The organism is Staphylococcus lloydii (assembly GCF_015775975.1).
GTDB classification, from domain to species: Bacteria; Bacillota; Bacilli; order Staphylococcales; family Staphylococcaceae; genus Staphylococcus; species Staphylococcus lloydii.
In genome coordinates this window covers 519,042-576,712 of the sequence record NZ_CP064056.1, presented here as the reverse complement: position 1 = coordinate 576,712, position 57,671 = coordinate 519,042, and the positions used below count along the sequence as shown (strand labels likewise).

The 57,671-nt window shown below is 32.8% G+C and carries 52 protein-coding genes and 1 pseudogene (2 of these 53 cut by a window edge); 11 read left to right on the top strand and 42 right to left on the bottom strand.

Going from position 1 to position 57,671, the window contains the following annotated elements:
* From gntK to ISP08_RS02500, 8 genes are all read right to left on the bottom strand, one after another.
* On the bottom strand, nucleotides 1-368 hold the beginning of the coding sequence (gene gntK, locus ISP08_RS02535) for a gluconokinase (protein WP_048793156.1). Its footprint begins 1,177 nt before the window's first position; 368 of the gene's 1,545 nt are visible here — the first part of the coding sequence; its start codon is at nucleotides 366-368; its stop codon lies off the left edge, out of view.
* Between the two features lie 30 nt (nucleotides 369-398).
* On the bottom strand, nucleotides 399-1,079 hold the full coding sequence (locus ISP08_RS02530) for a GntR family transcriptional regulator (protein WP_048793157.1): 681 nt from the start codon (nucleotides 1,077-1,079) through the stop codon (nucleotides 399-401).
* Nucleotides 1,080-1,310: 231 nt separating this feature from the next.
* Nucleotides 1,311-2,018 (bottom strand): GTP pyrophosphokinase, encoded by a 708-nt coding sequence (locus ISP08_RS02525; RefSeq protein WP_048793158.1) that lies wholly within the window; start codon nucleotides 2,016-2,018, stop codon nucleotides 1,311-1,313.
* 181 nt (nucleotides 2,019-2,199) lie between these two features.
* Entirely contained in the window at nucleotides 2,200-2,805 is a 606-nt protein-coding gene (locus ISP08_RS02520; RefSeq protein ID WP_195719254.1) for an FMN-binding negative transcriptional regulator, read from the bottom strand.
* 121 nt (nucleotides 2,806-2,926) lie between these two features.
* Entirely contained in the window at nucleotides 2,927-3,340 is a 414-nt protein-coding gene (locus ISP08_RS02515) for a DUF2188 domain-containing protein (protein WP_195719253.1), read from the bottom strand.
* 72 nt (nucleotides 3,341-3,412) lie between these two features.
* Nucleotides 3,413-5,311, bottom strand: a complete 1,899-nt coding sequence (locus tag ISP08_RS02510; RefSeq protein WP_195719252.1) for an FUSC family protein — start codon at nucleotides 5,309-5,311, stop codon at nucleotides 3,413-3,415.
* Nucleotides 5,312-5,955: 644 nt separating this feature from the next.
* The gene (locus tag ISP08_RS02505; RefSeq protein WP_048793162.1) at nucleotides 5,956-6,240 is read right to left on the bottom strand and encodes a putative quinol monooxygenase; all 285 of its coding nucleotides are present in this window, start codon (nucleotides 6,238-6,240) and stop codon (nucleotides 5,956-5,958) included.
* 67 nt (nucleotides 6,241-6,307) lie between these two features.
* The gene (locus ISP08_RS02500; RefSeq protein ID WP_048793163.1) at nucleotides 6,308-7,576 is read right to left on the bottom strand and encodes a pyruvate MFS transporter; all 1,269 of its coding nucleotides are present in this window, start codon (nucleotides 7,574-7,576) and stop codon (nucleotides 6,308-6,310) included.
* Between the two features lie 286 nt (nucleotides 7,577-7,862).
* Between ISP08_RS02500 and uptA the strand changes: the two genes are divergently transcribed.
* Nucleotides 7,863-8,471 (top strand): undecaprenyl phosphate transporter UptA, encoded by a 609-nt coding sequence (gene uptA / locus ISP08_RS02495; RefSeq protein WP_195719251.1) that lies wholly within the window; start codon nucleotides 7,863-7,865, stop codon nucleotides 8,469-8,471.
* Nucleotides 8,472-9,091: 620 nt separating this feature from the next.
* Here uptA and ISP08_RS02490 read toward each other — a convergent pair.
* From ISP08_RS02490 to putP, 3 genes are all read right to left on the bottom strand, one after another.
* A complete protein-coding gene (locus tag ISP08_RS02490; RefSeq protein ID WP_195719250.1) occupies nucleotides 9,092-9,712 on the bottom strand; it encodes an ABC-2 transporter permease in 621 nt (206 codons plus the stop codon).
* Nucleotides 9,709-10,557 (bottom strand): ABC transporter ATP-binding protein, encoded by an 849-nt coding sequence (locus tag ISP08_RS02485; protein WP_195719249.1) that lies wholly within the window; start codon nucleotides 10,555-10,557, stop codon nucleotides 9,709-9,711. The genes ISP08_RS02490 and ISP08_RS02485 overlap by 4 nt, the downstream gene beginning before the upstream one ends.
* A 367-nt stretch (nucleotides 10,558-10,924) precedes the next feature.
* Complete coding sequence (gene putP / locus ISP08_RS02480) at nucleotides 10,925-12,403, bottom strand: sodium/proline symporter PutP (RefSeq protein WP_229294184.1); 1,479 nt, start codon at nucleotides 12,401-12,403, stop codon at nucleotides 10,925-10,927.
* A gap of 535 nt (nucleotides 12,404-12,938) precedes the next feature.
* Here putP and ISP08_RS02475 point away from each other — a divergent pair.
* On the top strand, nucleotides 12,939-14,903 hold the full coding sequence (locus tag ISP08_RS02475) for a fructose-1,6-bisphosphatase (protein ID WP_195719247.1): 1,965 nt from the start codon (nucleotides 12,939-12,941) through the stop codon (nucleotides 14,901-14,903).
* A 57-nt stretch (nucleotides 14,904-14,960) separates the two neighbouring features.
* Here ISP08_RS02475 and ISP08_RS02470 read toward each other — a convergent pair whose 3' ends face one another.
* The 4 genes from ISP08_RS02470 to ISP08_RS02455 form a co-directional block, all read right to left on the bottom strand.
* The gene (locus ISP08_RS02470; RefSeq protein WP_195719246.1) at nucleotides 14,961-15,509 is read right to left on the bottom strand and encodes a cysteine hydrolase family protein; all 549 of its coding nucleotides are present in this window, start codon (nucleotides 15,507-15,509) and stop codon (nucleotides 14,961-14,963) included.
* 87 nt (nucleotides 15,510-15,596) lie between these two features.
* Entirely contained in the window at nucleotides 15,597-16,190 is a 594-nt protein-coding gene (gene mhqD / locus ISP08_RS02465; RefSeq protein ID WP_195719245.1) for a methylhydroquinone degradation carboxylesterase MhqD, read from the bottom strand.
* 50 nt (nucleotides 16,191-16,240) lie between these two features.
* Nucleotides 16,241-17,206, bottom strand: coding sequence for a ring-cleaving dioxygenase MhqE (gene mhqE / locus ISP08_RS02460; protein WP_195719244.1), 966 nt, complete (start codon nucleotides 17,204-17,206; stop codon nucleotides 16,241-16,243).
* Nucleotides 17,207-17,278: 72 nt separating this feature from the next.
* The gene (locus ISP08_RS02455) at nucleotides 17,279-17,707 is read right to left on the bottom strand and encodes a MarR family winged helix-turn-helix transcriptional regulator (RefSeq protein ID WP_195719243.1); all 429 of its coding nucleotides are present in this window, start codon (nucleotides 17,705-17,707) and stop codon (nucleotides 17,279-17,281) included.
* A 179-nt stretch (nucleotides 17,708-17,886) separates the two neighbouring features.
* Here ISP08_RS02455 and aldA point away from each other — a divergent pair, with 179 nt between their 5' ends.
* A complete protein-coding gene (aldA, locus tag ISP08_RS02450; protein ID WP_195719242.1) occupies nucleotides 17,887-19,311 on the top strand; it encodes an aldehyde dehydrogenase in 1,425 nt (474 codons plus the stop codon).
* 68 nt (nucleotides 19,312-19,379) lie between these two features.
* Here the strand turns inward: aldA and ISP08_RS02445 are convergent, their stop codons facing one another.
* Nucleotides 19,380-20,333, bottom strand: coding sequence for a metal ABC transporter solute-binding protein, Zn/Mn family (locus tag ISP08_RS02445; protein WP_195719241.1), 954 nt, complete (start codon nucleotides 20,331-20,333; stop codon nucleotides 19,380-19,382).
* Between the two features lie 167 nt (nucleotides 20,334-20,500).
* On the opposite strand from ISP08_RS02445, the gene ISP08_RS02440 reads away from it, so the two are divergent.
* Nucleotides 20,501-20,779, top strand: a complete 279-nt coding sequence (locus tag ISP08_RS02440; RefSeq protein ID WP_048793896.1) for a GNAT family N-acetyltransferase — start codon at nucleotides 20,501-20,503, stop codon at nucleotides 20,777-20,779.
* A gap of 83 nt (nucleotides 20,780-20,862) precedes the next feature.
* Here ISP08_RS02440 and ISP08_RS02435 read toward each other — a convergent pair whose 3' ends face one another.
* Together ISP08_RS02435 and ISP08_RS02430 are read right to left on the bottom strand one after the other, a co-directional pair.
* Nucleotides 20,863-22,626 (bottom strand): ABC transporter ATP-binding protein, encoded by a 1,764-nt coding sequence (locus ISP08_RS02435; protein ID WP_195719240.1) that lies wholly within the window; start codon nucleotides 22,624-22,626, stop codon nucleotides 20,863-20,865.
* Nucleotides 22,619-24,400, bottom strand: coding sequence for an ABC transporter ATP-binding protein (locus tag ISP08_RS02430; protein WP_195719239.1), 1,782 nt, complete (start codon nucleotides 24,398-24,400; stop codon nucleotides 22,619-22,621). Before ISP08_RS02430 ends, ISP08_RS02435 begins: the two co-directional genes overlap by 8 nt.
* A gap of 219 nt (nucleotides 24,401-24,619) precedes the next feature.
* On the opposite strand from ISP08_RS02430, the gene ISP08_RS02425 reads away from it, so the two are divergent.
* On the top strand, nucleotides 24,620-25,423 hold the full coding sequence (locus ISP08_RS02425; RefSeq protein ID WP_195719238.1) for a VOC family protein: 804 nt from the start codon (nucleotides 24,620-24,622) through the stop codon (nucleotides 25,421-25,423).
* A 70-nt stretch (nucleotides 25,424-25,493) separates the two neighbouring features.
* On the opposite strand, the gene ISP08_RS02420 is transcribed toward ISP08_RS02425, so the two are convergent.
* The 6 genes from ISP08_RS02420 to ISP08_RS02395 form a co-directional block, all read right to left on the bottom strand.
* Complete coding sequence (locus ISP08_RS02420) at nucleotides 25,494-26,489, bottom strand: D-2-hydroxyacid dehydrogenase (RefSeq protein WP_229294158.1); 996 nt, start codon at nucleotides 26,487-26,489, stop codon at nucleotides 25,494-25,496.
* Nucleotides 26,490-26,576: 87 nt separating this feature from the next.
* Nucleotides 26,577-27,236 (bottom strand): NAD(P)H-dependent oxidoreductase, encoded by a 660-nt coding sequence (locus ISP08_RS02415; protein WP_195719237.1) that lies wholly within the window; start codon nucleotides 27,234-27,236, stop codon nucleotides 26,577-26,579.
* A gap of 107 nt (nucleotides 27,237-27,343) precedes the next feature.
* Nucleotides 27,344-28,147 (bottom strand): Cof-type HAD-IIB family hydrolase, encoded by an 804-nt coding sequence (locus tag ISP08_RS02410; RefSeq protein ID WP_195719236.1) that lies wholly within the window; start codon nucleotides 28,145-28,147, stop codon nucleotides 27,344-27,346.
* Between the two features lie 142 nt (nucleotides 28,148-28,289).
* Nucleotides 28,290-28,820, bottom strand: a complete 531-nt coding sequence (locus tag ISP08_RS02405) for an NAD(P)H-dependent oxidoreductase (RefSeq protein ID WP_195719235.1) — start codon at nucleotides 28,818-28,820, stop codon at nucleotides 28,290-28,292.
* Nucleotides 28,821-28,908: 88 nt separating this feature from the next.
* A complete protein-coding gene (locus tag ISP08_RS02400) occupies nucleotides 28,909-30,447 on the bottom strand; it encodes a sodium:solute symporter family protein (protein ID WP_195719234.1) in 1,539 nt (512 codons plus the stop codon).
* Between the two features lie 25 nt (nucleotides 30,448-30,472).
* Entirely contained in the window at nucleotides 30,473-31,354 is an 882-nt protein-coding gene (locus tag ISP08_RS02395; RefSeq protein WP_195719233.1) for an N-acetylneuraminate lyase, read from the bottom strand.
* 199 nt (nucleotides 31,355-31,553) lie between these two features.
* Here ISP08_RS02395 and ISP08_RS02390 point away from each other — a divergent pair, with 199 nt between their 5' ends.
* Nucleotides 31,554-32,432, top strand: coding sequence for an ROK family protein (locus ISP08_RS02390; protein WP_195719232.1), 879 nt, complete (start codon nucleotides 31,554-31,556; stop codon nucleotides 32,430-32,432).
* Between the two features lie 65 nt (nucleotides 32,433-32,497).
* Here ISP08_RS02390 and nagB read toward each other — a convergent pair whose 3' ends face one another.
* The 3 genes from nagB to ISP08_RS02375 form a co-directional block, all read right to left on the bottom strand.
* The gene (nagB, locus tag ISP08_RS02385; protein ID WP_195719231.1) at nucleotides 32,498-33,244 is read right to left on the bottom strand and encodes a glucosamine-6-phosphate deaminase; all 747 of its coding nucleotides are present in this window, start codon (nucleotides 33,242-33,244) and stop codon (nucleotides 32,498-32,500) included.
* Between the two features lie 68 nt (nucleotides 33,245-33,312).
* Nucleotides 33,313-34,851 (bottom strand): glucose-specific PTS transporter subunit IIBC, encoded by a 1,539-nt coding sequence (gene ptsG, locus ISP08_RS02380; protein ID WP_195719230.1) that lies wholly within the window; start codon nucleotides 34,849-34,851, stop codon nucleotides 33,313-33,315.
* A gap of 116 nt (nucleotides 34,852-34,967) precedes the next feature.
* Complete coding sequence (locus tag ISP08_RS02375) at nucleotides 34,968-35,774, bottom strand: MurR/RpiR family transcriptional regulator (RefSeq protein ID WP_048793885.1); 807 nt, start codon at nucleotides 35,772-35,774, stop codon at nucleotides 34,968-34,970.
* A gap of 160 nt (nucleotides 35,775-35,934) precedes the next feature.
* Between ISP08_RS02375 and ISP08_RS02370 the strand changes: the two genes are divergently transcribed.
* Nucleotides 35,935-36,603, top strand: a complete 669-nt coding sequence (locus ISP08_RS02370; protein ID WP_048793884.1) for an N-acetylmannosamine-6-phosphate 2-epimerase — start codon at nucleotides 35,935-35,937, stop codon at nucleotides 36,601-36,603.
* 58 nt (nucleotides 36,604-36,661) lie between these two features.
* Here ISP08_RS02370 and srtA read toward each other — a convergent pair whose 3' ends face one another.
* Nucleotides 36,662-37,255, bottom strand: a complete 594-nt coding sequence (gene srtA / locus ISP08_RS02365; protein ID WP_195719229.1) for a class A sortase SrtA — start codon at nucleotides 37,253-37,255, stop codon at nucleotides 36,662-36,664.
* Between the two features lie 165 nt (nucleotides 37,256-37,420).
* Between srtA and ISP08_RS02360 the strand changes: the two are divergent.
* Nucleotides 37,421-37,911 (top strand): annotated as a pseudogene (locus ISP08_RS02360) (N-acetyltransferase family protein).
* A 69-nt stretch (nucleotides 37,912-37,980) separates the two neighbouring features.
* On the opposite strand, the gene ISP08_RS02355 reads toward ISP08_RS02360, so the two are convergent.
* Complete coding sequence (locus ISP08_RS02355; RefSeq protein ID WP_195719228.1) at nucleotides 37,981-38,655, bottom strand: haloacid dehalogenase type II; 675 nt, start codon at nucleotides 38,653-38,655, stop codon at nucleotides 37,981-37,983.
* 523 nt (nucleotides 38,656-39,178) lie between these two features.
* Here ISP08_RS02355 and ISP08_RS02350 point away from each other — a divergent pair.
* Entirely contained in the window at nucleotides 39,179-41,086 is a 1,908-nt protein-coding gene (locus ISP08_RS02350) for a helix-turn-helix transcriptional regulator (RefSeq protein ID WP_196931187.1), read from the top strand.
* 78 nt (nucleotides 41,087-41,164) lie between these two features.
* Here ISP08_RS02350 and ISP08_RS02345 read toward each other — a convergent pair whose 3' ends face one another.
* From ISP08_RS02345 to ISP08_RS02325, 5 genes are all read right to left on the bottom strand, one after another.
* Entirely contained in the window at nucleotides 41,165-42,901 is a 1,737-nt protein-coding gene (locus ISP08_RS02345) for a glycosyltransferase family 2 protein (protein WP_195719226.1), read from the bottom strand.
* A gap of 137 nt (nucleotides 42,902-43,038) precedes the next feature.
* Nucleotides 43,039-44,727, bottom strand: a complete 1,689-nt coding sequence (gene tarL, locus ISP08_RS02340) for a teichoic acid ribitol-phosphate polymerase TarL (RefSeq protein WP_195719225.1) — start codon at nucleotides 44,725-44,727, stop codon at nucleotides 43,039-43,041.
* A gap of 39 nt (nucleotides 44,728-44,766) precedes the next feature.
* The gene (locus tag ISP08_RS02335; RefSeq protein ID WP_048793877.1) at nucleotides 44,767-45,792 is read right to left on the bottom strand and encodes a ribitol-5-phosphate dehydrogenase; all 1,026 of its coding nucleotides are present in this window, start codon (nucleotides 45,790-45,792) and stop codon (nucleotides 44,767-44,769) included.
* Nucleotides 45,785-46,501: a D-ribitol-5-phosphate cytidylyltransferase gene (locus ISP08_RS02330; RefSeq protein ID WP_048793876.1), complete on the bottom strand. Its 717-nt coding sequence runs from the start codon at nucleotides 46,499-46,501 to the stop codon at nucleotides 45,785-45,787. Before ISP08_RS02330 ends, ISP08_RS02335 begins: the two co-directional genes overlap by 8 nt.
* Before the next feature lie 300 nt (nucleotides 46,502-46,801).
* On the bottom strand, nucleotides 46,802-47,635 hold the full coding sequence (locus ISP08_RS02325) for an alpha/beta hydrolase (protein WP_195719224.1): 834 nt from the start codon (nucleotides 47,633-47,635) through the stop codon (nucleotides 46,802-46,804).
* Nucleotides 47,636-47,903: 268 nt separating this feature from the next.
* Between ISP08_RS02325 and ISP08_RS02320 the strand changes: the two genes are divergently transcribed.
* On the top strand, nucleotides 47,904-48,203 hold the full coding sequence (locus tag ISP08_RS02320; protein ID WP_048793874.1) for a hypothetical protein: 300 nt from the start codon (nucleotides 47,904-47,906) through the stop codon (nucleotides 48,201-48,203).
* Nucleotides 48,204-48,291: 88 nt separating this feature from the next.
* Nucleotides 48,292-49,449, top strand: a complete 1,158-nt coding sequence (locus ISP08_RS02315; RefSeq protein WP_195719223.1) for an ArgE/DapE family deacylase — start codon at nucleotides 48,292-48,294, stop codon at nucleotides 49,447-49,449.
* Nucleotides 49,450-49,620: 171 nt separating this feature from the next.
* Here ISP08_RS02315 and ISP08_RS02310 read toward each other — a convergent pair whose 3' ends face one another.
* From ISP08_RS02310 to ISP08_RS02275, 8 genes are all read right to left on the bottom strand, one after another.
* A complete protein-coding gene (locus ISP08_RS02310) occupies nucleotides 49,621-50,595 on the bottom strand; it encodes an alpha/beta hydrolase fold domain-containing protein (protein ID WP_195719222.1) in 975 nt (324 codons plus the stop codon).
* A gap of 90 nt (nucleotides 50,596-50,685) precedes the next feature.
* The gene (locus tag ISP08_RS02305) at nucleotides 50,686-51,204 is read right to left on the bottom strand and encodes a GNAT family N-acetyltransferase (protein ID WP_195719221.1); all 519 of its coding nucleotides are present in this window, start codon (nucleotides 51,202-51,204) and stop codon (nucleotides 50,686-50,688) included.
* Between the two features lie 173 nt (nucleotides 51,205-51,377).
* A complete protein-coding gene (locus tag ISP08_RS02300) occupies nucleotides 51,378-51,707 on the bottom strand; it encodes a thioredoxin family protein (protein WP_195719220.1) in 330 nt (109 codons plus the stop codon).
* A 67-nt stretch (nucleotides 51,708-51,774) separates the two neighbouring features.
* Nucleotides 51,775-52,179 carry an acyl-CoA thioesterase gene (locus tag ISP08_RS02295; protein WP_239682610.1) on the bottom strand — a complete coding sequence of 135 codons (405 nt, stop codon included), beginning with the start codon at nucleotides 52,177-52,179 and terminating at the stop codon, nucleotides 51,775-51,777.
* Between the two features lie 75 nt (nucleotides 52,180-52,254).
* Complete coding sequence (locus tag ISP08_RS02290) at nucleotides 52,255-52,782, bottom strand: VOC family protein (protein ID WP_195719219.1); 528 nt, start codon at nucleotides 52,780-52,782, stop codon at nucleotides 52,255-52,257.
* Nucleotides 52,783-52,969: 187 nt separating this feature from the next.
* Nucleotides 52,970-55,045 (bottom strand): glucose-specific PTS transporter subunit IIBC, encoded by a 2,076-nt coding sequence (gene ptsG / locus ISP08_RS02285; RefSeq protein WP_195719218.1) that lies wholly within the window; start codon nucleotides 55,043-55,045, stop codon nucleotides 52,970-52,972.
* A gap of 194 nt (nucleotides 55,046-55,239) precedes the next feature.
* Nucleotides 55,240-56,631: a YfcC family protein gene (locus tag ISP08_RS02280; RefSeq protein WP_048793866.1), complete on the bottom strand. Its 1,392-nt coding sequence runs from the start codon at nucleotides 56,629-56,631 to the stop codon at nucleotides 55,240-55,242.
* 157 nt (nucleotides 56,632-56,788) lie between these two features.
* A protein-coding gene (locus ISP08_RS02275) for a pyruvate oxidase (RefSeq protein WP_048793865.1) crosses the window boundary here: on the bottom strand, nucleotides 56,789-57,671 show its 3' portion. The gene runs 860 nt beyond the window's last position; 883 of the gene's 1,743 nt are visible here — the last part of the coding sequence; its start codon lies off the right edge, out of view; the stop codon is at nucleotides 56,789-56,791.

The window sequence follows — 57,671 nt, the reverse complement described above, 5'->3', positions numbered from 1 at the left end:
TGATAAATTTCAACACCATTATGTTGTTGATTTATTTTTTCAGCATACTTACTTGCTCTATTGTCCGCCCAAGTTAAGTTTTCTGTTAAACGTTGATGATTACTATCCATCGCGATTAAACTATGCATTTGTGCACTGAATGAAACTAATTTAATGTCATCTTTGTTAATACCAGATTCTCTAATAACATATTTGATTGTCATTAACACCGCATCGAATAATTCATCAGGATTTTCTTCAGATACATCTACATTCGGTGTATTAAGCGGGTAACCAATATTATGTTTTAAAATGAAGTTACCTTGCTCGTCGTATAATACGGACTTAGTACTTGTAGTACCAATGTCGACACCAATCATATATTTCATTTTGTCATCTCCTAAATTACTTACACTTTTCTATTTCAACCAAAAACTTTCAATATCCTCACCGACATCATCAAAGTTTAAATGGAAAGCATGTCTTAACTTCGTCGAATCTTGCGTAGCAATCGCATCAATAAACATTTGGTGATTATAATGAATACGCTCAAAATCTTCTTTATCACTATGCATTCTATGACGCATTGATAATAAAATCAGTGCCTCCATTACCGGTCTTAAATTGTTCCAATACGTTTTTAAATACTGATGTTTAGAAGCTAAAATTGCTACTTCATGGAATTTAATATCATGTTCTGTAAAAGATTCGGCATCTTCAAATTGGACGGCAACTTTCATCATTTCTAACTGTTTACTTAATTCTTTAACGACTTGCTCAAGTTGTTGTTCTTTTAGTCTCGAAAATGCAAAAGATTCTAACATGATACGTAGATCATATAGCTCTTTCTTTTCTTTTTCTTCAAACGATAAAACCTCAGCCCCCATACGTTCCAAATGAATTAATTGATCTTGTTTCAATAATTTAAAAGCATCACGTACAGGTGATCGGCTAACATTATAAGTTTTAGCCACTTGATTTTCCGTTAATAAAGTATCCGGTTCAATAGTGCCTTTAACAATTTGCAAACGAATTTCAGCTGCAATCATCTCACCTTTCGATGCGCCTTCTAGCCATTGTTCTGGATATTCAAATTCCAAAATGCTCACCTCACAAACATCTAATATACTTGTATACAAGTATATTAGTACAAAATCGCAAAAAATGCAAACGCTTCCACTTTTATAAAATTTTTAATTTTTATTATCCTACTATACATAATTCTTTCGCATAGTCATCTCATATTTGTAGCATGATGAGACATTTAAACATAAAAAAACTATCTAATTTTCGCTATTAACGTAAACTAGATAGTTCATTTTTCATTACCTTTATCTATATGAATGTTGATCAAAAACTTCTGAATGTATATCTTGCATTGTATGTTCTACATCTGTAATTTGTGTCGCACATTGCTTTAATAAGCTGCGATATTTTTCAGTGTTAGCTTCATTTTTATATCTTATCTGATGTTCTAAACTCGCCCACATGTCCATTCCTATAGTACGTATTTGAATTTCTACAGGCACATATTCTACAAATTCTGCGAGAAACACAGGTACGGTTACTACTAAATGTAAACTTCGGTAACCATTACTCTTTGGATATTCAATATAATCTTTCCGTTTTAATAATTCAATGTCGCCTTGCTTTAATAACATTTTTTCGATTGCATAAATATCTTCAATATAATTACAAATCACACGTATCCCAGCTATATCTTGTAGGTTTTCTCGTGCTGAAGTTGCTGATATTTCATACCCCTTGCGTTGTAATTTTGAAATAACACTACTCAATTGTTTTACACGTCGTTCCATATGATGTATCGGATTGTGTTTATATATATGTTGGAAATTATCATCTAAAATGTCTAATTTCGTACTAATCTCTTTCAGTGCCGAACTGTATATTTGGTCCAAACTTACAAAATCTACGAGTGTCGAAAATGCTTCATCCGAATCGTTAAAATTACTAAAACTATGTTTAAAATCTTCTCTTAATTCTTCTAAATATAGTGAAGGCTTGCGTTCAACATACATCCTTCATTCCCCCTGGTTTTATCTTTGTTTAGTTAAGTATACTTCATTTGAGTTGATTTTTTAAGTCATACACTTGTATTTTCTATTTGTACAATGATGATTATACGCCACGACTCCTTTATGACAACAAAAAAAGTACGAATCTTTGTCGATTCGTACTTTACCCGTCTAAGTTATTATTTTATTGTTTATCAATTTCCTCAGCTAAACTATGATCCATTGGATTATCACTATTATCTAAATGCGACACTATATTTCGTTTCTCTTGTTCATTACGTGTTTGACTTAGTTTATATGCCGCTTCGATATCTGTTACTTTAATTTTAAAACCCACTATTCCTTTTATTTGTTGTTTTGTTTGATCTGATAAATTTTCCCAAGTTGCACCATTTTCACGATGTTGTTCATAACGCTTCAACATTTTCGTTAAATCTTCAGCTAATTGCGCTTCATCAAGTAACTGTCCTTTACCATACGTATGTACGCTTTCATAATCCCATGTTGGAACGTCTTCTTGTTCATACCAAGTTGAGGAAACGTAACCATGAGGTCCATGAAATATAATTAATATATTGTCATTATTATTTATCGTCTGCCACTGTTTATTACCTTTGGCAAAATGTCCTGATATATATAATGCTTTACTGTGTTCTTCTATATTTACCGGTAAATGTGTTGCGATTGGTTTTCCCCCATCAGTGGTAATTATAGTGACAAAATTATTGTTGTGCATAAATTGTTTAATTTCCCCATAATCGTGCATTTGATAATAGTTTGGAATATACATGATACACGCCCCCTTTTAATTACTTCATTATACTTACCCCTTAATTTAAATATAATAACTGTTTATCTATAACAAAAGGCGATGAAGCCCTATACAATTAAGTGCTTCCTCTGCCTTTAAATTATTCGTCTTTTTTATGTTCGATTATTTCTACATCTCTATTATCTGCGATATTACGTGCTCTTTTCATCGCATCTTCTTTCTTATCAAAACGATCTGAGGCTTGTTTAGCCCCGTCTGTTTTCACTTTCCAACTGTTGTCTTCAAAATACACATGAACATCACGTTCATTAAGTTCTGGGTTGGCTTCGCTATCTTTTTGATGCTGCGTAATTTTTTTGTTTTTTAAATCATCTAATTCTTGTTGCGAAGCATTTTTATACCATGATTCAGCTTGTTTCGTAGCAATTGGAATTGTATCACTTTCACTATAGCCATCTTTTAGCATCGCATTGCCAATATCAATAGCTTTTTTACGTTCTAGTTTATCAAAGTTCTTCCAACTTTGCGGATAGTCTTCCATAGTCCAAGGCATAATATCATCACACTTTCTTTTTCTAATGCTTTACCACTTACTAACTATCTGAAACTTTTTAATAGCTATATTTTACGCATTATTTGTATGTGTACAGTTATGTTGAATGTTCATTAAAGCCTCTTTAATGTATACATATTGAGGTAATGTAGATAATTCTTTCACGAAAAGATAATTATTTTGGTCAAAGTGTTTAGCTATATTTTCAAACACGACTAAATATTCTCCCATTTGCGCATCATCAATATGAATACGCTTATTGTTATTTAAGGCTCTTGTAAGCATAAAACTAATTTCTTCTAAGGCATATATTGTTGGATAATAATTTTGAATTGAAATTTTATGATTAAAAATTTCGCCGTTCGCACTATCATATACACGAGACATATTATTTAGCTTAACACTTAATAATAACATTTCCTTTTTACCCTCTTCTTTTTTGTCATAACTGTTAGCTGAAAAGAGATAATGGAATATTTTAGCCTCGGCTCTTACTACTTCTCCTATAGAGCTAGGTAACATAGATGAAGCAGTCTTTCTGCCTAATATGACTAACCCTATTGCCCCTATAATTACGCCGATCATTACATCTGTAACACGTGGTAAGGCTACCGATAGCGTTAAGTGTTGTGATGCTAAGCCGTTTAATAGTAACACTTGAATCGTAATGAATATAACTGCGAATGAATAGTTCGCACCTACAAATATTTCTGTAATACCAGCAGTCAACGCAAGTAATGCTATCGCTACAGGTATCGATGGATTACTCATTAAAATCAATGATAGTCCCACCACACCTAACACGGTACCAATACCTCTTGCGCCTGCTCTTTCGAGACTATGCATCGTATGTCTACCTACTAAAACGGTGTGTGCCGATAGCGGAATCCAATACCCTTTGTCAAAATGGAACATTAAGGCTACAAAAATAGCGATCCCCATTATCACTATATATCTCAAAGTATTTTTAAATATGATAGAATCTAAAGTTAAATTTTGATACATATGTTGGCCATAAATAGGTATTCTAATATCAATTTCATGAACAATTTTTTCATCGTTTGCTAGGATAATTTCATCGACTCTAAAAATATAGTCAATTAAATTTTGATAGACATGGCTCACATTTACTTCCTTACGCCATAGGCCGTTATTTTTACCTTTGTTCATGACCATATCACTAATATATGTAGCCATTTCTACAATTTCAGTTGGTATTGGTCTACGATTGCCAGCATTTAATTCTAACAACTCAGCATGAATACCTTGGGCTAAGTTATGTAAGATTAACAACTTTTGGAACCTAATTGATTTTTTTCCTTTTGGTAAACTCGCTGCGATAAATTGATTATCTGCATTTTTAAACACATTCACTGCTTTGATAGAAGTTGTCGCAAAAGCTTGCTCATCGTTAAATTGTTTGACCAATTGTTTAATCATTGCATATTCATTTTTAACTGCTATAAATTCTGCAGTTTCTTTTGAAATTAAAATATTCACAATAACGACTAAAGTGGCAAGTATACCACCAGCAAACATCGTCAGCCCTCTAGTCAATGCTTCTTCAGGTGCTACTGGTAAGTTAACAGGTAAACTAAAAGCCACAATAAAGAACGTAGACGAAGGTCCTGGAATATTCAAAGCACTAAATATAAAATATGGAACGACAGTTACGATAAGTAATAACATACCAAACATGAGTGGTTGCGCAACTGTTAAGGAACCTAGCACCATTGCTACAGACAACCCTATCGTTGTATATAACACTATACGCAATTTAGAGCGTGCTGAACCTCCAAAAACATACACATGGGCTAATGTTCCTGTAGCCATTAATAAACCAATTTGTAATTGACCCGTAAGATAACCAATTATAAGTGGTATAAACATTAATATAGCTTGTCTCGTGCCCTTTAAGGGATCGATTTTAACTTTATCGAACTTGATTAATGATTTAAAATAATTAATCACCGTTTGTTCAACTCCTAATTCATTTTCTCTGTAATAAATAAAAATTTGTGGTATTTACTATGTACTTACTAAAAAGTATTGTTGAGTGGATTTAACCCTATCGAAAGAAACTTACAACTAATAGCGTTGTAAAGAAGCGTGTAAAAGTCATGTTTTTTCTTAAATGATTTCATGTCTTATTAAAAAATGAGTTGCCAAACTGTGTTTTGTTTTAAATAAAATACAGCCTGACGTCAACTACAATAAGAAAACAACCTAGCAGCGTATAATACACTGTAAGGCTGTTTATTATTATTTTATAGTTATAATAGTCTTATTCACTTAATTATATTTGTTGTCACCAAAAGTTTTATTTATCTATAATCTTCTATTCTAGTTTAACACGCATTCAAAACAAATGTGTTAAAAAATTAAATATTCTACTTCGGAAATTGCTTCACTAATATTAGAAGAATCAATATACGCTTCTAAAAATGCATTCATATGGACAATTGATTTTGGATAATTTAATACAAAATATATCCTATATTATTATACATCGTTAGAATTTCTTATCATAATTTCATGTTTTTATGTATTAAGATGAAGCATAACAAAAGACTTCTTTAAGATTTTATTATCTTAAAGAAGTCTTTGTTTATTTATTATTTACTTGTGCTGACTGTTACATCTGGCTCAGCTACTAATAAGTCAGGTACATTAGCAAAAAAGTGTTTAAAGTAATCTGAATTATTATGTGCTTGCACAGCTTCCTCATCTTTATAACGTTCAATCATTGCAAATGTATTAGGTTCGTCTGCTTTTTCAAAGTGCTCATAATATAAAGAACCTTCTTCTTTATTTGCTGCTTCAATTAACGGACTCACTAACTCTAAATATTGTTCACGTTTTTCTGGGTTTACTTTCATAATGGCATTTACGGTAATCATAAAACGTTCCTCCTTAAAAGGTGTTAAATTATTACACTAGCTTATTATCAAAGTGAGAAATAATCAATTATTGTGTCTTATTTTCAACTAATGAGTGGTCTGGTTTAACGAAGAACCACATAACAATCGCAAATACAACTGGAACCATGATAAGCATTAACGTGTTATTCCAGCCAATTCTATCTGCAAAGAAGCCTGCTAATAACGGACTAAGTAAGGCACCAATGTTACCCCACATGTTCATCCAACCAGAAACTGTTCCAGCAAAGTTACGACCTAAATCAGTCGCTGCAGCCCAACTCATACCCATTGAAATACCGATACCACCTAAACATAGTGATAACCATACTACGTTTGCTACAAGATTGTCAGTTTTCAGTGCGAAGAATAATGCGATACAGAATACGACGAAACCTGTAATTGCTATGACACCTCTAGCCATAAATTTAGATTTACCATTTTGTAAAATTTTATCTGATACAGTACCAGCAGTTAAAATTAAAATAAACATTACTAACCATGGTGCGCCTGAAGCGAATCCTAAATCTTTCAATTGTACCCCATGTTGCTCTGTTAAATACGTCGGTAACCAAATCAAGAACAATGAGATTACAAACTGTACTACAAAATATTGTGCTGCTAGAGCGTAAAAACTAAATCTTTTTAAGAAATTATTCCAAGGTGCCACTGATTTTTCAGTAGAAACTACATCACGATTATTCATGATATATTCTTTCTCTGCTTCATTAACCATTTTATGTTGTTCTGGCAAGTCTTTAGCAATAATTGACCATAAAATTGCAATTAAAAAGCCAACTACACCGAAAATATAAAATACTGCTTGCCATCCGAAAGCATTATAAATTGCAATCGTTATAATTGGTGCGATTACTGGTCCAAAGTATGAACCAGCTAATAACATACTAGATGCGCGTCCTTTTTCACCTTTAGAGAACCAGAATGAATTAAACACCGCATTGGATGGATACATTGGTGCTTCCCCTACACCAAATAAGAAACGAACTGTATAAAGCAAACCGTGGTTTTTAACAACACCTGTTAAAATTGTGAAGGCACTCCACCACACTAATGCAATAGACAACATCTTTTTAGGACCATATTTTTCTGCTAAAAATCCTGAAGGTACTTGCATTAATGCATATCCTAGTGAGAATAATGATGCCAGTAAACCGAAGTGTGTTTTATTCATATGTAAATCTTCCATCATCGGTTTTGCTATAACAGATATATTAGATCTATCCATATAAGCGATAATCCCTATAACAAAGAATGCGATGGCAAAATACCATCTCACGTTACTTCTTTTTTCTTTCATAATTACCCAACTTTCTCTTAGACCACTCATCATATGACCTATTGTTTATTCTTTTTTTATGATATTACCACAATGTGTAAGCGTTTACAATAAGTTTTTCAATAAATTTATCTGTATTAATAAAAAATCTTATATTTCTTATCGCTAGCGCTAGAATAGTCTCTTCAAGGTATTTTTATAATTCATCTACAATAATGTTATACATTTCATATTAAAATAGCTTATAATTAGTGGGTAGTTGACTATTATGGTCTATGTAATTTTAAAAGGAGATTTTTATTAAGGTATGGAACAAATAATAACTGAATTTATTCGTTCATGGGGTTATGCTGCCATAGCGATCTTAATTTTATTCGAAAATATATTACCATTTATACCATCGGAAATTATTTTAACGTTTGCAGGTTTACTTTCTGAAAAATCCGATTTATCAATTCCGGTCTTATTTATTATATCAACAGTAGCTTCCTTCTTTGGAATATTAATATTGTATTATATTAGTAGACTTGTTTCCGAACAGCGTTTATATCGTTTTGTAGATAAGTATGGTAAATGGATTAAACTTAGAGGCAAAGATGTAGCTAAAGCAAATGATTGGTTTAAGCATTACGGTGCTTGGGCCGTATTAATATGTAGATTCATCCCAGTATTAAGAGTTTTAATTACTATTCCTGCAGGTATCAACAGAATGAACATAGTGAAGTTTATGTTTTTATCACTATTAGGTACTACGATTTGGAATTTCCTACTTATTTATTTAGGAAAATTACTAAGTGGCAGTTGGGATGTATTAATGAATGCACTACACACTTATTCATTTATTATGTATATAATCCTATTTATTATTGTAGTTTATTTCATTTACCATCTACTAAAAAGTCGCAGAGTAAAATAACATTCACTAACATTTATAAAGCAATTGCTATTTAAGATTAAATAGCAGTTGCTTTTTATTTATCCATTAAAAACTGACTATTTCTAATGATATAGAAAATGGCTCGACACTACATTATCGAGCCTTGCCTGTAAAAAACATCGGTCAAAAATAAATACATATACTTTAATCATAAAGATTAACGCTTCCTTTTCTTCTTACTTAAATCAACATTATTTTGAGCAAGACTCCTGACGGAATAGAAAGTGTCTCGAGACTAAAGGCTCGAGCCTTTCCCGTAGGAAAGCGCAGCTCAAAACAGATATATATAATTTAATATCACTATTCAAATTAAGACAATAAATGAAGTTTAGGTTTACTCAAATCAACCATAAAAATTAACGCTTACTTTTCTTCTTACTTGAACCAACATTATTTTGAGCAAGACTCCTGACGGAATAGAAAGTGTCTCGAGACTAAAGGCTCGAGCCTTTCCCGTAGGAAAGCGCAGCTCAAAATAAATAACTACTTAAACAGCATACATCCTCATCTTTATCTCCCATGAAAGCGAACCCTATGATTTTCCAACGAAAATCATCAATAAAACCGATTGAAATTGAAAAATTCCAATCGGTCTATCTTTAAAAATCTGCATTATCAAAATGTTTCAAGCTTAAATAATATACAATCAAACCAATTATTATACTTAGTATTAAATAATAACTATTTAATGCCAAATGTGTAAGTAAGGCAATATGATTGTTATGGAGAATAGCCGATAAAATAATACACACAACTAAAATCACGAATAAAAACAACATACCAAGCAGATAAATACCATTAGAATTTTCAGAGCCAAACTTATAAGTTAATAGATAAATCAATGACATTTGCAACGCAAAACCTAATCCTACAAAAGAAGTACTCAATCCAGTAACAAAAGATGCTTTTAAAATTGAAATAACAATGAGTGAAACAATAAAACCCATTAACACAAGCGTGAGATGTACTAGAAAGTGTGTGTTTACTATCGTTCTTCTTTTTACTGGCATCGTAATGGCATATTTTAACCAATCACTCGCACTTTCCTTTTTCAAATAATCCATCGCGCCTAAAGCTGGATAAACACAAGTAAATATCGCAGCACCTATAGGATTATTATTAAAAGCAGTAAAGAAAATAGCTATTACTATCGTCAATGCAGAGTAAATAAAAATTTGCGTCCTTGACGAATAGTATTGATTCAATATTAATGCCTTCATACTGTTTCACCTCTCATTAATATTTTCGTAACTTGATCGATATTATTAATATGCTTCACTTTATAATCGGTTGTATTTTTGTTAACCAAGGCTTTAATATGACCTTTGCGCTCTTGATATGCATAAATACTTTTGCTATCTATTTGATTAAATTCATCCGTAGTCATTTCTACAATTCCATAATCATCATATAATTCTTGTTTTCGCACATTCATAACAATTGCACCGTCTCGTAAAAACACTAAACGGTCTGCTATTGTTTCGATATCTTCAGATATATGAGAAGACAAGACGATGCCATTACCTTGATCAACAAAGTCTTCTAGTAGCTCTAATACTTGTTCTCTACTCGAAGCATCAAGACCAGCCGTCGCTTCGTCAAGAATAAGTAAACGACTATCATGAGACAATGCAATGGCAATAGCTAGTTTCATCGACATACCACGTGATAAAGTTTCCACCCGACGATTTTCAGGCAAGTTAAAGAAATTAAGCAACTTTAAAAATTGCTCAGTATGCCACGATTCATACATAGCTTTCATTATGGAATTCACTCTACCAATAGGTAATTTTTTAGTCAGTTTCAATTCATCAAAAACGACACCTACACTATTTTTATATGTATAATCATCTTGTCCGACTTCGTCACCAAAAAATTTAATTACACCCGAATCTTTAATATAATCCCCCATTATTGTTTTAATCGTAGTGGATTTACCCGAGCCGTTATTACCAATTAAAGCTACCGTCTCCCCTTCATTCACTTCAAAAGAGATATCTTTTATTTTAAACTCTGAATTTGCTATCGACTTTTCCAAATGCTCGACTTCTAATAACTTATTCATATTAACCCTCGTTTTTTAATTAATTTAATTATTATGTACAACATCAACTTAACAAAGTTTTCGCTTTATATCATTATAATTTTAAATATTGAACTATATTTTATATAAAAAAATAAAAAACAACCCAACAGATGCGTTATCTGTTAGGTTGTTTAATTGAAACATTGTTTGTTATTTATAATAATTAATATTCATTATAAATGGCTACTAACAATGTACAAAAACTTGTTATAAATCGCTAATATGCCCCTTACATTTTAGCAATATAAACGTTCATTTAATCACACAAGTTATATTAATTTCTCCCTAATAATGGTATTAAAAGATTTAAACCCCTTTAATTCAATTAACACCATATGTAACAAAATTAAGTATTTTTAATAATTTGTTTAACATCATTCATATCAGCTTCAACATCAAGATCTGGTTTTTTAGTAATTTTACTAATAACCACTGTTACGATTAAACTAGCTAAGAAACCAGGAACGATTTCATATAAGTTAAAGAAATCGTTAATTGATCCCATTGGTTTTACAAAGGCAATCCATAATATAACAACGACTGCCCCTGCTAACATACCACTGACAGCGCCAGTACGACTTAAACCTTTCCAATATAATGATAATAACACTAATGGTCCAAAGGCAGCACCGAAACCTGCCCAAGCATTACCAACTAAGTTTAAAATCGTGTCATTTGGTGACCAGGCAATCGCAATTGAAACGATTGAAACTAAAACCACTGACAAACGACCAACTAACACAAATTCTTTTTCATGTTCTTTAGCTGCTTGCTCACCTCTGAATAACTTATAAAAGTCTTCTGTTAGTGAACTAGATGTTACAAGTAATTGTGATGAAATTGTACTCATGATTGCCGCTAAAATAGCCGCAAGCAAGAATCCACCGACTAAAGGATGGAATAATATTTGTCCCATTAAAATGAACAATGTTTCTGGATCTTTTAATTCTAAACCTTTATCGTTAACAAAACTGATACCTACTAAACCTACTAAAACGGCACCTATTAAACTAATTGCCATCCACCCAATACCAAAACGACGAGCCGTTGGTAATTGTTTAACGGATTTAATAGACATAAAGCGTACAATGATGTGAGGTTGTCCGAAATAACCTAATCCCCAAGAGAAGAAAGAAATAATTCCTATTACAGTTGTACCTTTAAATAAATCTAAGTTTGTTGGTTTTAAATCCGCCGCATTAGATAATGTATCTAATCCGCTTAATTGCATCATTGCAACTATCGGTACCATTACCATTGCGATTAACATAATTACACCTTGGAAGAAGTCTGTAATTGATACAGCTAAATATCCACCAAAGAAAGTATATGCAATTACAATAGCTGCAACTAAAATAAGACCAAAATGATAATTCAGACCAAATGCACTATCGAATAATTTACCACCAGAAACCATGCCTGAGTGCGTATACAATGTAAAGAAAATTACAATGATTGCACCAGAAATGATTTTAATCACATTTGATTTATCATTTAAACGATTTCTAAAAAAGTCAGGTAGGGTAATTGAATCCCCTGCCTTTTCAGTATATACACGTAGTCTAGGTGCAACTACGATATAATTTATGTATGCGCCTAATGTTAAGCCAATTGCCAACCATGCAGCAGAAAGACCTGTTGTATAAACTTCACCTGGTAACCCCATTATCATCCAACCACTCATGTCAGATGCACCAGCAGAAAGCGCAGTAACATATGGACCTATGCTTCTACCACCGAGCATATATTCACTAATGTTACCAGTTGCTTGTTTATATCCATAATAACCAATAACTAGTAAAATAATGAAATACACCGATAACATAATATAAGTACGCCAATCAGGATTAACCTGACTTGCTAAAGTACTTCCCAATGTAAACACAGCAACATCCCCTTTGACTATAATTTTGTTACATAACATTATTATACAAAAGCACTCACCTTTTTAAAATACCTTTTGGAAATTTATGTGTAAAATTCTCTTTCATCAACATCACATTTCCACTCTAAAACATTGATATATAAGCATTTAATCACAATAAAATTTCTTTGTTTATTTATGCTTTTGTTAACGTTTAAATGTATAAATTTGCTCTGTTTTGAAATCATGCATAAAAAATACTACCTTAATACAATATTTTTTATATTTGAGTAACATATATGGAATTATGTTACTCACTATATATTTTAATAAGCAAATTAATAATAATAAGCTAGATTTCTCAATGTTCTAGTTTATTTTTTAGAAAATAACGACGATTCGTCTTATAATAAGAAATGAAGTGATTAAAATAAACATGTAAGCGTTTAACTAATCATGTTAAAATAAATTGAACTAAGTAAATGGAGTGACGACAATGCAAAAATCGACTGAAAAGAGCATTAAAAGTAGATATTTAGACTTGTTAGCGACAAATTATGATAATAAAGAAGCGTTAGCAACTGAAATTATAAATTTAGAATCAATATTAGAATTACCTAAAGGCACTGAACACTTTGTGAGTGATTTACATGGTGAATTCCATTCTTTCCAACACGTATTACGTAATGGTTCTGGAAATGTACGTGCCAAAATCCATGACATTTTCCAAGATACGTTAACGAGAAAAGAAATCAACGACTTTGCTGCTTTAGTTTACTATCCAGAAGAAAAGCTTAACCTCGTTAAAAATTCATTTTCATCAAAAAACGACCTTAATGAATGGTATGTGACAACCATCAATAGATTAATCAAATTAGTTACATATGCATCATCGAAATATACACGTACAAAATTGCGTAAATCATTACCTAAAAATTTCGTATTTATTATTGAGGAATTACTATATAAAAGTAACAAATACAATAATAAAAAATCTTATTACGATACACTGATTAAACAAATTATTGAATTAGAACAATCAGATGATTTAATTATTGGTTTATCGTTTACTGTGCAACACCTCGTTGTTGACCATTTACACGTCGTTGGTGATATTTACGACCGTGGGCCTGAACCGGATAAAATTATGGAAACATTAATCAATTATCCTTCAGTTGACATTCAATGGGGTAATCACGATGTACTTTGGATTGGAGCTTATGCAGGTTCTAAAGTTTGTTTAGCAAACCTATTACGAATATGCGCACGTTACGATAATTTAGATATTATTGAAGACGCCTATGGCATAAATTTACGTCCATTATTAACTTTCGCTGAAAAACATTATAGTGGTGATAACAAAGCTTTTAAACCTAAAAATAAAACAGCTGATGATGAACAATCAACTCCAGGAGAGATTGATCAAATTACTAAAATTCATCAAGCTATTGCTATAATTCAATTTAAATTAGAAGCGCCTATTATTAAACGTCGCCCATGTTTCGATATGGACGAACGCCTTGTATTAGAAAGTATTGACTATGACAATAATCGTGCTACGCTATATGGCAAAACTTATGACTTAGAACATACTTGTTTCCAAACCATTGACCCTACAAATCCTAATAAATTAACAGATGAAGAAACTGAAGTTATTGATAAATTATTATTATCCGTACAACAATCCGAAAAATTAAAACGTCATATGACTTTCTTAATGCAAAAAGGCAACTTATACCTTCCATATAACGGTAATTTATTAATTCATGGTTGTATTCCTGTCGATGAAAATGGCGAAATGGAATCTATGACGATAGACGGTGTAAAACATTATGGCCGTGACTTATTAGACCATTTCGAAAAATATGTACGTAAAGCTTTTAACGACAAAGATACTCAAGATGATTTAGCTACAGATTTAGTATGGTATTTATGGACTGGTAAATATTCTTCTTTATTTGGCAAACGTGCAATGACAACATTTGAACGTTATTTCATCTCTGACAAAGCAGCGCATAAAGAAACTAAGAATCCATATTATCACCTACGTGAAGACGTAGAAATGTGTAAAAAAATGTTAAAAGACTTCGGATTAGACCCTGAAGAGGCACATATCATTAATGGCCATACTCCAGTCAAAGAGATTGATGGAGAAAACCCAATTAAAGCCGATGGTAAAATGATTGTTATTGATGGTGGTTTCTCTAAAGCTTATCAATCAACGACAGGTATTGCCGGTTACACATTGTTATACAATTCCTTTGGTATGCAACTTGTCGCACACCAACATTTCAATTCCAAAAAGCATGTATTGCTTAACGGCGCAGATGAATTATCTACACGTCGTGTTGTCGATAAGGAATTAAATCGTAAACAAATACGCGATACTAATACTGGCCAACAAATTCAAGAAAAAATTAAGATTTTGAAAGAATTAATGCATGACCGTTTCTTAAATTAATACACATAAAAAAGTGGGACTGAAATGATTAAAATTCAGTCCCACTTGTTATTTTAATTACCAATTTTCAACACTAGTAATCGTTGCGTATCTAGGTAAAATACGTTCTATTAAAAATTCATGCTTATCTTGTTCTCTGTCGCCAACAGCATCTTCTAAAATAGTAATATCAAAATCTTTATCAGCTGCTTCTACTGATGTAGATAATACGACGCCGCTTGTAGCCAAACCAGTTAACACAATATGGCGTACTTCTAATCCTCTTAATAATACTTCTAAATTACTACCTGTAAATGCACTGATACGGTGTTTTGTAACGATTGGCTCTTGCTCTTGTCTGTTTAAAGCAGGATGAATTTGAGTCGCTTCACTGTCTCTTTCCATTGGCGCTTGTTGCTCACGCATTGGCCCAAACATTTTATTATTCGGTGCAATTTCTAATAATCCTTGTGAAAATGCTACACGCACAAATATTACCGGAATATCTTGTTGACGTGCCTTTTCTATCGCGCGTTGATTTGCTTCGATAATCTTATCTTTGCTCTCTATTCCGTTGACGATGCCATTTTGCATATCCATTACTAATAAAGCTGTATTTTGTGGCATATAACTCATCCTTTTTAATAAATTCTAAAACCATATTAAATTATAGACCAACATATAAGGCATTTCCAAATTAACAGCACATTAAAATTATTTGTCTAAGACTTCTTTACCAAAATACACACCTGCTGGAGTTAATTCATGGCTATTGACCCATACTGTTTTTACATCAGCGCCTAAACCTGTGAATATACGTTCTAATCTTTCACTTTGTTCAACTGGTACTATTGGGTCATTTTCCCCCATTGATAATAATAGTGTTACATCACTAAAATCATGGTCACTACTGATTTCTAATGGATAAAGTGGCGCATAGAGCAACGCTTTTTTAAACGAAATAGCACCATCTAACATCATACTAATAGCAATATTAGAGCCGTTAGAAAATCCTACAGGTATTACTTCAGCTAAATCAAAATCATATTGCTCTGACGCTTCTTTTATAAATTCAATTAACTGCTGTGTACGATAGTTTAAATCTTCAACGTCATATTGACCTTCACCAAGACGTTTAAAAAATCTATTCATACCGCCTTCAGAAACTTCACCTCTGACACTCAAAATATTATAATCAGCATTTAATGATTCTGCTAATGGTAATAAATCTTTTTCATCTCCACCTGTACCATGTAATAACAAGAAAGTTGGCGCACCTTCTTGGCCTTTTCTAAAAATGTGTTCCATTAACATCAGCTCCTAAAATTAAATTCAAATATTTATAATCGCTAATTGTCTTATTCATGATGACGAGAAGTATCAAATGGTCTGATTTGCGATTCTATATAATCACGTTGTTCCTCTAAGAATGGAGGTAATGATAAGCCTTCTCCAAGTGTTTCATAAGGTTCATCCCCCATAAATCCAGGACCATCAGTTGAAACTTCTATTAATATATGACCAATGCGTGCGTATAATGCTTCGAAATAAAAACGATCAACAAGTCCTGAATTGCCAATATGTTGGTTTTGATATTTTTGTAACCATGATTCGATAGCATCGTGGTCTTTCACTCTAAATGAAACATGATGGACTTCACCATATCCTTGTTTTGCACTATCACTTTCTTGATCATGTCTTAAAATGACTTGACCACCGTTACCGCCTTCTCCAACATTGAGTAACGCGACGTTTTCATCTTCATTTATAGTTACCATGCCATATAGCCCCTCTAGAATTTGTTTAAATTCATCAAAATAGCTAACTGTAATTTCTATTGGACCTAAACCATAAATTGCTTTATCAGCTGGCACTGGACCTTCTGCCCATGGTTTACCAGGAGCTACACCACTATTATTTTCATCAGATACAAGTTGATAAACTTGTCCGTCAGCTTCTTCAAAAGGCAATACTTTTTTATCAAATAGTGTTTGTATACCATCGTGTTTGACCCCAAAGTCATTGAAACGCTGTTCATAATACGCTAACGCATTATCATCTGGTACTCTAAATGAAGGTCTGGAAATTGAGTTTGTGCCACTTACGCCTTTTGGTACGTTCGGAAAGTCAAAGAATGTCATGTCTGTTCCTGGTGACCCTACATCATCAGCAAAAAATGTATGATACGTATAAATATCATCTTGGTTAACTGTTTTCTTCACTAATCTCATACCTAATACTTCAGTAAAAAATTTATAATTGCGTTCTGCATCGTCTGTAATTGCGGTTACGTGATGAATACCTAGTAATTGATTATTTGTCATTTTAAAAAACCTTCTTCCATAAATTTATCTCGATTTCGAGATATAAATAATTATTTTTAAAGTGCTATGACTTTATTTAGTCTGAGCACTTAATTTCTTTAATATATGTTGTAAGTCATCTAACTCTTCTTCTGTTAATACTCCAAAAGTTGATGTTAACGTTTGAGCATGTTGTGGAAATATTTGATTCATTAACGAACGGCCTTTATCAGTCAAAGTTGCATTATAAATTCGTTTATCTTGAGGATCTTTCACACGTGCTACACAACCCTTTTCTTCTAATTTATCAACAACATAACTTATGCTACTACTAGCTATTAATACACGTTGACGTATGCGTTGAATAGGTTGATCGCCTTTGTTATACAATAATTCTAACACTGCAAACTCAGTCACATTTAAACCATACTGTTTAATATCTTCACGCACTATCTGCTCTAAATAATCTAAAGTACGATTTAATCCGACAAATGAATTAAGTGACGCTTTCGTTCGGTCCATTGTATTATCAACCTCCTATTTATTTCGAATTCGAGATAATTATATGACGCCCATAAAAGTATGTCAACACTTTTGGTATAACAAATATACCGACTTCCTATAGTTAACTTTCTCTTTCACCTTATTTCGGTTTCCTAGGTGCTATTTCGTGGTATTTAAATGATGTGGAGGTGTCGTAAATGAACCAATTATTTATAAACAATGAATTCATCGAAAGCAAATCAACAGAATCTATGGATGTTATAAACCCAGCTACTGGTGAAACATTTGATTCGATTACGTTTGCAACTGCTGAGGAAGTAAATGAGGCAGTAGAAAAATCTAAACATGCACAACAAGAGTGGGAAAAAGTAACACAACCCAAACGTGCGGAACACGTTAAAATGCTAATTCCTTTATTAGAACAAAACAAGAATGAGATAGCAGAATTTTACGTAAAAGAGCAAGGTAAAATTTTATCCTCAGCCATTGGCGAGATTGATAAAGCGATACAATTTATAGACTATATGACAAGTTTAAGCATGTCTAACAAAGGCGAAGTATTACAGAACACCCGTGAAAATGAAACGATACAGTTAACGAAAAAACCTATCGGTGTCACAGCCGGTATTGTGCCATGGAATGCGCCTATATTAGTCTTAATGCGTAAAGTCATCCCAGCGCTAATTACCGGTTGTTCTGTCGTTATTAAACCTAGTGAAGAAACATCATTGCTTACTTTAAAATTAGCGCAACTATTTAAACAATCTACAATTCCAGCTGGCCTAGTTCAAATATTACCTGGCACAGGAGAAACAGTTGGAACGCAATTGGCTCAACATCCTGATATACAACTTATTTCATTAACAGGAAGTATGAAAGCCGGTAAATCGGTATTTGAAAATAGTGCTAGTAATGTTAAAAAAGTCAATTTAGAATTAGGTGGTAATGCACCTGTACTTGTGACTGCAAACGCAAATCTTGATAAAGCAGTGGATTATATAGTTACAGCACGAATAAATAATGCTGGTCAAGTGTGTACTTGTCCTGAAAGAATACTTGTTCATGACGAGGTTCATGATGACTTTGTTGCTAAATTAACAACAAAAATGAAAGCATTAAAAGTTGGAGACCCATTTGATGAAAATACCGATTACGGTGCCATTATCAATCAAAAACAACTAGACAGTATCGATAGCAAAGTTAAACAAGCCGTCGATAATGGCGCTAAGTTAGTAACGGGTGGCCATAAAATAGAAAGTAGCGGTTATTATTATGCACCAACTATTTTAGATAATGTAAATCCAGAAGATGAAGCTTTCAAAAATGAAATCTTTGGACCAGTTATTCCAATCGTAACTTATACTGATTTCGAAGAAGCGATTAATCTAGCTAATCATACTAATGCTGGCCTTTCTTCTTATATCTTCTCTGAAAATTTAAAAGAAGTCATGTCAGCAACTGAACAACTTAAATTCGGTGAAGTATATGCTAATTGTGAGGCCGAAGAAGTAGTTAACGGTTATCATGCTGGCTGGAGAGAATCTGGTTTAGGTGGCGCAGATGGCATTCATGGTTTCGAAGAATATTATAATACAACAGTATCTTATATTCGCTATGATTAAAATCTATCTATAAATAAAGAACATCGCGGCTATTGATTGTAAATAGCTGCGATGTTCTTTTAATATAATTATTTATTTAATGCAGTATCTAACGTTTCGATATTATGCTGCATTATTTTTTGATATTTAACGTTGTTGTTATCATCTTTATTACGCGTTGCCAAGTTATTAAAGCTTAAAGGTTTCGTATCTGTTTCCCTTTTAATAATATCGGTCAATTTAGATGAAATATTTTGTTCATACAGTACATACGGTTGGTGTGTTTGTTTAATATTATGAATAATTGATATTATTTCTTGTTGGCTCGGATCTTCATTATTCATTCCTGTCACGCCTACTTGTTTAAAATGATATCGATGTGCTAAATATCCTAATGAATCATGAGAAATAACGATAGTTTTTCTTTTAGGATGCTTAGTAACCTTATTTAACTGTTGATCAATACCATTCAAATCATTTTTTAGTTGGCGATAGTTGTGTTCATAATATGCTTTATGTTTAGGGTCTTTTTGCACTAACTTATTTTTAATTTTTAACGCAAAACGTTGATCTAAGACCGGGTCTAACCATACATGAGGATCATTACTCTCCCCCGCATGATTATGACCACCGTGACTTTCTTCATGTTCGTCGTCTTCATCACCCGGCAATAAATTCGAATGCTTCAACCCATGTGCAACAGGCAGTTTAATACCTTTATTACGAATAGATGAAGCTATTTTATGAGCAACGGGGTCTAAATCATCACTGGTATATATAAATAAATCGCTTTTAGCTATATCTATCATATTACGCTGTGTTGGTTCATAAGAATGCGTATCAACACCTGGTGGATAAATCGACTGTGCATGTACATATTTGCCACCTATTTGTTGTGTAAAGCTTTGGAAAGCAAACACTGTAGTGTAAATATTTAATTTGTTATCTTTAGTTATGGTTTTATGCTGCTTGCTTTGAGAACTACAACTACTTAATATTACACATATGAGTACCAAAGCTAAAAGTGAAACTACTTTCCTCAAAATTTGCCCCTCCAACTCGCTATTATTCCGTTAAAACTATAAACTTCTTTTTTTATAATATCAATAGTAAGACTCGGATTTACCATGACATTTAATTTATCAGTGTTTGAAAAATGCCTATCGGTGATATACTTAAAGTAGTAGTAATTATATCGGGAGGTAATCATATGGCTGAAATTAAACAAGGTAATAATAAATTTTACATTGGCGAAAACGAAAATGACCCTCAAGCTCAAATCACATACGTAACGGTAAATGATAATCAAATTGATATCGATCATACTGGAGTACCTGATGAACTAGGTGGCCAAGGCATAGGATCACAATTAGTAGGCGCAGTTGTTAAATATGCTCGCGACAATGATTTAAAAGTGAGTGCTTCTTGTCCATTTGCTAAAAAAGTAATAGAGAAACATGATGAATACCAAGATGTATACGCAGGCTAATTAATAACTAAATGTCTTCGAAACGATAAAGGCAGTATCTTTCGTAAATTGAAAGATACTGCCTTTTTACTTATTAATTTGTTTTAACCATTTTGTAAACGATACATATTATTATAAATACCGTCTTGAGCAATAAGTTGTTCGTGTGTCCCGCTTTCAACAATCTCGCCATGATTTAACACGAGTATTTGATCTGCATCTTGTATCGTTGACAATCTGTGAGCGATGGCAATAGTCGTTCTTCCTCGGCGCATTTGACGTAATGACTGTTGAATTTGTTCTTCAGTTTCAGAATCAATATTGGCCGTCGCTTCATCTAAAATTAATATTTTAGGGTCCATTGCCATGGTACGCGCAAAAGCGATGAGTTGTCTTTCGCCACTCGAAAATGCACTACCCTTTTCAATAACGGCATGTTCATATTGGTTGTCCAATCGTTCAATAAATTGATTTGCCTTAACAAATGCTGCAGCTGCTTTGACCTGTTCAAATGTCATCGTTGGATGATACAACTTAATATTAGATGTTACAGTGCCATAGAATATAAAAGCATCTTGGAGCACTAAACCAATTTTACTTTTCATTTCTGCTTTATTTAGCTCTTTGATAGATTGATTATCTATTAGAATTTGTCCTTGCTCGAATTCATAAAAACGCATAAACAAGTTAATAATTGAGCTTTTTCCTGAACCTGTATGACCAACTAACGCCACAGTTTCACCAGGATTAACGGTAAAACTAATATTTTTAAGCACCTGCGTTTCTCCATCATAACTAAAACTTACATTCTTGAATTCAACTTTACCTTCAGTAATAGCATAATTAGCATGTGTATCTTGTGGTGGCTCATAAGTATCATCATCTATAAGTTTAAATACACGACTAGCTGACACGAGCGCTTGTTGTAGCACATTCAAATTTTGGCTTACTTGGTTAACCGGTTCGAAAAATCGTTCCATATATTGAATAAACGCAAATACAACACCCGCAGTTATTGAAGTATTAAAACTAATAATGCCAAAATAAGCTAAAATTACGATAGTAGCTAAAATTGAAATCATACTAATAGCTGGTCTTAATAAAATACTATCTAATTTCACAGTTTTAAGCATATAACCGTAATGTTCATCATTAATATCATTAAATTCTCGATTGAGTCGACGTTCTTGATTAAAGGCTTGTATAATTTTCATACCTTCAACAGATTCTGCTAATTTTGTATTCAAGTCGGATAATAACTGTCTTGATTTATTAAAAAGCATGGCCGAGTATTTTCGGTAAATTGCTAATAATAGAAAAATAATGGGCATAAACACAAGTGCGATGAGTGCGAGTTTTACGTCCAACACAAACATCATTATATAGCTAGATATCATCATAAACACAGCCATTAGTACTGATGAAAATACATTGATAAACATATCTACTATCGTTTCAGTGTCATTAGTTAAACGTGAAACAATGCTACCGCCGGGTACTTTATCGAAATAACGCATACCCAGTTTTCCAAGTTTATTAAATGCATCTATCCGTAATTGTTGTATGACTTTAAAAGATAAGTATTGAAACATATAACTATTTAAGTACGTCGCTATTGCGCCTAAAATTTGCACAATAATAAATATCGCTATAAGCAATGTCAATTTATTCCCCGGGAAATGTCTCGGTGTTAAAAAATCATCTAAAAATATTTTAATCAAATAAGGCCCTATCATGCTTGCTACTGTTGAAATAGTGAGCATGATAAACGCAAGTGCAATGGTACCTTTATAAGGGACGGTGTATTTAAACAATCGTTTAATCGTGGCACTTTGTTGCTTAGCAGATAACTTAATCATCTCACTCATCTTGACCATCCCCCTTCGTCAAGTCATCTAAGCTTTGAGAATATTTGGATTGTAACGCTTGCGCAGTGTAGGTATCATAATACCAACCTTTATTTTGCATAAGTTGTATATGCGTGCCTCTTTCAACAATTGTTCCTTGTTCCATAACTAAAATTAAATCTGCATCTTTTACAGCACTCATACGATGTGCAGTAATAATATTCGTTTTCTTGCTTCTTAATGATTGTAAATTGGTTAATATAGCTTCTTCAGTTTGTGCATCCACCGCCGATAAAGAGTCGTCTAATATAAGCACTTCCGGATTTAACAATAAGGCACGGGCAATTGATATACGTTGTTTTTGTCCACCTGATAATGATACGCCACGCTCACCAACAACTGTATCGTAGCCTTTTGGAAACGCAACGATATCATCATGAATATGACTCATCTTACTTACATGATAAAGTTGTTGGTCTTGAACATCTATATCCCCAAATGCAATATTGTTTCGAATTGTTGTCGAGAATAGGAAATGTTCTTGAGGCACATAGCCAAACTGTGTTCTTAAAGCCCTACGGCTATAAGAAGCTATAGGATTGCCGTTATATGTGATATCCTCTGGTCGCAACGTATCAAATTCTCTTAAAAGTAGCTTAATTAACGTACTTTTTCCTGAACCTGTTCTACCAACTATACCTACTGTCGTCCCACTTTCAATCGTAAAACATACATCCTTTAAACCTCTAGACTCATAGCCAGGATAATGAAATGTCGGAATATTAAACTGAATGGTACCTTGTGGTTTTTTATCTATAGTATATGAAGTATCAATAGCGTTTGGTGTGTTTAATATATTATCAATACGTTCATAAGAAGCTTTCGCTCTTTGGACTATATTAAAAAAGAGGCCTAACGCAAGCAAAGGCCACACTAACATGCCTAAATATGTAGAGAAGGTAATGAGTTGTCCTAGTGTAATTGTTTTAGTAAAAACCATATGTGAACCAAAGGCAATGGCTAAAAACTCACTTGTACCAAACACTAACATGATTGTAGGATCGAAAAGCGAATCTATTTTAGCAACAGTTAAATTTTTCTTAACCACGTCATCACTTAGATTACGAAAATCTGCCTGATCCTCTTTTTCATAGCCAAATGTTTTAGTCACTTTTATTCCAGCAACACTTTCTTGTGTCTTATCATTCAATCTACTAAATGCTGCCTGAGCTTTTTTAAACCCTTTGCTAAGCAATCGACCATAGTAACGTGTTAATAAAACCATAATAGGCAACGGAATTAAGACTATAAGCGTTAATTGCCAGCTTATAGTAATAGCCATAGTGATAATAACCATACCACCAGTTATTAATGAATCAGCAATCATTAAAATCCCTGCACCAGCTGCATTTTGTACAGCATTAATATCATTTGTCGCATGGGCCATTAAGTCACCCGTACGCCTTTTCTGGAAAAATTGAGCACTCATTTCAGTATATTTGTGATATAAATATCTTCTTAAAATGTTACCTAGTTTTTGGCTTGTCCCAAAAATTGAAATACGCCAAATATAGCGACTTATGTATATTAAAACCGCGGCTACCACTAAAATAATTAAATATATTGTAAGTAACTGGGGAGTTAATGTCTTCTTCGTAATACCATCTATTGTTTTACCAATTATTTGAGGTGGTAACAGTTCTAGTAATGCGATGAACAGCAACATAAAAAGTCCTAAAATATAAAATTTCTTTTGCGCTTTAAAAAACCAAGCAAGTTTGAAAAACACATCCATACGCCCACCCCTTTACTCATTATTACGTTTCATAATAACACAATAGTAATCGAAAAAGTTAAATTACTCATTTACTTTTATTCAACACTAAAATAATATTACATAATATTTATTAAAACATTTGACTAACCACACTTATTTATTGACTAAACTTTCTAATTGTTATAAATTTAACTTGTATCAAAAATAAATACAAGTAAATAGATAAGAGGTATGCATATGACATTTCATGATAAAACTGCTACTCAAGTAACAGGTATAACACTAAACGTACAAAATATAGAACAGATGACTCAGTTTTACACAAACCTATTAGGCTTAAAAGTAATAGATGAACAATCAAATAAAATTGTTCTAGCCATAGGTAATGGTGGTCATACTTTAACGCTTCAACAAATTGACAACCCACGTAGACCATCCGTAACCGAAGCCGGTTTATTCCACATCGCACTATTATTGCCTACTAGGGCAGACTTAGCTAATTTTTTACATTTTGCTTCTTCACAAGGTGTACAAATTGGTGGCGGTGACCATCTTGTCAGTGAAGCACTTTACTTCAACGACATTGAAGGTAATGGTATTGAAATTTATTACGACCGCGCCCCAGAAACATGGCAATGGCAAGATGAATTTGTAAAAATGGATACGCTACAAGTTGACGTAGAGGATTTATTAGCTCAACGTACAGCAGACGGTTGGAACGGTATGCCAAACCAAGCCCAAATTGGCCATTTACATTTGAAAACGGCAAATCTCGAAGACGCTCGCCAATTTTATATTAATGAGTTAGGGCTTCAACATATCTCTAAATTTCCACAAGCCTTATTTATGTCTACTAATAATTATCATCATCATATCGCTGTAAATACGTGGCAATCTAATAAAAAAAGAATTGATAGTGATCAAAGTTTAGGTCTTGCTCACATTGATATTTATAAACCTAACGCGACGAACAAAAATTTAACTAGTCCTGAAGGCATTTCAGTTACCCTTCATAGTAATACATCGGTAGTGCCAAACTAATAATCAATAAAAAGTGCTAACAATGTCATCTCATATCCGAGGTTAATTGTTAGCACTTTTATCTATGCTGTTATTTATTTACTACATATTCTGAATCTCCATGTCGTATGATTTCCATTGTGCTATTCAAACTTCGTTCTACTAAATTCTCAACAGACTCATTTGTGTAAAATGCTATATGCGGAGACAACAGTATGTCATCTCGTTTAATTAATGATTGTAATAAGTCATCTTCAATTTCGCTTGAACTAAAGTCTTTCCTAAAGTAACTTGCTTCGTTTTCATAAGTGTCAATAACTGCCCCACTTAACTTGTTCGTATCTAATGCATGTATCAATGCTTTAGTATCAACAAGTACGCCACGCGCACAATTAATGAAAATCGCTCCTTCTTTAAAGTAGTTAAATAATGCTTGGTCGAACATATTTATAGTGTCTTTTGTAGCTGGTGTATGCACAGTTACAATGTCTGCATCTTTAACCGCTTCTTGTACCGTGTTTTTATATGTAATAAAGTTTTCTGCTTGCGGATGAGTTTGTATGTCAAAACCAATAACATTACATCCCATATGATGAAATAATTCAGCAGTAATATAACCGATTCTACCAGTGCCTATTACAGCAACAGTGAGTCCTTTAATTGGACGGGCCATAATGGTTGGTTGCCATCTAAAATCCTGTTTAGCAACATGTTGTTGTACAGTCGGTATTTTTCTAACAAAATATAACGCGCCTGTAACTGCATACTCTGCTATGGAATTCGGAGAATAACTTGGTACGTTAGTAATTTTAATATTATTTGCTGTCGCTGTTTCTAGATCATACATATCATACCCTGCACTTCTTTGTGCAATTTGTTTAATTCCCATGCTTTTTAAATCTTTCAGTAAACTATTATCGAATGGGCCATTATGACTTAGGCATAAACCATCATATCCAGAAACCTCATCAATATTTTCACGAGTAAGTGAATCTGGTACATAATCTACCGTTACATTATTCTCGTCTTCCCATTTTTCAACGAAGGGTGCTTCATCATCACCAACATCAAATAATTTCAACTTCATAATCACTACCCCTTTTTGCCTTTGTTAGTAATGTTATACCCTATATGTTGTATTAAAAAAACTGACCTATTTCTAGGTCAGTTGTGATTATTGATACCATTCTACAATATCTTCTTGTGGTTGACGTACTTTTGCTTTTGGTTCAGTTTCTCTATAACCAAATGCTACCATTGTGGCAGGCACAAAATGTTCCGTATCTAGTATACCTTCTTCAGCTAATAATTCCGTTACACTATCATAGTCAAATCCTTCAATAGGACAAGAATCAATACCTAAAAACGCTGCAGTAGTCATCATATTACCTAATGCAATATATGATTGCTTACTGGCCCAATCGACTAATGTACGTTCATTATCATTAATGTGTGCATTAGTTTGGAAGTTATCATATTTTTCTTCGACTGCAGGAATTGTTGAAGGGTCATATTGTTTAATATCATGAATCATGTGTTGCACATAATCTGATTTAGAAGTCACATTTTTACGTGCCAAAATTAATACGAAATGGCTTGCTGTGTCTAGTTGACCTTGCGCTCCCCAACTGATTTCTTTTAATTTATTACGTAATTCACGATTTTGTATCACTATAAATTTCCAAGGTTCTAAACCTAAAGAACTTGGAGATAAACGTCCTGTTTCTAATATAGTATTAAAATCATCATCGCTTACAGTTTTAGTTGCATCAAATCGCTTCGTTGCATGTCTAAATTGAAACGCATCTAAAATTGTCTCTTTTATATTCGCCATTACTTTGTTGCCACCCTTTCATGTTTAAATTACACTAACGTTAGTATAATGGATAAATGACGTATGCTTAAAATGATATGTTTATATAAAATCGTTACAACATTAAATTATTTATTTATGAGTACTTTTTCTTCAATAACAGTTAACACGCCTTGCTCATCATTTGAAGGTGCTACATAATTTGATACATCAAATAACGTTTGATCTTCACTGTTTTGCATAACATAGCTATATGCTGCTAGTGCCAACATATCGTAATCATTATTGGCATCTCCAAAGGCCATGAGTTGCGAAGCAGATAAGCCCCATTTAGTGAGCAACCTTTTTAATGCATTACCCTTGGTCATATTTGGAATAATTATATCGATACTGTCCCGTCCACTTGAAACAAGGCCGATGTCATTGTTAAATTTTTCTTCTAGCTCTGTGTCTAATTTTGGATGCGTTTGTCTATTAATGTTAAAGGCAACTTTAACAAATTCATCTTCAGGCAAAGTCTCAAACGAATCTATTTCCTGTAGTTGTCTATAGTAGAAATGTGCATCTTTTTTAAATTTATCGTCTGTACTTTTTAATATGTATGCACTTTTCAGACCACACACAATAATTTCTGACATGCCTCGTTCGAAATGTATATAATCAATTAAAGTTTTATAAACATCAAAATCAAAAGCTGTATAATCATATAGTTCATTGCCGTTATAAATGACCGCCCCATTTTCTGCAATAAAGAACATGTCACGTTCTCCAAATATCGATCGTAATTTGGCATATTGATTTCCACTTGCAGCGATAAATTTTGTCTCTTGTTGTTGTAATTGTTGGAATATACGATTAAAACGCGTTTCATCAAAGTTCTTATTGCTATCTAAAAATGTGCCATCCATGTCAACTGCGATTGCTTTTATCATATTTACCCCTCAAAGTTTTATTTTGTATTTATGTTCATTATATATATTTCGAATACGCTTTCATAGTAACAAAACACGAAATAAAAAAAGTCTAGCTTAAGTTATTACCAACATCGTAATATACTTAACCTAGACATATGAGTTATTCGCTTAATTGTTGGACAAAAGTAGCATAGTCCTGCTGATTAGCTTCTAGTAATTCTGAATCAATATTCAAAGTGCTATATAGTTTATGTGTAGCGACATATTGAGCACCTACGAATCTTGCCGTTGCTTTTAATGGCGATAACAGTGTATCAATTGTATATTGTACATTTCCCTCTGTAGTATACGCCGACTCAGGTGATCCTATAGAAACTGCAGCTGCAAACTTTTTATCTTTCAACGCGTTACCTGTTGAACCATACGCCCAACCATAAGTGAACACTTCATCAAAGTATTGTTTTAATAATGGCGGATAACTATACCAATATAAAGGGAATTGGAATACGACATTATCATGAGCAGCTAAACGTTCTTGCTCTTTAGCTATATCAATTTTCCCATCTGGGTATGTCGCATACAGTTCATGAATTGTAGCCAATTCTCCACTATCTGCAAGTTTCTCTTTCCAAGCTTTGTTTACTGTTGAATTATCAATATCTGGATGAGTTATGATGACCAATGTTGACATTAATTTCTTCCTCTCTATGTTAATTAATACCAACCTATATTACATAACCACACCATTTTTTCATAATAGTTTGCTTGAAAATGTTAACTTAAGTATTTGAATCCGCATTTTTAACTTTAGCAATATATGTTGAAGGTTTATTTTTCTCATAAATTGTAAGTCCCGTAATATCTTTATTATATTTTGGTGCCAAGAAACTAGCAAAGTATGAAGCACCAAATGCGATAACAAATGATAATATCGACACGATAAATGGAGAATTATCCCCACCAAATTTATTCATTATATATGCGACTATCGCACCTAAAATTAAACCAACGATAATTCCAAAACTGTTTGCACGCTTCGTAAAGATACCTACGGCAAACACACCCGCTAACGGTACACCAAAAAGTCCAGTAATTAATAAGAATAGATCCCATAAATCATTAGAATTTGATGCGATTAAGTAAAGTGACATCACATAACCAAAAATCCCCGCAATGATTATGACCCATCTAGCAAATTTAACTTCTGATTTGTCACTTCTTTTACTAAAGAATCTATGTTTAATATCAACAGATATACAAGCTGAAATTGAATTCAAACTTGATGAAATTGTAGATTGAGCAGCTGCAAATATAGCTGCAATTAAAATGCCGCCTACAAACGGAGGCATTTCTGTCAATATAAAGTACGGTACGATTGATGAAGTGTTAAAACCTTTCGGTAGACTATCAGCATGACGATAGAAAGAGTACAACATCGTTCCCATACCATAGAAAATAGGTGCAGAGATAATTACTAATACCCCGTTTGTCCATAATGATTTTATTGTTTCTTTTAATGAAGATGATGCTTGATAACGTTGTACAACATCTTGACTCGCCGTATATTGGTGTAAATTGTTGAAAATATTCCCAATAAAGATAACAGGTATTGCTGCTGCAGCACTGTTAATTTTCCAGTTATCGGCACTAATAACTTTCTTGTGTTCGATTGCATCGTGAGCCAATGTATGGAAACCACCAGGCATGTAGAAAACACCTAGAATAATAATTAAAATCGCTCCGCCTAATAAAATAACGCCTTGTATAAAGTCACTCCATACGACCCCTTCGAAACCACCAAGAAAAGTATAAACGATACATAGTAATCCTACTAATGTGACTACAACATATGGATTCATATCAGATACTGAAGTAATAGCTAAAGTTGGTAAATATATAACGATAGCTATACGACCTAAATGGAAAAGCACAAATAATAATGAACCGATAACACGTATACTTGGTCCAAAACGTGCTTCTAAATATTCATAAGCAGAAGTGATTTTAAGTTTTTTGAAGAATGGTACATAAAAATAAATTAATAATGGAATAATAGCAATAATAGCTACATTCCCTGCAATATAAGACCAATCTGTTAAAAACGCCTTTTCTGGCGTAGACATATAAGTAATGGCACTTAACGTTGTTGCGTAAATAGAAAAACCTACGGCCCAAGATGGTAATCTACCACTTGCAGTAAAGAAACTATCGGTATCTTTACCTGCACGTTTAGTAAAATAAGCACCAACTAATAACATGACAATAAGATAGATAAATAACGCGACCCAATTCCATGCGCCAAATCCTACTTGTTGCATAATAACCCATCCCCTTTGTTACAAACTATAAGTTATACTGTTTAATTAATTTTTCTAGTTTTTGTCTATTATCTTCATTAAATGGCTTAAACGGACGTTTTGGTAAGCCACTTTCTAATCCTCTAGAAGCTAGTATTTCTTTTAATGAACCATGGAGCCCCATCTCTAATACAGGTTCAATAATGTTGTTTGTTTCGTGTTGTAATTCATAGGCTTTTTCGATGTGTCCTTGTTGAGCATTTTCAAAAATTGCTCGCGCACGTTTACCATTAACGTTATAAGTAGAACCGATAGCACCATCAACGCCCGAAACAGCTGCTTGTACTAACATTTCATCGAAACCAGAAAGGATTAATTTATCCGGGAAATTTTTACGTATTCTTTCAAGCAAGAAGAAATCAGGTGCTGTATATTTAACACCAATAACTCTCTCGTTTGAGAATAATTCTTCGAATTGTTCCATTGAAATATCCACTCCAGTTAATCCTGGAATTGCATAAATAATTAAGTCGTTTTGAGTTTCTTTAATAAGTTCAAAATAGTAATCTTTAATTTCTTCGAATGAGAAAGGGTAATAGAAAGGTGTTACGGCAGAAATAGCGTCGTAGCCTAATTCTGTAACATATTTCCCTAACTCAATTGCTTCATTTAAATCTAAAGAACCTACTTGCGCGATAAGTTGTGCTTTTTCCCCAACCGCTTCTTTAACAATTTTGAAGATTTGCTTTTTCTGAGCTGTATTAATTAAAAAGTTTTCCCCTGAACTTCCATTAACGTACAAGCCGTCTAATCCTTCATTATCAATAGCATTTAATGCAAATTCTTTTAAAGCCTTTTCTTTAACTTGACCTTGTTCATCATAAGGAACTAATAATGCTGCATATAAACCTTTCATTTCTTCACGCATAATAAAAACCCTCCGTTTTCATAATGTTGTAACATAGCCATTCATTAAATAGCTCGTTAAAATTTTTACTTTACAGCTTGAATTGTAAACGCTAACATTTAAGTTATCAATAGATTTTTGAAAATATTAATCAAACATACGTTAAGTTAATGAAAATATTTTTCATTTTAAAATAAAATCATCTTTGAGGAGGAGCAAAATGAGTAATTATAAAGTAGCAATTGATATCGGTGGCACAAATATCAATTCGGCAGTTATCAACGCTGACGATTTATCATTTGTCGAAAGTAATAGCGTTCCAACACCTAACAATGAGACAGACTTGATCATCGACGAAGTTTATCGCATTGCTAAATCTTATAAAGACAAATACGCCATCAATAATTTAGATTTAGGTATTTCAAGTGCTGGTGTCATTGATGATGAAGCAGGAACTGTTGTGTATAGTGGTCCGACAATACCTAATTATAAAGGGACAAATTTTAAAGATTATTTAGCTCCGTTATATTCAAATATTGCCGTTCTGAACGATGTAAACGCGGCGTTACTTGGAGAGCTAACTTACCATAACTATCGTCAAGATAATATTTTTTGCTTAACTATCGGTACTGGTATTGGCGGTGCGTTTTATAATCGTACTTTGGGGATTCACACAGGCGCAAGGCATCGAGCTAACCAAATTGGTTATTTACTTTACGATAGCCATAGCGAAACGACATTCGAAACTCGAGCTTCCACTTCTGGCCTCAAACAACTTATGAAAACTAAAAATTATCGTTATGAATCAAATGTTAAACAACTTTTTAAAGATGCTAAAAAAGGGGATGCGTTGGCTAATGATATATTAAATGAATGGAGCACCTATTTGGCTGAGGGTATTGCGCAAATACAAATCATTTATGATCCTGATGTTATTCTTATTGGCGGTGCTATATCGGCACAAGGCGAAAATCTATTAAACTACATTGTTCCAAAATTAGAATTCTTTTTACCACATCATTATGGTCATGCCCAAATTCAAACCACTTTATCATTAAATAACGCGGCGCTTATCGGAGCAATAGCAAAATTACTTTGATTTTGAAATATAAAAGAGACGAGACATCAATTGATGCCTCGTCTCTTTTGTTATAAAGTCACTACTTACAGTTCATTATCCTCTTTAAGCTTATTAAAAATTACATCATCTACATAAATATCTACATTTTGGTGCTGATGTAATATAGATGCAGGTAAATCAGTTGATACATCGCCTTGTAATAAGCGTTTAACAGCGTCTATTTTCTTATCGCCAAAGGCTAATAATATAATATGATTTGCCCCCATAATAGATGATAATCCCATTGATACTGCTTGCACTGGTACATCATCAACGTTATCAAAGTTTACACTGTTGGCTTGAATAGTAGAAGGCGTTAAATTAACTACGCGTGTACGACTATTAAAAGAAGTACCTGGTTCATTAAATCCTATATGACCGTTTTCCCCAATCCCTAGTAATTGTAAATCTATGGGTCCACATTGCCCAATCTGTTGCTCATAATTATATGCTTCAACTTCTAAATCAGGACCTACCCCACTAGGTATGTGAATATTGTTGTCATTCCAAGTATTATTGTATTTAAACAGACGTTCTTGCATATATTCATGATAACTTTGCTTATCTTCCGGACTTAAGCCTACATATTCATCTAAATTAAACGTTACAACATCACTCATATCTAAGTTATTGGCATTAATTAACTCTACCAAATATTCATATACATCAGTCATTGTTCCACCCGTAGCTAAACCTAATACCGTATTGGGTTTTGAAATAATTAATTTTACAATTTCTGTAGCTACATGTTCACTTGCTAATTGCTTTTCTTTCAAATTAATAACTTTCATATTTATACCACCCATTTTATATAACTTCATGTCTAATACATTACCTATATTATACTTTTTTATGTTTATTATTGATTATCTTGCTCTAATAATTCTTCGACTTCATTTTTGATAACTGTTACATGAGGCCCATATATAACCTGTACACCATTCCCTTTTTGTACTACGCCTCTTGCATCAGTTGCTTTAAGTTTTTCTTTATCAACGGCATCATTACTTTTTAATGTAACTCTCAACCGTGTCGCACAACAATCAACAACTTCAATATTTTCTTTTCCGCCTAAACCTTCTACAATCGTTTTTGCACGGCCTGTAGTATCAACTTGTTGTACTGCAGATTTATCTTCTCTACCCGGTGTTTTCAAATTCAACTTCACAATCAACGTTCTAAAAATCACATAATAGAGTATAAACCAAACTATGCCTATAGGTATTACTAATAAATAGTTTGTTTTACTATTGCCTTGTAAAACTCCAAATAAAAGGAAATCAATAAAACCTCCACTAAATGTTTGCCCAATCGTAATATTAAAAATGTCGGCCATCATAAAAGCTAGACCATCTAATAATGCATGTACAATATACAATACTGGTGCAACAAATAAGAAACTGAATTCTAGTGGTTCGGTAATACCAGTTAAAAATGAAGTAAGTGCACCTGATAACATAAGTCCACCAACTACTTTTTTATGTTCTGGTTTAGCAGTATGGTAAATGGCCAATGCAGCACCACATAACCCAAACATCATCGTAATAAAGCGACCTGACATATATCGAGAAACACCTGAATAAAATTTTGTCACGTGACTATCGCCAAGTTGTGCAAAGAAAATATTTTGTGTTCCTTGTACTAGATGACCTTTAACTTCCATACTGCCACCAAGTGCGGTTTGCCAAAATGGCAGATAAAAAATATGATGTAAACCAAATGGACCTAACAAACGTAAAATAAAACCAAAGAAAAATGTCCCAATAACACCAGTTTTATTAACTAACCCACCTACATTAAAAATCCAATGTTGGACAGTAGGCCAAATAAAGAACATCACTATACCTAGTATTATAGAAGCAACAGCAGTGACAATTGGCACAAATCTCGAACCACCAAAGAACCCAAGGTACGGTGGCAACTCAATTTTATGAAATTTATTATGAAGACCAGCTGTCATCACGCCGGTAATAATACCACCAAAGACCCCTGTCTCGACTGTTTGGATACCTAAGACCATACTTTGACCATGTTCTGGCAAGTTACTCTTAGCTAGCGTGTCAGATATATTTAACAAACCATTCATTGATGCATTCATGATTAGAAAACCTAACATCGCTGCCAACCCAGCAGTCCCCTTATCACTTTTCGCTAATCCAATAGCAACACCTACTGCAAATATGACAGCTAAATTTTGAAAGACAATATTGCCTGCCGACGACATTAAAGTAAATATATTTTGTAATAGCCCAATATCTAATATCGGATAAGCTTTTATCGTATTAGGATTACTCAACGCCCCGCCAATACCTAATAGTAACCCTGCCGCAGGTAAAATAGCGATTGGCAACATAAATGATTTACCGAATTGTTGTGCTTTTTCAAAAATGTTTTTCACTCTGCCACCCCCGATTACCTATAATATAACTTGAGTTAAAATTATTATCAATATATATTAATTAAATGAAAAACATTTTCATTTTTTGCTCGTGTAGCCTTTTATTGTGCAATGCATCATTGATATTTATCGTTTAATATGACATCTGTCGTTTTGTTGTAGACTTTATGCAGATGATCATCATCTAGTAATAAATAACTAACGATATCGATTAAAAATAAAGTAGCTATTTGTGTATTAATGAAACGACTATCATTTGTCCTTGATTGATCGGTCGTAATTAATACTAAATCTGCACATTCAGTTAATCCGCTACCTTGGTAGTTAGTAATTGCGACTACAAAAGCACCCTTTTCATGCGCAATATTGGCAGCGGTAATGAGTTCTTCCGTTTCACCACTATTTGAAATGGCAACGAACGTATCTGAAGCCGTTAATAACGAAGCAAATATTTTCATTTGATGTGAATCTGTAGAAACATTCCCTTTTAACCCCATGCGCATCATTCTGTAATAAAACTCTGTGGCTGAAAGTCCTGAACTCCCAATACCTGCAAATATAATTTGTCTACTGCGCATTATTTGATTTACAAAACTTTTAATACTACTGTCTGAAATAAATTCACCTGTTTGTTGAATTGTGTTTTGATGGTAGTTATGGATTTTTTGAATTAATGGACTATTTTCAATTTCATTATTCGTCATCTCTTGTAATAAATTAAATTTCATATCTTGAAAGTTTTCATATTTTAACTTATTGGAAAACCTTGTAACAGTAGCAGGTGACGCGCCTACAGCATGAGCCAATGAATTTATAGTTGAAAATGTATCATCAAACTCACTGCTTTTGATGTATGCAACTATTTGTTTATCTGTCTTTGTAAATAAATGCTTATAACGTTGCACTCTATTATCAAATTTCATGATTATTTCCCCCTTTTATTTATATATATTGTAATATAAAGGAAAAACTTTTTCATTATAAGATAAACTATTGATTATTATTTTCTTAATGTTATATTGTACATATTGCAAAACATAACACTATTTTTATAAATTCTATGTAATGGAGCGTGTATATTTTATGTTACCTCAGGGACTTATAGTTTCATGCCAAGCTTTACCTGACGAACCTCTACATTCATCTTTTATCATGTCAAAAATGGCATTAGCCGCATACGAAGGTGGAGCGGTAGGAATTAGAGCAAATACGAAAGAAGATATTAGTGCAATTAAATCAGTAGTTGAGTTACCAGTAATTGGTATAGTTAAACGAGACTATGATAATTCAAAAGTATTTATCACAGCGACTTCTAAAGAAGTAGATGAATTAATTGAAAGTCAATGTGAAGTTATAGCACTTGAAGCTACAGATCAAGAACGCCCTAAAGAAACATTAGCTGAATTAGTAGACTATATTAGAGTCAAAGCACCAAACGTAGAAATTATGGCAGATATTTCTACTATCGAAGAAGCAAAATATGCTGAAGAATTAGGTTTTGACTATATAGGTACTACACTCAGAGGTTACACGTCATATACACAAAGTCATAAACTTTATGACAATGATTTTGAATTTTTAAAATCCGTGCTTGAGACAGTAAATACGAAAGTAATCGCTGAAGGTAACGTTATCACGCCTGACATGTTTGCGAGGGTTACAGAATTGGGTGTTCATTGCACTGTTGTGGGCGGCGCAATTACAAGACCTAAAGAAATAACAAAACGCTTTGTTAATGAACTGAAAAAATAAAACGTAAAAAGACTAGGACATTAAGAGGTGTTTACGCCTTAACTTTGTCCTAGTCTTTTTAAATTGCTTGAGCAATAAATATTTTTCTATCATCCCATTCACCAGTTTGCTCATTATAATTATCGCAAGTTATGAGTGTTAATTGATTCTTTTGTCCTTGATGTTCATCGAGTACTTGTACATCAGAAGGTTTTACATCATATATTTTTACTATTTTATATTTTCTTGTCTGGTTGCCCACTTTAAAATAAACTTTGCTATTTTTTTTGGCTGCTGGTAAATTTGTAAATTGGTAATGTGCTCTATCTGTAAAAGTATGGCCAGCAATGGCAATGTTTTGATCATTAAGCGATTCGTCTTTTTCTGCAAAACTTACACCTTGCTTGAGTTGTGCAGGTGTAGCTGGTCCAGGATAAACCGGCGTTTTAATTTTAGCATCGGGTACAGAAAGCACGCCTGCTGCCTGTGATTTATCTTTAGGTATTGTTGCCTTTGACTGGTGTGTATGTTCCTTATCGTATCGTGTAACTTGTTGCTGATCATGCCGTTGTTGTAGATAATTTTCTATATGAGGCTTTAAGAAAATAGCAATAGCCGCTAAAATAAGCAAAACCCCAATGACAGTCATGGCTCTATTCGTCCATCGTTTCATGCATAACTTCCTTTATCAATTTAGTTATTATTAAATATAGCACAATATAGAAAAATTTTTAAGCTACAATTCAACTACTTATGTGTTAAAAGTCCTTACACTAATTTGCAATTATAGTAAATTTAATATAAAAAGAAACTAGATGAAAATTAAAGGGATGATTGTATGATACGTTTTGCTACAAAAGAAGATTTACCTGCAATACTAGAAATTTATAATGATGCCATATTAAATACTACTGCAGTATATACATATGAGGCGCAAACACTTGAAAATAGAGCGCAATGGTTTGACATTAAAAAAGCGAATAATGAGCCTATTTTTGTCTATGAATTAGAAGATAAAGCCGTAGGATTTGCAACTTATGGTTCATTTAGAGATTGGCCGGCATATCAATATACAATTGAACATTCAATTTATGTTGATAAAGACTATCGTGGAAATGGCATTGCTCAAAAATTGTTAACTGACTTGTTAACTGATGTTAAAGCTAAAGGCTATAAAACAATTGTCGCTGGTATCGATGCAACAAATGATAAAAGTATACATCTGCACAAAAATTCAATTTCTCATATTCAGGCACAATAACAAATGTGGGCTATAAATTTGATCAGTGGTTAGACTTAGCTTTCTATCAATTGGATCTAACTGAATAATTCGAACGTTATATTTTGACCAGTACTCAATGTTTGTCGAATGATCGACATTTATTGTACTGGTCTTTTTTATTTTCTCATTTCTAACCATTTCACTAATTCATTAAGATTATTCACCGTAATTGTTGGTTCTGCACCATTTTCATCAAATATTTCATTATTTCTATTAACCCAAGCCGTATCAAATCCAAAGTTCGCTGCACCATTTACGTCCCATGTATTAGAAGAAACAAATAAAATATCACTTCTTTTAACTTGATAATATTTTAATACAAGCGCATAACTGGCCGGGCTCGGTTTATATTGTTTAACTTCATCAACACTCATGATAGCATCGATATGTTCAGATATAGCTGAATTATCAACTAAAGTTCTTAACATATTATCATTGCCGTTAGATAATATTGCCAATTCTAAATTTTTATTTTTTAATTCAACAAAGGCCTTAGGTACTTCTTTAAAATAATCTAAATGTAGATAACCATCGAATAATTTATTAATATCTTCTCTACTATGCTTAACTTCATAAACGTCTAAAGCGTAACGCAAAGCGTTTTTTGTCACTTCATCATAACGGATATATCGTTGCATTACTTGTCTTAATGCGGCGTGGTGTAACTGTGTTTTTCTCCAAAGATTAGCTATTTCTTGAGCATGCTTATCATCATATTGTTCAATGTAGTCTTTAATAGAATTCACATCAAACATCGTGCCATATACATCTAAAACGATTACTTTATACATATTACTGCCCCCCTCTTAAACACATACATATTATTATTTATTTAGCCAAAATTTAAAATTTGAAACAATACATTACTCACAATACAAATTGTTACTATCATTTTTGCAATGCACGTCTCATTATTAATACAAAAATTTAACTTTAAACTACGTAATGAAGAAACCATTTTATTAAATAGACATGCCTATTTATTACTAAAATTTATGATAACTACAAAAAATACAAAACTGACATCTTATTTTATTACTTTTACACATAATCTAAATAATAATAAGTTATTAACCTCCATAATTGTTAAAGTAACAGTTAAAATAAATAAAATAACTAATTACATGAGGTTTTATTATGACGAGTACACTTTCAATTCTTAATAATGTTACTACGCCGCTCAAGCGTTGCATTAATGAAGTCATCATTTTAATACCCCTTTCCGAAACAAATGTAGTGAATGTAAATGGCACCATTCACCATATCCAAAATGGGCTTATAATTAACAATTGTGATCTTTATCAATACCTCAGCGTGAATGAACTGATAGAGTTGAGAATTCCTTTAACGTTATTCATAGAACGTGAAACATCGCTTGCACATTGTTATTTCGACTTTGATTTACTCAATAATCCAAATGTATTGCATCATCTTATTACGCCTCATCTATGCATCCGTTATAGTAATACAACAATTTCAACGAGTGACATTGGCAGCATTATTTCCTTATTGCTTAAAGAGACTAAATGCACTTTGCCTCATCCGTATGTGCCACAAGTCACAACAAAACATAAATTATTGAATGATATATTAACTTATATAAATAATCACTTGAACGATGCCATACATACTCAAACCGTCGCACAACATTTTTTCATATCACAATCTTATATTTCTATTTTGTTCTCCAACGTCATGCGTATGCATTTTAAAAATTATGTAATCAGCCTAAAAATAGCTTTATCATTACATGATTTGTTATCACCTAACCAAAGTATACAAAGTGTTGCAAGAGCCTATAGTTTTATGAATTTAAGTACTTTTACCAAACATTTCAAATCATACTTAAACGTACCTCCTAAAGTATATATTCATCAATACAATAAACAAATGTCCTTATGCCAAAGCGATTTAAAGATTAACTTAATAACTCAGGATTATAATAAGTTGCTCACGAATAACCAACAACAAGAGACAACACCCTTACCATATACATTAAATTTAAACACGTCTTGGCAAACTCAATCGTTCCCGATACCAATGACGTTTATCACAATTAAAGATATTGCGACGTTAAGCAAGTTGATACACATTCAAGACGACTATTTTAATTTAACGAACTTCTCTAAACCGCACATATATATAGAACAACTGGCAACAAGCAATCTCACACCTTTCAATATTAAACTAATATTAGCAATTCTACCTAAACTAAAAAGTAAAAATTGTTGCTTGGTATTGCCCATATATTCCATAGCTTTCTATCAATTACTTGAACGACAGTTGTTAAAAATTATAGATAGTAACTGTACTTACTATCCTTACTATAAATCTATTAAATTCGTTATACATGATGATTGTTTATCAGCTACACAACTTGATTCTTTAAAAAGACTTATACGTAAACGATACCCTAATATTAATATAGGTGCTTCGTTAGATAATTATATAAATAAACCTCAAAGTAACTTTGCGTCCACGATTAATTTTGTGCGTGACTCAAATATGGACTTTTATTTTATTAATCAACATTTTGCTACATTAATTTACAAATTAACTCATACTACACAAACTATTAATGGTTGCGAAGCCTTACTTTCTTTCATCAAAGACCTTAAATCATATGCTAAGTTATTAATATTTACACATATTGCTACGGATGACATTAATAATTATTTCAATGCTTATACAGAAATCAATGATGTAAAAATCAGCCGTTTTCTAATAGAATTATCACAACATATAGGAGGTTTCGGCTTCCCTTTATTACAAGAGCACAACACTGATATTGCGGTATTAAATCCATCAACTAGCAGTATGTCACTCATTCATATATACAGCATGCTACTACCGTTTATGGGACAAAACATCCATTTTCATGAATTAGGTCTATTAATGACTAAAGACAATACTTTTGAAATATTATTTTATGATGGCGCTCATACTATAAACGCTTCATCTCAATATCTTATAACGATTAAGCATGAATTCACACAACATTTTCAAGTGTTCAATCGTGTGTTAGGGCCATCATCAAATCTTTTTACTAAACCGCTTGCTAACAATACATCAATAGATACGTTGCAATTGGATAAAATGCTTTTAGATAATTTTAGTAAAGTTAATACGCCAAATGATTACATAAAGGTTCATAAGCATAACGTTCCACTTGAAGTACTAGTGGATAAAGGGTCACTACATTATTTAAAGTTATATACATAAGTGTTAAGCACAATTATGAAAAATTAAAAGAGGGTCACTACAACTAATAAGTAGTGACCCTCTTTTAATAAATGACAGTTATTTCTCTTTATTAAAATTCAAAGTTAAATTTTGCGCTTCTAATTTGAATGAATTTTTGAACATTTTTGATTTTATTTTATCTTGTAATTCAAGAACATACTTAAATACTGCACCGTTACCAACTTTACTTAAATAACCATAAGTGAAGCCGTCTTTCACAACGATTGAAGTTAGTCCTTCAGTTAATATGTAGTTGAATTCATTACATGTTAATTCTAATTTTTGTCTTCCTTTCGGAGCCACTGTAAATATATCATCGACTTTAATTGGCGTAACATAGAACGATAAATTATCATAATCTTTAGTGAAGTATGGTGTGAATCTGAAATAATTATTAGCCTGTTTACCTACCGTGCTTGTTTCTGCTTTATACTTATATTTATTACGATTACTACCAATACGTTTATCAAAAGTCATTTCCCCGAGTGTAACTTCAAGTACCACGTCCCACACTTTTTCATGTTTTAAATATGTCATCATTTCATCTAAGTTTGCTACAAATTTAAAACGATTTTGATTATTAACAGTAAGCGGGAGATAAATTACTTCTTTTTTATTACGAGATAGTAATTTAATTCTCATTGAAGCTGATGTATGATTTGGATCGAATATAGTTCTTACCAATTGTAATTCAATAGTGAAACCTTGATCATTAAAGTCAAACTGTGACATCTTCACGTCAGGTTGTGTAATATTTTCAAAAGAGAAGAAAGGCTCGTTTTCAGCGAACTGAATTTTTAGCGCTGTACCCTCTAATTTTGAATTATAAAATTCCCCATTCTTATAACTTTGTTCGACAATTTTATAGTTTTTAAAATCTTTATTACGTCCATAATATAATAAAGGTCGTATGTCTTCGTTTACATATTGATCTGCTTCTTTAGGTACTGTTTGAACGAAATCACCGAGTGCCTCCATCCATACTGCCGTTTGATCAGCTTTTACGTTGAGCGAGAAATTTCGTGTACGTGAAAATGAAAAATGTCGCGTTATAAATTGGCCAATGATTTCTTTTTTATTTTCTAAGTCACTATTCAATATTTCTTCTACGATGAGCGTCATGATTTTATAAAAATCTATAGGTTTCACATAGGCCGAACTCATATGCTCACCTTCACGTTTTGTAGCATAGTAATATGATTTATCGGCTAGGGTTGCAATATTGTCCGCATGTACATAAGCTTTCATTGTAAAGAGTTGGTCTTCCGCACTTTTTAAGTCTTCCGGGAAATAAATATTATGTTCTTTTAATAAAGCAGTACGGTAAAACTTAGTAGGACTTAATGTATAAATAATTCTTGAATGGGCTAACGTTAAACCATCTTCTGTTTTCTTAAACATAGAGCGTGGCGCACCACGTCCATTAACGCCTTCCATTTTTACTAAAATGACGTCTGAATTATTTTCATCTACAAAGTCAGATACATCTTGCAATGTATCTACATTGATATAATCATCAGAGTCGACGAAAAATACATATTCGCCTTTAGCTAAAGCTAATGCTGTATTTCTAGGCTTACCTGGTCCCCCAGAGTTAGCGTCTAATTTTTTTACAGTTAAATTTAAGTCTTTATTGTATTTTTTTACTTTCTTTAAAGTATCATCTTTAGAACAATCATCTACTACAATAACTTCAAAATCATTGCTATCATAAGTTTGGTTTTTCAAACTATTCATTAATTCTTCAATATATGCTTCGGAATTATATGTCGGTACAATAATCGTAAACTTCATGCTTTCTTTTTCACTCCTAAAAAAAGAACTGAGTTGCAAAATAAATATACCCTCTCACAGATTAATTTAAAGCTATAATCTTCAAATTAGTTTATATTATTTCGCTCTCAGTTCAAATTTATATCATATTACTTTAATTAACTTCCAAATAATGTTCTTACTAATCTTTCGCTTGATCGACCATCTTGATATTTAAAGTGTTTGTCTAAGAATTTAGGTACTTTTTCTTGTTCAAAATCTTCGTTATCAAGTGCTGTAATTAAGTCATCAAATGATTGTACAATTTTACCAGGTACAAACGTTTCATATGGTTCATAAAAATCTCTTGAAGTAATATAATCTTCAAGGTCAAATGCATAAAACAACATCGGTCTTTTGAATACGGCAAATTCATATACAAGAGATGAGTAATCACTAATTAAAATATCAGTAATAAATAAAATATCATTCACTTCTCGAATGTCAGAAACATCGACAAAATATTGTTCATATTCTCTTGGAATATTAAGTTTATTCGTCACAAATGGATGCATTTTAAATAACACAACTGCATTATTTTCTTCACAGTATCTTGCTAGTCTAGCAAAGTCTATTTTGAAGAAAGGATAATGTGCTGTATGGTGCCCATGCCCTCTGAACGTTGGCGCAAATAAAATAACTTTCTTACCTTTAATAATCGGTAATTCTTCTTCCATTTCTTCAGTTATTTTACGTTCGTAATCTTTATCGAATAAAATATCAGTTCTAGGCACCCCAGTAGGGATAATATTGCGTTCTTTAATACCGAAAGCTTCACCATAAAATGGAATATCATTTTCCGCAGAAACGAATGCTTTCGTATAATTTCTATGATTTACAGAATTGAAGAATGGCCCGCCTCTTTTACCTGCACGACTAAAGCCTACAGTTTTGAATGCACCAACGGCATGCCAAACTTGAATAATTTCTTGGCTCTTTCTAAAATTCACAGTGTAAAGTAAAGGATGGAAATCATCGACGAAAATATAATCTGCTTTACCTAATAAATACGGAAATCTAAATTTATCGAAGAAATTACGACGCGCAGAAATATTATGTTTAAAAAGTGAACGAATATCATATTTCTTATCAAGGTTTTGGCGTAACATTTCATTGTAAATGTACTCAAAGTTACCAGACATTTCAGCTCTTGAATCTGAAGTGAACAGTACAAGATTTCCTTTTCTCATATGGAAAAATTTCGTCACATAAAATATTGTTTTGAACATAAAGTTACGAATATTATATGAATACTTATTAAATTTCACTTGATATTCCATAATTTTCTTCGCTACTGGATTTAACTTCGGTGCTGGCATTTTGAAAATTATTTTTAAGACAAATTCATTTACTTCACTGGAAATCATAGGTTTCACAGTATAATTTGTTTTCTTAGAGTTGCCGCCTCTTTTAAACACATACTTAAAATGATCCAGTAAGAAATTATTTTTACCATTTTGAGTTTCAATGAGCTCATATTCTTCTAATTGTTCTTCATCTAATTCATAATTAGATGGGTCTAACAATGACGTATTAATATTTGCAATGTAATCAAAATCACCTTTATATACTAGAAGATATTCACCATTTGGTAAGTAGTTTCCATCGTCTAAAATAGCCACATTAAAACGTGCTGTAAATTTATCGCCTTCTACTTTGACATCATTTGCGTATAGTTCTTTTGTTTCAGTTAAATTTCTTAACATGAAATTTTTGTTGTTTATCTCCAGTGCTTCAACATGACCTTCAATAAATAATTGGATACGTTCCCAGTATATATCGTCAATTATTATTTTCGATTTACTCAATTTTAAAATCCTCTCTTCTACCATTCATGATCATTTATATTACATCGTCCATTTAATAACTGTTTTACCCCATGAAGTAGATAAATCTGCTTCAAAAGCTTTAACAGCATCATCGATTGTTTTCACTTCAAATTCATTACCTTTAAGTAATGATAATTTTTCAACGACATCAGGATTTTCTTTATAAAATTTAGCAATGTCTTGGAAATCCTGTGCACCACTACGGCTACTACCAATCATTGTTATTCCTTTTTCTAATACTAAGCGCGTATTAATTTCAACCGGATATTCACTTACACCAAGTAAGCCAATACTACCTTCAGGTGAAATTAAATCAATGATTTGGTCGATAGCTGATTGGCTACCTTTACCACCGACACATTCAAAACCATGATCGAACGTTACGCCTTCTGGCACATTATGAATGTGATAAACATTTTCTACAAATGAAAAGTGGCTTAATTTATAATCTGTTTTACCAAATACATAAATTTTAGCTTCTGGGTATAATTTATGCAGTAAAATAGCAGTAATATATCCTAAGTTGCCGTCTCCCCATACACCAAAACTATTTTTATTGGAAATTGATTTTCGTTCAAAACGTTGAAGTGCATGCCAACTCACTGAAACAAGTTCAGAAAAAGCAATCGTGCTTAAGTCAATATCATCTTCAACTTCAACGATACGGTCATGGTCTAAAAAGACATAGTCCTGCATAAAACCATCGACGCCACTTGATCTAAATTTACTCGTAGGTAAATAATTTTCAGCAATTACATCGTCCGTTTCAGTTGGTGTATTAGGTACCATGATTACTTTAGTACCCGCTTTGTATTGACCTTTATTATCGTAAACTACTTCACCGACGCCTTCATGAATAAGAGACATTGGTAATTTCTTTTCTAATACAGCCTCGTTTCTACTGCCAGTATAATATCTTTGGTCGGCCGCACAAATTGATAAATATAAAGGTCGAACGATAACTTTGTCGCTTTTAATATTTTCATTATTATATGTTACTTCAATTTGTCTTGGCGCTACGAGTTGATAAACTTGGTTAATCACTCAGCATCCCACCCTTTATGATTGAGTTTGCGACTTTTAGATCATAAGGTGTTGTAATTTTAATGTTATATAGTTCGCCTAATACGAGTTTTACTTTCTTATCAGCTACGACTAAAATTTTACAAGCATCTGTAAGTATTTTTTTATCGTCTTCTGATAAAGCATTATAGCTATCTCTTAATAGATTAATATTAAAAGATTGCGGTGTTTGACCTTGATACATTTCGTCACGTACTGGAATAGAATCAATTGCTTCGCCATCTTTAGAGGTAATAATCGTATCAGTTGCCGTAATTACTGTATCTACCGCACCGTGTTTAATTACTTCGTCGATGTTTTCTTTAATAATACGTCTCGTTAAGAATGGTCTTACTGCATCATGCGTAACGATAACGTCTTCATCAGTAATTTTATTTTCCGCTTCGATGGCATTAATAATACTCATAATTGTTTCGTTACGGTCAGCACCACCTTGAACGACTACAACTCTTTCGTCAGTGATATCATGTTTACGAAGTGTGTCTTTCGTATGCGAAATCCATTTTTGAGGTGTAGCAATATAAATTTTGTCAAATTCACTTGTTAATAGAAACTTCTCTACCGTATGTACCAATATTGGCTTCCCGTCTAAGTCTAAAAATTGTTTTGGTAGCGGCACGTTTCCCATTCTTGAACCTACGCCACCAGCTAATATACCAGCATATATCATTTAATTTTCCTCCTAAGTATTCAATCTATTTTTCTGCCTAGTTTGAATGAAAATTTATAAGTATTTTTATAGTATAAATTGCAATCTCTATAAGTGTTTTTTTATCACATAAATTGCAATCGTCATTTTAAATTTAAAGTTATATTTTATTAGAATTATTTTGGCTATGACTATTATAATAGCAATTTCCACTTATCATTTCTAGTTATATCCATTGCACACAAAATGCAAATGAACCAATCTAATTTACCTCTATTTATATGCAGTTAAATACTTGCTAACAATGGGTTGCTTTATATCTTATTGTTCGCTTTGCTTTAACTGAATCCAATCGATAATATCTTCGAAAATTGTACTATTATACTTACTCTCATTTAAAATTTCGTGTTCTAATGTATCATAAATACGTAATGATTTGTTAGTAGAACCTATTTCATTAAAAAATTGTAATGCGTCTTCATAACTTACTAAGCCATCATTTAAACCATGCATAATAAGTACATCATCGACAAAGCGCGCTGCATGCGTTTTTAATTTATCGACACCACTATCAAGGCTGTAAATTAAACCTCGCGAAATACGCTTAGCTACTAAGTCATCTAGCTCATATTTTGCTTGTACATCTTTATCAGAACACACACCCTCACCTAGCGCATTGTCGATATAACTATCTTTAGGTAAAGTACTGTCCTCAAGAATTTCACTAAACAACCCTTTATTATCGCGTGTTAACGCGCCAGAAGTAACAATGCCACGCACTTGATTAGGATAAAATGTACCATAGAGTGCGACAGTATAACCGCCCATGCTATGACCAATTAGAAATATATTATTACCATAAGTCGTGCGCACAAAAGAAACCACTGCCTGCAAGTCTTCTACAATTTGGCTATCATTATCATAATAAGTTTGTGCACCTTCTGAACGACCATGACCTCTTTGATCATATCTAATGACATTGAAACCATTAATTTGTAACCTATCTGCTAGTTCGTCATAACGGTCTAAATGTTCAGCAAGGCCGTGGACGATAATAACATTAACACTATCTTCATAGTTATCAGTGTAGCCTTCATTAACTTTAGTATACAACTTAGTTCCATCGGACGATGTTATATGTTTAATGTAGTTCATTTAAATCGCCTCCTAAATCTAACCGTAAGTTCATTAAGTTATACTAATTATATAACTTTACACTCAATATTAAAAACGATAGCTGACATCATAGCTTAATTATCAATAAAAATTCATTGTATTAGCCTTATTTTTTATCGATAAGCATACAATATCTACCTATAATATTATTTCATTAAATTTTAACTTTCAATTTACGTTCACTTAATAAACACGTGGTAATTTGAAAGTGTACTCAGATATAAGCCATTTAGGAGGTTGTTAAAGTATGCGTAAACCTGTAAAGTTAGCTGTTGGTATTTATTTAGGGACAATTTTAATCATTTCTAGTAGTTATTTAATCTTAATTTTAATCGGCAGTATGCAAGGCAATGACATGAAAGGTGCTGTCACAGACGGTAAAAATACTGAACAAATAAAAAGTTCTACCGCAAATAAAACTAATAGCAACTCATCATTTTATAAATTCTCTCAAAATTTACAATTCCAACTCATATCAAATTCTTCGCACTCCTATATAACACATGCTTTATATAACCTACCAACAAAAATCCCTTCAATTTCATAATTTAAATTATTATTATAACCCCTTATATTTCATTTAATAACGCGCTTTTAGTTACAATTAAGATGAGATAAAATAAGGGGGTTTTTTTATGAGTAAATTTTCAGATGCTGAAAAGGTTCAGATTTTAAGTGATTTAGTTAATATTCAGTCAGTTAACGATAATGAATTAGATGTATGTAACTATTTACACCAATTATTCAAAGCACACAATATTTATTCTGAAATTATTAAAATTAGCGACACAAGAGCAAACTTAGTTGCAGAAATTGGCTCAGGTAAACCTGTATTAGGCGTCTCAGGTCATATGGATGTTGTATCTGCTGGGAATATCGATAATTGGACGTATGATCCATTCCAATTAACTGAAGAATCAGGGAAATTGTATGGTAGAGGCTCAGCTGACATGAAATCTGGTTTAGCTTCATTTGTAATTAGTCTTATTGATATTCATGAACAAGGCTTATTACAAGAAGGTACTATCCGTTTACTTGCCACTGCCGGCGAAGAAATTGTTGGTGAAGGTGCAAAACTTTACCATAGCCAAGGCTACATGGATGATGTCGACGCGCTTATTATCGCTGAACCTTCTCAAGATAGAATTATATATGCACATAAAGGTTCTATGGATATTCGTGTAAGTTCTACAGGTAAAGCTGCACATAGCTCAATGCCTAAGCTAGGTTTCAATGCTATTTCTCCATTAGTAAAGTTTATTTATAAAGCCGATGAAAACTTCAAAAAATTCGATAAAACAAATGATTTATTAGGGGACCCTGTTTTAAATGCTACATTATTTAATGGAGGTACACAGGTTAATTCTATCCCTGAATTTGCGCAAACCGAATTTAATATTAGAACTATACCTGAACATGATAACAAGCAATTCGTATCTTATTTCAACGAAATTTTAAAAGAAGTTGAAACTGAAGACACTAACATCAAAGTAGACACATACATGTCTCGAGATCCAGTTTATACAACAGGTAAAAATAGCTTAGTAACATTAGCACAAGAAATGGGGAGAAAATATTTAAATACTGAATTATCAGCACTTGCGTCCCCAGGCGTTACAGATGCTTCAGATTTATTAGAACATAAAGATGAAAACTTCCCATTCATCATGTTTGGTCCTGGTCATATTAGCCAAGCTCACCAAGTTGACGAACATGTTGATAAAGATATCTACCTTACATTTATCGACTTATTCACCGAGATGTTACCTAAATATATAAAAAACTTGAAATAGCCAAGCATTAAATTTAAGCCATCAATATCATTAAACAGCACATAAAAGTCATTAATGGGCTGTTTTTGCATTCATGTTTTAAAGGATATTCAAAAATTCTGTACAACACGCAATAATCAACGTATTAAAAAGGCACTTACTATTAAACTTACTAGTAAGTGCCTATTATCATTAATATTTGCCGATGATGCATTTCAACTGTTCAATTGTTTGTTGTCTTTCTGGAATAGGAAAGATAGGAAAAATATGGAACAGATTGTATCCAGGAATAAAATCGTGTTTAATATTTTTTCTGTTTAGCATTTGAGATAATTTTAAGCTATCTGGATAAATGGTTTCTTTTGTACCTATAACAATAGTAACATGACCTAAATCTTCTAAATCTCCATTTATCGGTGATACTCTCCAATCTGTTAAAGGTAAATCATTCGCCCACAGTTCTGTGAAGAATTTACTACCTTCTATGCCTAACATCGGGTCTACCTTTTCATATATTGGCGCTTCTGGATTGCTAAAAGTAGCATCTAATACAGGTGAGATTAACACGATATTACTCGGTTGTAATAATTGTGCTTGCTTTAAGTATTGTGCAAAGGATAATGAAATTTGACCTCCGGCCGAATCGCCCATAATCGTAATTTGATGCGCACTTTCAACTGTAGTTATGATTTGTTTGTATATTTTCATAAGTAAATTGAACGTTTGTTGGTAATCAGCATGAGGCACTTTAGGATATATTGGCATAATCACTTTGGCATTCATTGATGAAGCTAACAAATCAATGAATTCAAAGTGGTGTTTCAATGGATCTTGGTACCATGCGCCCCCATGAATATATAGTATAACGTTTTGTTGTCTATTTTCTTGTGCATTTACAACATATACACTTGAATTATCGATGGTCTGTACAACAACATCATTGTTAAAATGATAACTTGTACCCTCATATTCACCTTTAGTCGTGGCTTTAGTTTTTTCAAGCGAAACTTGAGCATCCTCTATACTCGAGAAAGTTTTTTTCATACCACTCAGTCTAAACATTGTCTCAAATAAAAAGCTAGGATAACTCCTTTTAGCTTTTACTTTAGTATAAACATAAGATGCTAACACGCTCGCACTTGCAATAGTTAATAATTTTCGTATCATTGTTATTCCTCCATAATGCTCTTACCATTATTTTAAATGAAATAACTACAAATTTTTAGTAAAAACAATTACAAGTTATTTTATGTATCTTTACCAAAGATTCGCTTCTGCTAATGGCTCTTCTTTATTTAACATTTTAGCCATGTATAATTCATCATGATACAAGCCTTCCATATAGATAGATTCTCTTTTAATGCCTTCTATCATAAAGCCCATTTTTTCATATAGATTTATGGCTGGATTATTATGAGTAAGCACTGTTAATTCTAAACGTCTTAAATCTTGGTTCCTTGCCCAAGCAATGGTTTCCTCAAACATTTTAGTAGCAAACCCTTGTTGTTGATATTCTTCCATTAAACCAGTCGTTATATAACCTTTATGTTTCACTTTTTCAATATTGCTAATATGTAATGATATATAGCCCACAATTGTGCCATCATTCTTTTTCACGCCAACGTAATAATTGTGTTGTATATCTTCGTATAATTTTAATGTTTCAAATGTACGTTCATCTGGTAAATAGAGCATAAACTGAGTTTCTTTATCTATTTGTTTCATGCATTGATATAAATTAATAGCTTCATCTGCATTAATGCGTTCGACTCTCATTACTACCCCCCCCCTTTTTTGACCTATTTATCATGTCACAATTGTATCATACAATTAAGTTGTGACATATCTAATATATTTCCAACTATACCTAACTACGCACAACATTAAACTTAATTATCCATTTGATATAAAAAAGATGAGGAAAATGTATTTTCTCCTCATCTTTAGTATTATTTATTTAAACTGTCATGCATAAGTGACAATTGTCTTTCTAACTGTTGCATATCTATAAATCTACCTTGACGATGCATCTCTTTTCCATCCATATATATAATATCGACTGGCACTGTAAAAATCGAAAGTTCGCCTGCAATAGCTTCAACTTCACTTTGATTAATAACGCCAAAAGCAACATCATCATATTCTTTTACTAATTCTTCAACCTGAGGCAAAACGGCATGACATACACTACAGTTATCTCGCATCACATGTAATACTGTTAAGCGATGTGTTTCAATAAAATTGTGAAATGCTTCAATGGAATGTAACTCTTGCCTCATACTCACACCTTCTTTGTAACATTTACAAATTGATATCTAACGTAGCACTTTTTCACTTCGTAAATGTCTATTTTATTAGATTTTGGAAAACTTCTGGCACTCTTTCTACTGCTTGCTTTTGTAAATTATAAAATGTGCCACTTTGTTTACCAATGCAATGCATTTTATGTTCCGAACTGATCTCAAACTCAAATTCCCATCTTAAGCGACTCGCTTTCACTAAGTAACAACGTCCAACTGGCTTGTCATGAATTGTAATAGGCATTTGATATTCCGCTTCAGTTTTCATCAAAATAGGCGAAATATTATTTTTCATCATTTCAGAATAACTCATATGTTGATTAATAAAATCTGTTCTCAAATCCTCAAACCATCTTACGTAAACGATGTTACTCACTATCCCCATTGCATCAATGTCGTAACCATTTACTTCTAATTCTCTCTCTGCTACTAATATTCTCTCTGTCATGATTTTCTCTCCTCAAAACCAACATTTATATTTTAAAAGCTACCTTTATAAATTGCAGCTGGCTAATACATATGATTGTCAGTCATCAGCTTCTGGTGTAAACACAGTACTCTCACTATCTTCTGGGTAATAAAAACCATTAGGAATTGTTTGTAATTCAAGCAAACTCCCCCATGGTGTTCTGACGTATACAGTCGCATTTCCTTCTGTATCTTCATAACGCGTATTTTCATGCGGTTCAGATAAAGGGACGCCTCCTGCACGTTTCACTCGTTTTAACGCTTGATCAAATTCATCTACATAAAACGATATATGTGTATAACCTATATCTTGAAGGTTTTCTGCACCTGATTGCTGTGCGTCCTTAAATTCAAACATTTCAACGTTAGGACCGTTACCAAACACGAGCATTCTTTTTTTAATTATTTTAGCACCACGTTCTAAACCTAATACATGTTCTACAAAAGTACCGGCACGTGGATCATCAGCTTTTGTCTGACTATCATAAGCTATTTTAGCATCTAACGCTTCTTTAAAAAATTTTGTTGCTTCTTCGATATTTGGTACTGTTAATCCAATATGATTTATTCCTCTTGATATAGACACGAAATTCACCTCTATTAAATAAGTTATAATATATTATTCCCCAAAACGCTATTCGTTAAAGCTGTATGTCTATTCTCATAATTACTAACTACCAAAATAAAGGCTAACCATCTTACGATGATTAGCCTTTATAATTAAAAGTACATTTAGATAATACTGGATGCATTATTTAAATGTTCTTCAAAAGTTATTCTTTTATTTTAATGTTTATTATTATATCACCTTCATTAACCTCATCTGTAGTAACAAGTTCTATATTTGCTTGTTTCAAATTAGTAAAGATTAATGGCGTAATAATACTTGGCGCATGTTTTTCTATATAATCTAAATCAAGTTTAACGAGAGGTTGACCTTGTTCGATAATTTGCTCTGCCTCTACTAACGTTTCAAATCCTTGCCCATTTAATTTCACAGTATCAATACCAATATGAATGAGTAATTCTAACCCTTCATCAGACTCTAAACCTATAGCATGTTTAGTAGGAAATACTGTTTTGACTTTACCATTAAATGGCGCTGTTACAACATTACTTTGAGGTATAAACCCAATACCATCCCCCATCATTTTTGTAGCAAATACTTTATCAGGTACGTCTGCTAAGGGTATTGGTTGGCCGTTGAATGGTGCCGAAATTTGAATGGTTTGTCCCTTAGTCATTACACTTTGCGTTTCTTGCTTCCTCTCTTGGTATTCAGAATCAGACGTATCAATGATTTCGCCTTTAATAATACGATTCATATCATGTTTCAGTTGGTCTGACATAGGACCAAAAATTGCCTGAATATTGTTTCCTACTGTTAACACACCAGATGCACCTAACGATTTTAATGTATCAGCATTCACCATATTTTTATTATTCACTTCTACACGTAGGCGCGTAATACATGCATCTAAATGAGCAATGTTGCTTTGTCCTCCCATAGCGTGTAATACTTTAGACGGTAAACTAGACATTGCTGTCTGCTCTTCTTTAACCTCTTCGTCCTCTCTACCAGGTGTTTTCAAGTTAAATTTAGTAATAACGATACTGAATAAGAAGTAATAGATGATTGCATACACTAAGCCTACTGGTATAACCATTAGCGCATTTGTACGGTCCCAATTAAGCAAACCATATAATATGTAGTCTATAAATCCACCCGAGAAAGTCATTCCTATTTTCACATCTAATAAATGCATTATTAAAAATGAACTTCCTGCTAAAAATACGTGAACAATATAAAGTACTGGGGCTACAAATAAAAATGAAAATTCCAATGGCTCAGTAATACCTGTTAAAAAAGAAGTAAGTCCAGCTGATAACATTAACCCAGCTACTAATTTTTTATTTTCAGGACGCGCACAGCGATAAATTGCAAATGCCGCCGCTGGTAAGCCAAACATCATAAATGGATATTTACCTGTCGTAAATGCACCAGCCGTAAATGGCACGCCATCATTCATTTGTGCTATCCAAATACGTTGATCGCCTCGTACTACATCTCCAGCTAAGTTTACATATTGACCAAATTCAAACCAAAACGGTGCATAGAATATATGGTGCAAACCAAATGGAATTAAAGCACGTTCAATGATTCCAAAGACAAACGTAGTTAAAGTTAAATTTTTATTTAATAAGAAATTGGATAAGTTGTTTAAGCCATCTTGAATAGGTGGCCAAACAAAAGTTAATACCACACCTGCTAAAATAGCTACTAACGAAGTAACTATTGGCACAAAACGTTTGCCTGCAAAGAACCCTAAAAATGGCGGTAGCGATATGTTGTAAAACCTGTTATAACACCATGCTGCTAAAGCACCCATAATGATACCACCAAACACACCACTCTGTAGGGTTGGTATACCTAAAATAAGTGCATGCGATTGTGCTTTACTTGCTTGGCTCAATGTTTTAGCGCCGTCAACATAACTATAAATATCATCTATTGTAATATTTAAAATTTTACCCATCGTTGCATTCATTATTAAATACCCAACGAGTGCAGCTAATGCAGCTACTCCATCTCCACCAGCCAAACCTAACGCCGTCCCAACTGCAAAGAGTAATGGTAAGTTTTCAAATATAATTTGACCAGAAACTTCCATGATTGATGAAATAACTGTAAATATTTCATGTTTTAACCAAGGTGCCAATGACACAAGTTGTTCATTGTGCATAGCATTACCAAGTGCTAATAAAATACCGGCAGCAGGCAATATAGCAACAGGTAACATTAAAGCTTTCCCAATCCGTTGCAAATGACCGAAAAACCGTTTAAACATGTTATCTAACGTCCCTTCATTAAATTATTATCGACGATGTGCACAAAAAAAGGCATGAGCAAAAAAACTATTCGTAAAAATAGTTTGCTTTGCTCATGCCTGCCTATCCAGTAACACGCGTATTCGATAATTTCATAAATATTATATACGAAAGACCCCTGTCAAACAACTGTCACTCTAGCTTTTTGACTTTGCTAATAATGTAAAATTAAAGCTATCGACATTGCTATAATACAAATTAATACCCATATAACGATAAGTTTCCATGCAAACTTTAACCATTGGATATAACTAATCTTTGCTACGGCAAGCGCACCCATTAAAATAGCTGAAGTTGGAAATAATACATTACTTATTGCATCACCATATTGAAACGCAAAGACAGTCATCTGGCGATTAATATGTAATAAATCAGCAATAGGTACCATCAACGGCATGGTCGTTAGGGCCTGACCAGAGCCAGAAGGAATAAAGAAGTTTAGCATGAATTGCAAAAGAAACATCATTATAATTACGAAAGCTGGTGGTACATCAGTTAATAACGTAGTCATTCCATGAACAATTGTATCTATTACTTTGCCATTTTCTAAAATGACAATTATTCCTTTGGCAAAACCTACAATCATAGCACCAAATAAGATATCTTTCATTCCTTCTATTAATGCATCAAAAGTACCGTTAATACCCAATCCACCTACAAAACCTGCTAATAGACCAGCCAACACAAAATTGGCACTCATTTCATTAAATGACCAACCGAACCGGAAAATACCAACGACGTTCATTATGATGGTTAACACGATAAATGCTAGCCCTGCTGCTTGTCTTTTAGTAAATCGCTCATAATATTCATCCTGAACTGTAGACGCTTCTTCCTGTTCTAAGTCGTAAACTAAACTTTTCGTTTTATCATGCTTTATTTTTCTTGCATAAAGCATCACAGTGGTAATTGCCGCTATCAAAATAAAGACATAAATGATGGAACGTAAACCCCACCCCGAAAACATAGGTAATTCAGCAACTTTTTGAGCTACGCCGACAGTAAATGGATTTAGCATCCCACCGATAAATCCACTAGCTGCACCTAGTATAACCATAGACGCACCCGTTAAAGCATCATAACCTAATGTACGCGCAATAATAATACCTATAGGTACAAAGATAATTGTTTCTTCAGCAAGGCCTATCGAAAAGCCCAAAATTGAAAAAATAGTCATCGTCAGTGGTATCATTAAAATTTGAAAACTACCTAATTTTCTCATGGCTTGTTTCACACCATTTTCGAACGCTCCTGTTTTATGTACAATGCCAAAAGCACCACCTACTAAGAAAATGTAAAACACGATTTCTCCACCACTTAACAAACCTTCTGGAATAGCACGAAATATATCAAAAAATGACACACCGTGTTGTGAAATCTGTTCGTATGTACCTGATACTACGACAGTTTGCCCGCCTTTTTTCTCACGTTCATAAGTTCCTGCTGGGACTAAATAAGTTAATAAACAAGCGATAACGATGATGAGCATTAATAAAGCATATGTATGCGGTGTTTTCATTGTGAAAGATTGTAGTAATTTTTTCATAACATGAACCCCTTTATTCAAAGTTATAATGATTATTAAGATTATAACCTAATAAAGAAAAGTTAATCCAAGTCAATTAATATAGTCCAAAATATTATAATAAAAGAGACAACCGTTTTATAAACGATTGTCTCTTTATATTAAAATGCTATTGTGCTTAGAAGAAACGTTTAGCCGCTGTTGAAAGTGGTGGAATTTCATCTAAGTCTAATTTTTTATCTTCAGTAATTGATCTATAAGCCCATTTACCATAGTTTAGAGCTTCATCTTTTACAATTTTACCTGGTAATGGCGCAGCATTTGGATCAACATAAACGTTAACAATTGTAGGTCTATCTTGAGCCATAGCTTCTTCTACAACTTCGTCAATACGGTTTGGATCTTTTAACGTATATCCTACACCGCCTGCACTTTCAGCGAATTTTGCTAAGTCAACATCTGTAAAGTCGATTGCATATTCTAATTCGCCTGCCGCTTGTTGTTCATATTTAATAAATGATAATTCTTCGTTGTTCATTACAAATATTGTCATTGGCATATCATATTGAACAGCTGTTGCAAAGTCTTGCATTACCATTTGGAATGCACCGTCGCCTGAAATACCTACGACTTGTCTATTTGGATAAGCACGTTTAGCAGCAATTGCACCTGGTAACGCACAACCCATTGTTCCTAACCAACTTGATACGATAAATTTGTTGTTTACTGTTAAATCTAAATAACGTGTAGACCAAACAGTAGAAGTACCTACGTCGATAGAGAAGATGGCATCATCGTCTCTAACTTTGTTAATTGCATCCATAACACGTTCTGGACGGATTGGGCTACTTTCGTCAGCTTTATCTTTATCCATCCAAGAATCCCAAGTAGCTTTACGCTCTAATGTTTTAGTCATAAAGTCTCTATTTGGAACGTGTTTAACAGAGTCTGTTAATTGTTGTAATGCATATTTACTATCGCCAACGATACCTACATTGACATCAAAACGATGACCGATAGCTTCTGGGTTAGTATCGATTTGAATAGCTTTAATATTTTTC

Excerpts from the sequence above, each read along its gene's own strand:
- ISP08_RS02525 (WP_048793158.1), bottom strand. The coding sequence starts at position 2,018 with ATGTATGTTGAACGCAAGCCTTCACTATATTTAGAAGAATTAAGAGAA.
- ISP08_RS02520 (WP_195719254.1), bottom strand. The coding sequence starts at position 2,805 with ATGTATATTCCAAACTATTATCAAATGCACGATTATGGGGAAATTAAA.
- ISP08_RS02515 (WP_195719253.1), bottom strand. The coding sequence starts at position 3,340 with ATGCCTTGGACTATGGAAGACTATCCGCAAAGTTGGAAGAACTTTGAT.
- ISP08_RS02505 (WP_048793162.1), bottom strand. The coding sequence starts at position 6,240 with ATGATTACCGTAAATGCCATTATGAAAGTAAACCCAGAAAAACGTGAA.
- ISP08_RS02500 (WP_048793163.1), bottom strand. The coding sequence starts at position 7,576 with ATGAAAGAAAAAAGAAGTAACGTGAGATGGTATTTTGCCATCGCATTC.
- uptA (WP_195719251.1), top strand. The coding sequence starts at position 7,863 with ATGGAACAAATAATAACTGAATTTATTCGTTCATGGGGTTATGCTGCC.
- ISP08_RS02490 (WP_195719250.1), bottom strand. The coding sequence starts at position 9,712 with ATGAAGGCATTAATATTGAATCAATACTATTCGTCAAGGACGCAAATT.
- ISP08_RS02485 (WP_195719249.1), bottom strand. The coding sequence starts at position 10,557 with ATGAATAAGTTATTAGAAGTCGAGCATTTGGAAAAGTCGATAGCAAAT.
- putP (WP_229294184.1), bottom strand. The coding sequence starts at position 12,403 with ATGTTATCGGTGTATTTCATTATTTTACTAGTTATTGGTTATTATGGA.
- ISP08_RS02475 (WP_195719247.1), top strand. The coding sequence starts at position 12,939 with ATGCAAAAATCGACTGAAAAGAGCATTAAAAGTAGATATTTAGACTTG.
- ISP08_RS02470 (WP_195719246.1), bottom strand. The coding sequence starts at position 15,509 with ATGCCACAAAATACAGCTTTATTAGTAATGGATATGCAAAATGGCATC.
- mhqD (WP_195719245.1), bottom strand. The coding sequence starts at position 16,190 with ATGGAACACATTTTTAGAAAAGGCCAAGAAGGTGCGCCAACTTTCTTG.
- mhqE (WP_195719244.1), bottom strand. The coding sequence starts at position 17,206 with ATGACAAATAATCAATTACTAGGTATTCATCACGTAACCGCAATTACA.
- ISP08_RS02455 (WP_195719243.1), bottom strand. The coding sequence starts at position 17,707 with ATGGACCGAACGAAAGCGTCACTTAATTCATTTGTCGGATTAAATCGT.
- aldA (WP_195719242.1), top strand. The coding sequence starts at position 17,887 with ATGAACCAATTATTTATAAACAATGAATTCATCGAAAGCAAATCAACA.
- ISP08_RS02440 (WP_048793896.1), top strand. The coding sequence starts at position 20,501 with ATGGCTGAAATTAAACAAGGTAATAATAAATTTTACATTGGCGAAAAC.
- ISP08_RS02435 (WP_195719240.1), bottom strand. The coding sequence starts at position 22,626 with ATGAGTGAGATGATTAAGTTATCTGCTAAGCAACAAAGTGCCACGATT.
- ISP08_RS02430 (WP_195719239.1), bottom strand. The coding sequence starts at position 24,400 with ATGGATGTGTTTTTCAAACTTGCTTGGTTTTTTAAAGCGCAAAAGAAA.
- ISP08_RS02425 (WP_195719238.1), top strand. The coding sequence starts at position 24,620 with ATGACATTTCATGATAAAACTGCTACTCAAGTAACAGGTATAACACTA.
- ISP08_RS02420 (WP_229294158.1), bottom strand. The coding sequence starts at position 26,489 with ATGAAGTTGAAATTATTTGATGTTGGTGATGATGAAGCACCCTTCGTT.
- ISP08_RS02415 (WP_195719237.1), bottom strand. The coding sequence starts at position 27,236 with ATGGCGAATATAAAAGAGACAATTTTAGATGCGTTTCAATTTAGACAT.
- ISP08_RS02410 (WP_195719236.1), bottom strand. The coding sequence starts at position 28,147 with ATGATAAAAGCAATCGCAGTTGACATGGATGGCACATTTTTAGATAGC.
- ISP08_RS02405 (WP_195719235.1), bottom strand. The coding sequence starts at position 28,820 with ATGTCAACATTGGTCATCATAACTCATCCAGATATTGATAATTCAACA.
- ISP08_RS02400 (WP_195719234.1), bottom strand. The coding sequence starts at position 30,447 with ATGCAACAAGTAGGATTTGGCGCATGGAATTGGGTCGCGTTATTTATC.
- ISP08_RS02395 (WP_195719233.1), bottom strand. The coding sequence starts at position 31,354 with ATGCGTGAAGAAATGAAAGGTTTATATGCAGCATTATTAGTTCCTTAT.
- ISP08_RS02390 (WP_195719232.1), top strand. The coding sequence starts at position 31,554 with ATGAGTAATTATAAAGTAGCAATTGATATCGGTGGCACAAATATCAAT.
- nagB (WP_195719231.1), bottom strand. The coding sequence starts at position 33,244 with ATGAAAGTTATTAATTTGAAAGAAAAGCAATTAGCAAGTGAACATGTA.
- ISP08_RS02375 (WP_048793885.1), bottom strand. The coding sequence starts at position 35,774 with ATGAAATTTGATAATAGAGTGCAACGTTATAAGCATTTATTTACAAAG.
- ISP08_RS02370 (WP_048793884.1), top strand. The coding sequence starts at position 35,935 with ATGTTACCTCAGGGACTTATAGTTTCATGCCAAGCTTTACCTGACGAA.
- srtA (WP_195719229.1), bottom strand. The coding sequence starts at position 37,255 with ATGAAACGATGGACGAATAGAGCCATGACTGTCATTGGGGTTTTGCTT.
- ISP08_RS02355 (WP_195719228.1), bottom strand. The coding sequence starts at position 38,655 with ATGTATAAAGTAATCGTTTTAGATGTATATGGCACGATGTTTGATGTG.
- ISP08_RS02345 (WP_195719226.1), bottom strand. The coding sequence starts at position 42,901 with ATGAAGTTTACGATTATTGTACCGACATATAATTCCGAAGCATATATT.
- ISP08_RS02330 (WP_048793876.1), bottom strand. The coding sequence starts at position 46,501 with ATGATATATGCTGGTATATTAGCTGGTGGCGTAGGTTCAAGAATGGGA.
- ISP08_RS02325 (WP_195719224.1), bottom strand. The coding sequence starts at position 47,635 with ATGAACTACATTAAACATATAACATCGTCCGATGGAACTAAGTTGTAT.
- ISP08_RS02320 (WP_048793874.1), top strand. The coding sequence starts at position 47,904 with ATGCGTAAACCTGTAAAGTTAGCTGTTGGTATTTATTTAGGGACAATT.
- ISP08_RS02315 (WP_195719223.1), top strand. The coding sequence starts at position 48,292 with ATGAGTAAATTTTCAGATGCTGAAAAGGTTCAGATTTTAAGTGATTTA.
- ISP08_RS02310 (WP_195719222.1), bottom strand. The coding sequence starts at position 50,595 with ATGATACGAAAATTATTAACTATTGCAAGTGCGAGCGTGTTAGCATCT.
- ISP08_RS02305 (WP_195719221.1), bottom strand. The coding sequence starts at position 51,204 with ATGAGAGTCGAACGCATTAATGCAGATGAAGCTATTAATTTATATCAA.
- ISP08_RS02300 (WP_195719220.1), bottom strand. The coding sequence starts at position 51,707 with ATGAGGCAAGAGTTACATTCCATTGAAGCATTTCACAATTTTATTGAA.
- ptsG (WP_195719218.1), bottom strand. The coding sequence starts at position 55,045 with ATGTTTAAACGGTTTTTCGGTCATTTGCAACGGATTGGGAAAGCTTTA.
- ISP08_RS02280 (WP_048793866.1), bottom strand. The coding sequence starts at position 56,631 with ATGAAAAAATTACTACAATCTTTCACAATGAAAACACCGCATACATAT.